At 38.0% G+C, this 57,671-nt stretch carries 42 protein-coding genes and 2 pseudogenes (1 of these 44 cut by a window edge); 27 read left to right on the forward strand and 17 right to left on the reverse strand.

Annotated elements, in window-relative coordinates; translation table 11 throughout:
• Positions 1–184: the end of a hypothetical protein gene (locus ASF86_RS01475; protein ID WP_005041960.1), read on the forward strand. It extends 206 nt beyond the left edge of the window; 184 of the gene's 390 nt are visible here — the last part of the coding sequence; its start codon lies off the left edge, out of view; the stop codon is at positions 182–184.
• A 70-nt stretch (positions 185–254) separates the two neighbouring features.
• Positions 255–821 (forward strand): ribonuclease HII, encoded by a 567-nt coding sequence (gene rnhB / locus ASF86_RS01480; RefSeq protein WP_056478699.1) that lies wholly within the window; start codon positions 255–257, stop codon positions 819–821.
• A 67-nt stretch (positions 822–888) separates the two neighbouring features.
• Here rnhB and csrA read toward each other — a convergent pair whose 3' ends face one another.
• The 3 genes from csrA to alaS all read right to left on the reverse strand — a co-directional run bounded on the left by csrA (position 889) and on the right by alaS (position 5,371).
• Positions 889–1,143, reverse strand: coding sequence for a carbon storage regulator CsrA (gene csrA, locus ASF86_RS01485; RefSeq protein ID WP_003652701.1), 255 nt, complete (start codon positions 1,141–1,143; stop codon positions 889–891).
• A gap of 245 nt (positions 1,144–1,388) precedes the next feature.
• Positions 1,389–2,669: an aspartate kinase gene (locus tag ASF86_RS01490; RefSeq protein WP_003652700.1), complete on the reverse strand. Its 1,281-nt coding sequence runs from the start codon at positions 2,667–2,669 to the stop codon at positions 1,389–1,391.
• Positions 2,670–2,734: 65 nt separating this feature from the next.
• Entirely contained in the window at positions 2,735–5,371 is a 2,637-nt protein-coding gene (gene alaS / locus ASF86_RS01495) for an alanine--tRNA ligase (RefSeq protein ID WP_056478702.1), read from the reverse strand.
• 270 nt (positions 5,372–5,641) lie between these two features.
• On the opposite strand from alaS, the gene ASF86_RS01500 reads away from it, so the two are divergent.
• From ASF86_RS01500 to ASF86_RS01520, 5 genes are all read left to right on the forward strand, one after another.
• Positions 5,642–6,661, forward strand: coding sequence for a type I glyceraldehyde-3-phosphate dehydrogenase (locus ASF86_RS01500; protein ID WP_056478705.1), 1,020 nt, complete (start codon positions 5,642–5,644; stop codon positions 6,659–6,661).
• A gap of 316 nt (positions 6,662–6,977) precedes the next feature.
• Positions 6,978–8,144 (forward strand): ATP phosphoribosyltransferase regulatory subunit, encoded by a 1,167-nt coding sequence (locus tag ASF86_RS01505; RefSeq protein ID WP_056478708.1) that lies wholly within the window; start codon positions 6,978–6,980, stop codon positions 8,142–8,144.
• A 63-nt stretch (positions 8,145–8,207) separates the two neighbouring features.
• Complete coding sequence (locus tag ASF86_RS01510) at positions 8,208–9,527, forward strand: adenylosuccinate synthase (protein ID WP_003652692.1); 1,320 nt, start codon at positions 8,208–8,210, stop codon at positions 9,525–9,527.
• A gap of 121 nt (positions 9,528–9,648) precedes the next feature.
• Entirely contained in the window at positions 9,649–9,966 is a 318-nt protein-coding gene (locus ASF86_RS01515; RefSeq protein WP_056478711.1) for a hypothetical protein, read from the forward strand.
• Positions 9,967–10,082: 116 nt separating this feature from the next.
• Positions 10,083–10,862, forward strand: coding sequence for a M48 family metallopeptidase (locus ASF86_RS01520; protein WP_005041942.1), 780 nt, complete (start codon positions 10,083–10,085; stop codon positions 10,860–10,862).
• 54 nt (positions 10,863–10,916) lie between these two features.
• Here the strand turns inward: ASF86_RS01520 and ASF86_RS01525 are convergent, their stop codons facing one another.
• Together ASF86_RS01525 and crp are read right to left on the reverse strand one after the other, a co-directional pair.
• Positions 10,917–11,966 (reverse strand): NADP(H)-dependent aldo-keto reductase, encoded by a 1,050-nt coding sequence (locus ASF86_RS01525; RefSeq protein WP_056478713.1) that lies wholly within the window; start codon positions 11,964–11,966, stop codon positions 10,917–10,919.
• A 159-nt stretch (positions 11,967–12,125) separates the two neighbouring features.
• Complete coding sequence (gene crp / locus ASF86_RS01530) at positions 12,126–12,833, reverse strand: cAMP-activated global transcriptional regulator CRP (RefSeq protein WP_005041938.1); 708 nt, start codon at positions 12,831–12,833, stop codon at positions 12,126–12,128.
• Between the two features lie 241 nt (positions 12,834–13,074).
• On the opposite strand from crp, the pseudogene ASF86_RS19915 reads away from it, so the two are divergent.
• From ASF86_RS19915 to ASF86_RS01540, 3 genes and pseudogenes are all read left to right on the forward strand, one after another.
• A pseudogene (locus ASF86_RS19915) lies at positions 13,075–13,137 on the forward strand (hypothetical protein); the annotation flags it as partial.
• A 135-nt stretch (positions 13,138–13,272) separates the two neighbouring features.
• Entirely contained in the window at positions 13,273–13,695 is a 423-nt protein-coding gene (locus ASF86_RS01535; RefSeq protein WP_005041936.1) for an OsmC family protein, read from the forward strand.
• A 91-nt stretch (positions 13,696–13,786) separates the two neighbouring features.
• A complete protein-coding gene (locus tag ASF86_RS01540; protein ID WP_081407612.1) occupies positions 13,787–14,212 on the forward strand; it encodes a GNAT family N-acetyltransferase in 426 nt (141 codons plus the stop codon).
• Here ASF86_RS01540 and ASF86_RS01545 read toward each other — a convergent pair.
• Positions 14,209–15,018, reverse strand: coding sequence for a peptidoglycan DD-metalloendopeptidase family protein (locus ASF86_RS01545; protein ID WP_056478719.1), 810 nt, complete (start codon positions 15,016–15,018; stop codon positions 14,209–14,211). The genes ASF86_RS01540 and ASF86_RS01545 overlap by 4 nt on opposite strands.
• Positions 15,019–15,321: 303 nt before the next feature.
• On the opposite strand from ASF86_RS01545, the gene clpB reads away from it, so the two are divergent.
• Entirely contained in the window at positions 15,322–17,901 is a 2,580-nt protein-coding gene (gene clpB / locus ASF86_RS01550) for an ATP-dependent chaperone ClpB (protein WP_017389110.1), read from the forward strand.
• A gap of 50 nt (positions 17,902–17,951) precedes the next feature.
• On the opposite strand, the gene ASF86_RS01555 is transcribed toward clpB, so the two are convergent.
• Entirely contained in the window at positions 17,952–18,446 is a 495-nt protein-coding gene (locus tag ASF86_RS01555) for a CinA family protein (protein ID WP_056478721.1), read from the reverse strand.
• A gap of 270 nt (positions 18,447–18,716) precedes the next feature.
• Here ASF86_RS01555 and ASF86_RS01560 point away from each other — a divergent pair, with 270 nt between their 5' ends.
• A complete protein-coding gene (locus tag ASF86_RS01560) occupies positions 18,717–19,133 on the forward strand; it encodes a hypothetical protein (protein ID WP_056478724.1) in 417 nt (138 codons plus the stop codon).
• A gap of 18 nt (positions 19,134–19,151) precedes the next feature.
• Here the strand turns inward: ASF86_RS01560 and rlmKL are convergent, their stop codons facing one another.
• Positions 19,152–21,362 carry a bifunctional 23S rRNA (guanine(2069)-N(7))-methyltransferase RlmK/23S rRNA (guanine(2445)-N(2))-methyltransferase RlmL gene (rlmKL, locus tag ASF86_RS01565; protein ID WP_056478726.1) on the reverse strand — a complete coding sequence of 737 codons (2,211 nt, stop codon included), beginning with the start codon at positions 21,360–21,362 and terminating at the stop codon, positions 19,152–19,154.
• A 239-nt stretch (positions 21,363–21,601) separates the two neighbouring features.
• Here rlmKL and ASF86_RS01570 point away from each other — a divergent pair, with 239 nt between their 5' ends.
• From ASF86_RS01570 to ASF86_RS01590, 5 genes are all read left to right on the forward strand, one after another.
• Positions 21,602–21,946, forward strand: a complete 345-nt coding sequence (locus ASF86_RS01570; protein ID WP_003652675.1) for a hypothetical protein — start codon at positions 21,602–21,604, stop codon at positions 21,944–21,946.
• Between the two features lie 124 nt (positions 21,947–22,070).
• Positions 22,071–23,087 carry an aspartate carbamoyltransferase catalytic subunit gene (locus tag ASF86_RS01575; RefSeq protein ID WP_003652674.1) on the forward strand — a complete coding sequence of 339 codons (1,017 nt, stop codon included), beginning with the start codon at positions 22,071–22,073 and terminating at the stop codon, positions 23,085–23,087.
• A gap of 12 nt (positions 23,088–23,099) precedes the next feature.
• A complete protein-coding gene (locus ASF86_RS01580; RefSeq protein ID WP_056478729.1) occupies positions 23,100–24,335 on the forward strand; it encodes a dihydroorotase in 1,236 nt (411 codons plus the stop codon).
• Positions 24,336–24,548: 213 nt separating this feature from the next.
• Positions 24,549–25,970: an OmpA family protein gene (locus ASF86_RS01585; protein WP_056478732.1), complete on the forward strand. Its 1,422-nt coding sequence runs from the start codon at positions 24,549–24,551 to the stop codon at positions 25,968–25,970.
• Positions 25,971–26,073: 103 nt separating this feature from the next.
• Entirely contained in the window at positions 26,074–26,853 is a 780-nt protein-coding gene (locus ASF86_RS01590; RefSeq protein WP_056478735.1) for a Rossmann-like and DUF2520 domain-containing protein, read from the forward strand.
• A 14-nt stretch (positions 26,854–26,867) separates the two neighbouring features.
• On the opposite strand, the gene ASF86_RS01595 is transcribed toward ASF86_RS01590, so the two are convergent.
• A complete protein-coding gene (locus ASF86_RS01595) occupies positions 26,868–27,494 on the reverse strand; it encodes a glutathione S-transferase family protein (protein ID WP_056478738.1) in 627 nt (208 codons plus the stop codon).
• Between the two features lie 215 nt (positions 27,495–27,709).
• Here ASF86_RS01595 and ASF86_RS01600 point away from each other — a divergent pair, with 215 nt between their 5' ends.
• From ASF86_RS01600 to ASF86_RS01610, 3 genes are all read left to right on the forward strand, one after another.
• Positions 27,710–28,483 (forward strand): hypothetical protein, encoded by a 774-nt coding sequence (locus ASF86_RS01600; RefSeq protein ID WP_056478741.1) that lies wholly within the window; start codon positions 27,710–27,712, stop codon positions 28,481–28,483.
• Positions 28,480–29,466: a hypothetical protein gene (locus ASF86_RS01605; RefSeq protein ID WP_056478743.1), complete on the forward strand. Its 987-nt coding sequence runs from the start codon at positions 28,480–28,482 to the stop codon at positions 29,464–29,466. Before ASF86_RS01600 ends, ASF86_RS01605 begins: the two co-directional genes overlap by 4 nt.
• A gap of 199 nt (positions 29,467–29,665) precedes the next feature.
• A complete protein-coding gene (locus ASF86_RS01610) occupies positions 29,666–38,221 on the forward strand; it encodes a putative Ig domain-containing protein (RefSeq protein WP_056478746.1) in 8,556 nt (2,851 codons plus the stop codon).
• A gap of 127 nt (positions 38,222–38,348) precedes the next feature.
• On the opposite strand, the gene trmB is transcribed toward ASF86_RS01610, so the two are convergent.
• Positions 38,349–39,065 carry a tRNA (guanosine(46)-N7)-methyltransferase TrmB gene (trmB, locus tag ASF86_RS01615; RefSeq protein WP_004642023.1) on the reverse strand — a complete coding sequence of 239 codons (717 nt, stop codon included), beginning with the start codon at positions 39,063–39,065 and terminating at the stop codon, positions 38,349–38,351.
• Positions 39,066–39,210: 145 nt separating this feature from the next.
• On the opposite strand from trmB, the gene ASF86_RS01620 reads away from it, so the two are divergent.
• Positions 39,211–41,649, forward strand: coding sequence for an ExeM/NucH family extracellular endonuclease (locus ASF86_RS01620; protein ID WP_056478749.1), 2,439 nt, complete (start codon positions 39,211–39,213; stop codon positions 41,647–41,649).
• A gap of 207 nt (positions 41,650–41,856) precedes the next feature.
• Complete coding sequence (locus tag ASF86_RS01625; protein WP_056478752.1) at positions 41,857–42,468, forward strand: glutathione binding-like protein; 612 nt, start codon at positions 41,857–41,859, stop codon at positions 42,466–42,468.
• A gap of 58 nt (positions 42,469–42,526) precedes the next feature.
• Here ASF86_RS01625 and ASF86_RS01630 read toward each other — a convergent pair whose 3' ends face one another.
• Together ASF86_RS01630 and ahpF are read right to left on the reverse strand one after the other, a co-directional pair.
• A complete protein-coding gene (locus ASF86_RS01630; RefSeq protein WP_003652658.1) occupies positions 42,527–42,871 on the reverse strand; it encodes a hypothetical protein in 345 nt (114 codons plus the stop codon).
• Positions 42,872–43,045: 174 nt separating this feature from the next.
• Positions 43,046–44,666, reverse strand: a pseudogene (gene ahpF / locus ASF86_RS01635) (alkyl hydroperoxide reductase subunit F).
• Between the two features lie 268 nt (positions 44,667–44,934).
• Between ahpF and ASF86_RS01640 the strand changes: the two are divergent.
• Together ASF86_RS01640 and ASF86_RS01645 are read left to right on the forward strand one after the other, a co-directional pair.
• Positions 44,935–45,153: a DUF1653 domain-containing protein gene (locus tag ASF86_RS01640; RefSeq protein ID WP_003652655.1), complete on the forward strand. Its 219-nt coding sequence runs from the start codon at positions 44,935–44,937 to the stop codon at positions 45,151–45,153.
• Between the two features lie 45 nt (positions 45,154–45,198).
• A complete protein-coding gene (locus tag ASF86_RS01645; RefSeq protein ID WP_056478756.1) occupies positions 45,199–45,786 on the forward strand; it encodes an O-methyltransferase in 588 nt (195 codons plus the stop codon).
• On the opposite strand, the gene ASF86_RS01650 is transcribed toward ASF86_RS01645, so the two are convergent.
• Positions 45,763–46,812, reverse strand: coding sequence for a helix-turn-helix domain-containing protein (locus tag ASF86_RS01650; RefSeq protein WP_056478759.1), 1,050 nt, complete (start codon positions 46,810–46,812; stop codon positions 45,763–45,765). The two genes, ASF86_RS01645 and ASF86_RS01650, sit on opposite strands and share 24 nt — an antisense overlap.
• A gap of 120 nt (positions 46,813–46,932) precedes the next feature.
• On the opposite strand from ASF86_RS01650, the gene ASF86_RS01655 reads away from it, so the two are divergent.
• On the forward strand, positions 46,933–48,126 hold the full coding sequence (locus ASF86_RS01655) for an alkane 1-monooxygenase (RefSeq protein WP_056478762.1): 1,194 nt from the start codon (positions 46,933–46,935) through the stop codon (positions 48,124–48,126).
• A gap of 50 nt (positions 48,127–48,176) precedes the next feature.
• On the opposite strand, the gene ASF86_RS01660 is transcribed toward ASF86_RS01655, so the two are convergent.
• Positions 48,177–48,386, reverse strand: a complete 210-nt coding sequence (locus tag ASF86_RS01660) for a KTSC domain-containing protein (RefSeq protein WP_003652651.1) — start codon at positions 48,384–48,386, stop codon at positions 48,177–48,179.
• 253 nt (positions 48,387–48,639) lie between these two features.
• Complete coding sequence (gene ahpC, locus ASF86_RS01665) at positions 48,640–49,203, reverse strand: alkyl hydroperoxide reductase subunit C (protein ID WP_003652649.1); 564 nt, start codon at positions 49,201–49,203, stop codon at positions 48,640–48,642.
• 352 nt (positions 49,204–49,555) lie between these two features.
• Between ahpC and hrpA the strand changes: the two genes are divergently transcribed.
• The gene (gene hrpA, locus ASF86_RS01670; RefSeq protein ID WP_056478765.1) at positions 49,556–53,413 is read left to right on the forward strand and encodes an ATP-dependent RNA helicase HrpA; all 3,858 of its coding nucleotides are present in this window, start codon (positions 49,556–49,558) and stop codon (positions 53,411–53,413) included.
• Between the two features lie 94 nt (positions 53,414–53,507).
• Positions 53,508–54,614: a beta-ketoacyl-ACP synthase III gene (locus ASF86_RS01675; protein WP_056478768.1), complete on the forward strand. Its 1,107-nt coding sequence runs from the start codon at positions 53,508–53,510 to the stop codon at positions 54,612–54,614.
• Positions 54,615–54,717: 103 nt separating this feature from the next.
• On the opposite strand, the gene ASF86_RS01680 is transcribed toward ASF86_RS01675, so the two are convergent.
• Positions 54,718–55,974 (reverse strand): OprD family outer membrane porin, encoded by a 1,257-nt coding sequence (locus tag ASF86_RS01680; protein WP_056478771.1) that lies wholly within the window; start codon positions 55,972–55,974, stop codon positions 54,718–54,720.
• 45 nt (positions 55,975–56,019) lie between these two features.
• Positions 56,020–57,384: an aromatic acid/H+ symport family MFS transporter gene (locus ASF86_RS01685; protein WP_056478773.1), complete on the reverse strand. Its 1,365-nt coding sequence runs from the start codon at positions 57,382–57,384 to the stop codon at positions 56,020–56,022.
• Between the last annotated feature and the right edge of the window lie 287 nt (positions 57,385–57,671).

The raw sequence follows: 57,671 nt of genomic DNA on the forward strand, positions 1-57,671 counted from the left end.
TGCTGACCAACGTGACAGCATTCAAACCAATGTTTGTGGTTGTGTGAGTGAAAAAGCACCAAATAGTGTGACAGCAGTAGAATTGGCTGCGGCTGCATTTGATGTAAATGCACGTGCTACAATTGTAAACCAAGTGGTTTCAAAAACTGTAAATGAGTGTGTGGCAGAAGCTTTACAAAAGTAATTAATGATTTTTGTATTAAAGAAGGCTGATTACTATTGATCAGCCTCTTTTGTTTAAAGGTAGAGAGTTGATGTTTATTGCTGGTGTAGATGAGGCGGGACGAGGACCTTTGGTAGGTTCTGTTGTGGCAGCGGCTGTTATTTTAGATCCGAATAATCCAATTGTGGGATTAAATGATTCTAAAAAATTAACTGAAAAGAAACGTGAAAAGTTGTTTATTGAAATACAAGAAAAAGCCTTAGCTTGGTCAATTGCAGAAGCAACGCACAGTGAAATTGATGAATTAAATATTTTACAAGCGACTTTTTTGGCTATGCAACGTGCAGTTGATGGTTTGAAAACTCAACCACAAAAAGTGATTGTAGATGGTAATCAAATTCCAAAAGGAATCATTATTCCTTGTGAAGCGATTGTTGGGGGAGATGCGAGCCATGCTGAGATCAGTGCAGCGAGTATTCTGGCAAAAGTTACGCGTGATCGACAAATGCAAGAATTAGATCAACAATATCCATTATTTGGTTTTGCCAAACATAAAGGATATCCAACTAAAGCGCATTTTGAAGCGATTGCAGCGCATGGTGTAATTGATCAGCACCGCCGTAGTTACGCACCTGTTAAACGTGCTCTAGGCTTATAAATACAACTTCCTAAAAAATTTAAAGCGACTATAAAGTCGCTTTAATTAGGGAGAGAATAACTTCATGTTAACGATTGAAGTTTTTCTGTGCAAAATTATCATCTTCAAAAGAAACTTGATAATCTTGATCAAGATGTTGAAGGTGTTCATGCATTGCACGTTCATGTTGAATACGTTGATAAATTTCTTCGCGATGAACAGAAACCTCTTTTGGTGCATTCACACCAATACGAACCTGATTTCCTTTGACGCCAAGCACAGTAACACTGACTTGATCCCCAATCATTAATGTTTCCCCGACACGGCGGGTCAGAATCAGCATGTTTATCTCCTTGCTAAACGCTTAAAACTGCAATATTGGTACCCAAATAAAAGCTCAACCTCAGTTTTCAGTCAGATTCTAACAGAAATATGAGAACAAAGTCATATTTTGATAATCACTGCCAAAAAACTTTCCGTTTAATATAACAGAGCCGCTATAAAAAAAACTATAGCGGCTCTGTGTTTTCTTTAATTATTGTCGGACAAGTAAACATTTTTTAATGAATAATTGACCGATTGGTAAAATTAAGCGCGGGCGCTGCTTTCACCATGTTCACGATCTAAACCAAAAGCGGTGTGTAGACAACGAACAGCAAGTTCTAAGTATTTCTCATCAATAATGACAGAAACTTTAATTTCAGATGTTGAAATCATAAGGATATTAATGCCTTCATCAGCAAGGGCAGTGAACATCTTGCTCGCTACACCTGCATGTGAACGCATACCTACACCCACGATAGACACTTTAACAATGTCATCACGTGTTGAAACTTCACGTGCACCAATATTTTTGGCAGTTTCGTTTAAGATTTTTTCAGCTTTAGCTAAATCAACACGGTTTACAGTGAAAGTGAAATCTGTTGTGCCATCTTCTTCAACATTTTGCACTATCATATCGACTTCGATATTGGCATCACTTACTGGTGATAAAATTTTAGAAGCAATACCTGGTTCATCAGGTACACCTAAAATCGTTAATTTTGCTTCGTCACGGTTAAAAGCAATACCTGCAATAATTGGCTGTTCCATATTATCTTCCGCCTCAGTAGTAATGAGTGTACCTACATTTTCTTTAAATTCATCGTCAAACACGCCGTCGTTATCATTATCAAAACTTGATAATACACGCAAAGGAACTTGATATTTTCCGGCAAATTCTACTGAGCGAATTTGTAAAACTTTTGAACCTAATGAAGCCATTTCTAGCATTTCTTCAAAAGAAATACGGTCGATTTTTTTGGCTTTAGGAGCAACACGAGGGTCAGTGGTGTAAACGCCATCTACATCAGTGTAAATTTGGCATTCATCTGCTTTTAGAGCAGCAGCAAGCGCAACACCTGAAGTATCTGAACCACCACGGCCTAGAGTTGTGATATTTCCATTAGCATCAAAGCCTTGGAAACCAGCAACAACAATAACACGCCCTGCATCAAGGTCATTGGTCATGACATCTGTATCAATAGACTCAATACGCGCCTTGGTAAATGCACTGTCAGTTTTAATACCGACTTGACGTCCGGTATAGGATTTAGCTTCCACACCAATCGAATTAAGTGCCATAGCTAACATGGAAATCGTCACCTGTTCACCGGTTGAAACCATTTGGTCTAACTCGCGTGGGTCAGGTGTTTCGGTAATGGCTTTAGCGAGAGCAAGTAAGCGGTTTGTTTCACCACTCATTGCAGATACGACCACAACAACTTTGTGACCGTGATCATGCCAACGCTTAACACGACGAGCAACATTTAAAATGCGCTCGGGGGTACCCATAGAAGTACCGCCATATTTTTGAACGATTAATGCCATAGTTTTTCCATATAAGCCATGACCCTGAGAGGCTTTTCAGGGTCAGTTACACAAAAAGTGAAGTCTTATTTTTGTTCAAGCCATGCAGGTAATGCAGCAATAACTTGTCCAAACTTCTCGTTAAGTGGCGCGCCACCTTGTGCTAAGTCAGGTTTACCACCACCTTTACCACCTAACTCAGTTGCTAGATGTTTGATGATGTCACCTGCTTTTAGATTTGCAGTGTATTGTGATGCAACTGAAGCAAGCAGGCTAACTTTGTCACCCTCTACGCCAGCTAACACAATGACTGCGTTCTCTAATTTTGATTTAACACTGTCGTGCAAGTTGCGAAGTGATTTCGCATCTACACCTTGAACAGTGGTAATAAGTGTTTGACGACCAGCAATCGTTTGTACCTGATCAATCAATTCTGACGCTTGGAAGCTTGCCAATTTCTGATTGAGCTGTTCAATCTGCTTTTGTAATGCAGAAACCAATTCAACATTGGCTTGTACACGCTCAACAGTTTGGTCTTTCTGTGCTTTTAATAAGCCATTAATGTGCTGGATATCTGAGTCGGTTTTTTGTACTACATCTAAAGCTTTAGTACCTGTAACTGCTTCAATACGGCGTACACCAGCAGCCACACCACCTTCAGAAGTGATTTTAAATAAACCAATATCGCCTGTACGTTTAACGTGAATACCACCACAAAGTTCGATTGAGAAGTTTTTCTCATCAATCACTGAACCCATAGCAAGAACACGAACTTCGTTACCATATTTTTCACCGAACAACATCATGGCACCTTTGGCTTTTGCCGCTTCGATGTCAAGTAGTTCAGTTGTTACTGCGGTATTTGCAATAATTTCTGCATTTACCAAACGCTCAACCTGTTGTAACTGTTCAAAAGTTACCGGTTGGTCATTAGCAAAGTCAAAACGTAAGATATCACTTGCAACTAAAGAACCTTTTTGTTGTACGTGTGAACCTAAGATTTGACGTAGAGCAGCATGTAATAGGTGAGTCGCCGAGTGGTTACGAGCTGTTGCATCACGAATATCCGCTTTAACAATCGCTTCAACGTCTTGATCGGCTTTAAGATTACCAACGGTCACAATACCTTGATGAACAAAGGCACCACCTGACTTCTTAGTATCTTGAACTTCAAAAATACCAGTTTCGTTTTTGAAGATACCTGTGTCACCAATTTGACCACCACTTTCTGCATAGAAAGGAGTCTGGTTTAAAACGATAAGTGCTTCATCGCCTTCAGAAACTTCATCAACTTGTACGCCATCTTTGTAGATCGCTACAATTTGGCCTTGACCGGTTGTGTTGATGTAACCGTCAAATTGGGTTTCGCCTTCAACTTGTACAATGCTGTTGTAATCAACTGCGAATTTACCAGCATCACGAGCACGTTGACGCTGAGCAGCCATTTCTACTTCAAAGCCAGCTTCGTCAATAATAAAGTCACGTTCACGTGCAATATCAGCAGTTAAGTCTGTTGGGAAACCGTAAGTGTCGTAAAGTTTAAATACAGTCGCACCAGGAATCGTCTTATCTTTTAATTGAGCAAGCTCGCCTTCAAGTAGTTTTAAGCCTTGCTCAAGTGTTTTAGCAAACTGTTCTTCTTCACGAATTAAAGTTGCTTCAATTACATCTTTGCGTGCTACAAGTTCTGGATATGCATCACCCATAACTTCGATTAAAGGTTGCAACATTTTGTAGAAGAACGTACCAGTTGCACCAAGTTTATTACCATGACGCACAGCGCGGCGGATAATACGACGTAATACATAACCGCGGCCTTCGTTGCTTGGGTTTACACCATCAGCAATTAAGAAACAGCATGAGCGCGCATGGTCTGCAACTACACGTAAAGAAGGCTGACCTTCGTCTTCGATACCAATAATGTTTGCAGCAGCTTTTAATAAGTGTTGGAACAAGTCAATGTCGTAGTTTGAATTAACATGTTGCAATACAGCTGAGATACGTTCCAAGCCCATACCTGTATCAACAGATGGAGCAGGGAGAGGGTGAAGTACACCATCAGCAGTTCGGTTGAACTGCATGAAAACGTTGTTCCAGATTTCGATGAAACGGTCGCCATCTTCTTCTGGAGAGCCTGGTAAGCCACCCCAAATATGATCGCCATGGTCAAAGAAAATTTCAGAACAAGGACCACATGGACCTGTGTCACCCATTGCCCAGAAGTTATCAGATGCGTATTTTTCGCCTTTATTATCACCAATACGGATAATACGTTCAGGCGCTAAACCAATTTCTTTATTCCAGATATCATAAGCTTCATCATCGGTGTGATAAACGGTCGCATATAAACGGTCTTTAGGGAGAGCTAACCATTCATCGCTAGTCAAAAATTCCCAAGCGAATTTAAGTGCATCACGTTTGAAATAATCACCAAATGAGAAATTACCTAACATTTCAAAGAATGTATGGTGACGAGCAGTGTAACCAACGTTATCTAAGTCATTGTGTTTACCACCAGCACGTACACATTTTTGTGATGTGGTTGCACGTACATAGTCACGTTTTTCAAGACCTAAGAAGCAGTCTTTAAACTGGTTCATCCCAGCATTTGTAAATAATAAAGTTGGGTCGTTGGCAGGAACAAGAGAACTCGACGCGACACGTGTATGCCCTTGCGTCTCAAAGTAGCGCAAAAATGCTTCACGAATTTCAGCAGATGTCATTAAACGAGTACTCACAACCAAGTCACTCCATATTTTCGAATTTGGCTAAATGTACCAATGCATGTTTGTTTTATGTCAAACCTGAGCATTTGATACGGGGCTTATTTTTTAAAAACGCTAAATTGTAGCGGAAAAACCCCACCGAACCAACGATTTTAAAAGGAATATCTTACAAAACTGTGATTTGGCTAAAAATCTATATTCAATTGGGCGTGACGTGCTTTACTATATGCCTTCTTTAGCCTTTAGTTTTGTAGATAAGGATAGGTCATGCAACGTATCGCCATTAATGGGTTTGGGCGGATTGGACGTAATGTTTTACGTGCTTGGTTTGAGAGCTCAAAACAATTTCAATTTGAAATCGTGGCGATTAACGATATAGCAGATGTACAAACATTAGTGCACTTATTTAAATATGATTCCACACATGGCCGTTTTAATGGAAATGTGGAAATATTTATTGAAAATGAAAAAGTTTTTTTGAACATTCAATCAAATCAAAGAACGCTAAAAGTTGAAGTTTTAAAACAGGAAAAACCTGAGCTTTTGCCATGGTCTAGTTTAGATATTGATGTCGTACTTGAGTGTACTGGACTGTTCCGTTCCCACGCTGATGCAACCCGCCATCTACAAGCTGGAGCAAAAAGGGTAATTATTGGTGCAGCACCTTTTGATCATGTAGATGCAGCAATTGTCTATGGTGTTAACCATGCAGATGTGAAAGCGACTGATCAGATCATATCAAGTGTGTCATGTACTACGCAGGCATTAGTACCCTTAGTTAAAATCATTGATGATGCGTTTGGCATTGAAACAGCGCTCATGACAGAAATTCATGCTGTTACAGCAGACCAGTCTGTGCTTGATCACGCGCATCGTGATTTGCGTCGTGCCAGAGCTTCTGGGCAAAATATTATACCAACTACGTCTAGTGCATTAGGTGCATTAAAACGTGTTATGCCAAAAATGGAAGACCGTATAGATGGTTATTCAATTCGGGTGCCGACTATTAATGTGGCTGCAATTGACTTAACTTTTATCGCTCAATCACCAATTACTGTGCATCATATTAATGAAGTATTGATTAAAGCTTCTCAAACAGATTATGCAGAAATTATGGCTGTTACTGATGAACCATTAGTTTCAAGTGATTTCAACCATTCACCTTATTCGCTGATTGTTGATTTAACCCAGACAATGGTGGTGGGGCATCAAGCTAAAGTATTTGCTTGGTACGATAATGAATGGGGCTATGCAAATCGATTATTAGATTTGTGTGATTCTTTCTAAACGTCAATTGAAATAATTTAAGAAAGCTATTCAAAAGTTAAATTTGGTGAATTGGAAACAAGGTAATAGTTCAGTTATTGGCCCTTTCTTTGGTCGAAGAACTTTTGATTATAATTTAAGTGAGTGATAGTAAGATATTGAATCCACTTGCTAATTCATAAAAACTTCTTTTTGACTTCATAGTTTATTCAGAAAGATTTATGCAAATTGTCAGGTGCATGGCAGAAAGTATCATGCTACACTAAGAGAAATCGGGTGTGTTCCCGATTTTTTTATGTGGGGTCGTTCCACGTTGATCAGATTTTAGGCTTGAAATATGACCATTTCAGAGACATGGTTGCTGCCTGACGGGGTAGCCGATGTATTGCCGGAACAGGCACAAGTCATTGAAAAACTTCGCCGTGAAGCTTTAGATTTCCTCGCGGTACGAGGTTATCAATTGGTATATACACCATTTATCGAATACATCGAATCGTTGTCTTCATTATCAGAATCAAATCAAGACTTAGATTTAGTAACTTTTAAGGTTATTGATCAGCTCTCAGGCCGTTTACTCGGTGTTCGTGCTGATATGACGCCACAAGTTGCACGTATTGATGCACATGTAAGACCAGTTGAAGGCGTTGCACGTTACTGTTATTCAGGGACTGTATTACATACTAAACCACAAAATTTCAATGCCACTCGTGCACCTTTACAATTAGGTGCAGAGTTATATGGCCATGACAGTATCGAAGCTGATGTCGAAATGGTCGATGTTATGCTGGGGTTGATTGAGAACATCTATACTTTGCAAGGCGCGCATTTAGATTTGGGCCATGTAGGGTTGTTCCGTAGTCTAGTCAAGTATGCTGGACTGTCAAAAAATGAAGAGCATGAACTGTCTGATCTTTATCAAAGAAAAGCATTGCCAGAGTTAGCAGAATTTACTCAAAGCCTGAATATGGGTTCTGATTTCTATGCGCTTGGCCGTTATTCTAGTGATCTAGAAGCATTGCAGACGAATTTAAGTACCAATATTTTGCAAGATGCGGAATTTAAGTCAGCATTAGATGCACTTAAGACGACGCTCGAGCAAATTAAAGGGCGCTGGCCAAATCTTAATATCGGTATCGATGTTGTAGAGCTACGTAGTTATCACTATCACACTGGTTTAATGTACGCAGTATATGCGCCGAACCGTGCTGCGCCGTTAGCGCAGGGTGGCCGTTACGATGGTATTGGTGAGCATTTTGGTCGCGCACGTCCTGCTACTGGCTTTAGTTGTGATTTATATGCCTTAGGCGCAAATCAGTTCGCAGAGATCGAAACTGTTGTTGCTCCAAAAGGCTCAGAACAAGATTTACTTTCAGCAATTTCGAATGCACGCGCTCAAGGTTTACGTGTCGTTCAATTGTTAGGTAATGATGATTTAAGTTCTATTCCATACGCGACCCATCAACTCGTGGCGCAAAATGGTCAATGGAATATTGAAAAGATTTAAACGCCAACGGTAATTTTTTACTGGTGGTTTCCAATTTTAACAGCATGATGTAATGAGGCTATTATGGGCAAAAATGTTGTGGTACTTGGTACCCAATGGGGCGACGAAGGTAAAGGTAAAATCGTCGACCTGCTCACAGATCAGGCGGCTGCGGTAGTACGTTATCAAGGCGGACATAACGCAGGTCATACTCTTGTCGTAGGTGGTAAAAAAACTGTATTGCACCTCATTCCATCAGGTATTTTACGTGAAAACGTATTGTGCTTAATTGGTAATGGTGTCGTACTTTCACCAGCCGCGTTAATTGAAGAAATGGGAATTTTGGAAGCAGAAGGAGTTCCTGTTAAAGAACGCCTACGTATTTCTCCAAACTGTCCACTCATTTTGCCTAACCACATTGCACTTGATCAGGCACGTGAAAAGAAACGTGGTAATGCTAAAATCGGTACTACAGGTCGTGGTATTGGTCCTGCATACGAAGATAAAGTGGCTCGCCGTGCAGTGCGTGTTGCTGACCTTGTTCGTGGTGGTGCAGCATTAGAAGAAAAACTGTCTGAGATGCTTGAGTTACATAACTTCCAGTTAACTCAGTTCTACGGCGTAGAAGCTGTTAAATTTGAAGATGTATTGGCTCTTTGCAATCAATGGCGTGAAGTTCTTGCTCCATTAGTGGTTGATGTGACTAAAGTGTTGCATGACTATCGCAAAGAAGGTAAGGCTGTAATGTTTGAAGGAGCTCAAGGCTCACTTCTAGATATTGACCACGGTACTTACCCATATGTTACAAGTTCAAATACAACTGCTGGTGGCGTAAGCTCTGGTTCAGGTATGGGACCTTTACATCTTGATTATGTATTAGGTATTACCAAGGCTTATACAACACGTGTAGGTGCTGGCCCATTCCCAACTGAATTGGTTTACGATGCAGCAGCTGATGCTGGTGATCCAGTTGGTAAACACTTGGGTACAGTCGGTCATGAGTTTGGTGCTTCTACTGGTCGTCAACGTCGTTGTGGTTGGTTTGATGCTGAAATCCTTCGCCGTTCTGTAGATGTAAACTCACTTTCTGGTATTTGCTTAACTAAACTTGACGTTTTAGATGGTTTAGAAGAAGTGAAAATCTGTGTGGGCTATGAAAATACAGATTCAGGCTGTGTAGGTTCTTCTGATGCGGTTTCTTTTGAATGCTTGAAACCAATCTACGAAACTATGCCTGGTTGGAGTGAGTCGACTGTGGGTTTAACTAGTATCGACCAATTACCAGCAAATGCTTTGGCTTATGTGAAGCGCATTGAACAGTTAATCGAATGTCCGATTGATATCGTTTCAACTGGTCCAGACCGTGCAGAAACAATTGTTTTACGTCATCCATTCTCTGCTTAATTAGCAAAGATTAAAAAAGCCTCCTGAAAGGGGGCTTTTTTATACCCGACTAAAGTGCAGTTTTTGTTTGATTCGATTCAGATTAAAACGTTATATATCGATAAGGAATGATGGGCTCAGGATGAAGCTGCAACCAACTATTTCAAAAACAATTTTTTATTCTTTTTTATTTGCTATTGGTGGCTCTCCAACATTAGCGATGTTGGTCATTTATGGACAAGCATATCATGAAGATTTCTTCATGACTGCTTTTATGAGCTTGTCAGTATTGTTCGCATGCGTGTTAATTCCTGTGGTATTCATACAAAATAGTTATTTACTCTGGAAAAGAGAAAGTCCTAATCTTGAAGAGAAAGTTAAGACCTTAAGTCATATCTATCTTGGCTTAAATGTAATATGTTTGATTTTCTGGATTTATTTGATGACTTTATCTACTTGATCGTTACATAAATACTATGATCATGAAGAAATGAGACATTCAAAGCATACGCGGGATTTCTTATAATAAGTGCAAAAGAATAAACAGCTTTTCTAACGATTTAGGTGATCCAATTGATGAATAAAAGACTTTTTTTAAGCTTATGTGCTGCGAGTGTTGTAACAATTTCTGGTTGTACAACAGTAGCTGACATGGCAGGCGCAGATACAGCGACTTTAAATGCTCAATCTGCTCAAGGTTTTAATAAAATGGTGCAGGAAGCACGTGGTAAGGGTGCGCTAGATACTAGTTCTAGTACATATAACCGCATTAATTCTGTATTCAACCGTTTGAAACCGTATGCGAACCAGATGAACCAGACAGGTCAGCCATTTAGCTGGCAGTTGGCAGTGTTGAAGTCTGACACGATTAATGCCTATGTAGCACCAGGCGGTAAAGTTGTGTTCTATACCGGTATTGTCAATAAATTGAACCTGACTGATGCTGAAATTGCAGCAGTTATGGGGCATGAAATGACTCACGCTTTAGAAGAGCATGCAAAAAGTAAAATTGGCGCTCAGGCTCTAACTGATTTAGCTCTTGGTATTGGTCTAAGCTATGCTGGTAATAATGTCGGCCAACTTGGTACTGCTGCGGCTCAGTTGGGTTCACAAGTGGGTGTAGGCTTACCATATTCTCGTAGCTTGGAAAGTCGTGCTGACCAAGGTGGTTTAATGCTAATGGCGCGTGCAGGTTATAACCCAAATGCTGCGATTACACTGTGGGAAAAAATGAACAAGCTTGAAGGTGGTGGTGGTTCATCTTTCTTGTCTACTCACCCATCTAACTCTCAGCGTATTGGCGAAATGCGTAAAAACTTGCCTGCAGCAATGGCAGTTTATAATAGTCGTAAATAAGATATAAATTTTTTATAGATAAAGAAAACGGATGCTTAAGCATCCGTTTTTTATTTAAGGTGCAGGGTTGGGCTGTTGAGTGTGAATGGCTTCAATACCTTGTAAAACTTCAGTAGATAATTCAATTTCAAATGCCTGAATATTTTCTTTAAGTTGGTCTAGATTCGTGGCGCCAATAATTGTGCTGGTCACAAAGAATTGTTGTTTGATAAATGCTAATGCCATTTGGGTTAAGCTGAGTCCATGTTTCTCTGCTAGCTGTGCATATTGCTCAGTTGCCCATTCGCTTTGAGGATTGCTGTAGCGGCTAAAACGCGGAAATAATGTGACACGGGCATTAGCCGGACGTGCGCCATTTCTAAACTTGCCAGAAAGATAACCAAAAGCAAGAGGAGAGTATGCCAGTAAACCAACATCTTCATATTTAGCAATTTCAGACATACCTAGTTCATAAGTACGGTTGAGGAGGCTATATGGATTTTGAACGCTTACGAATTTACTTACACCTAATTTTTCAGCCAAATGTAAAAACTTCATCGTGCCCCATGGAGTTTCATTTGATAAGCCAATATAGCGAATGCGTCCGCGGTTAATCTCTTCTTGTAGAGCAAGTAATGTTTCTTCTAGAGGTGTTGTGTCGTAATCATTTTGAGCTTGCTGGTTGCCATAAGCTAGCGTACCAAAGAAGTTGGTATGACGTTCAGGCCAATGGAGTTGATAAAGGTCAATATAGTCGGTTTGGAGACGTTTGAGTGAACCATCCAGGGCTTTCGCAATATGATCGCTGTTGAAGCGCGTATGGCCTTCTCGGATGTGTGTTCCGCCAAATCCAGGTCCAGCAATTTTAGAGGCGAGAAAGACTTTGTCACGTTGACCATTTTGGGCAAACCAATTGCCAATGATCGTTTCTGTTGCACCGTAAGTTTCAGGTTTTGGCGGAACCGAATACATCTCTGCCGTATCCCAAAAATATAAATCGTGTGCCAACGCATAATTGAGTTGTTGAAATGCTTCTTGCTGGGAGTTTTGCTCACCAAATGTCATGGTGCCTAAACAAATTTCTGGAAGCTTGAGGCCTGTGCGACTAAGTGGGTTAAATTGCATACAGCGGAATCCTTGGAAATTTTGAGTTAGCCTAACTGAGAATATGTATTCAACTTAAATCATAAAATTAGAATAGTTTGTAAGTTTTGTGTATTAACTCATTGTTGCATATAAAAAAAGCAAACCGAAGTTTGCTTTTGATTAAAAATTTAATAAATATTATTCGTCATCATCATAGTCGTCATCAGAAACAGGCGCATCTTCTAATGAAACATCAAAAATAAGAATAGCTTTACCATCTGTTTGGATCATGCCTTGATCTTCTAAAGTTTTGAGTACACGGCCAACCATTTCACGTGAACAACCCACAATACGGCCAATTTCTTGACGAGTAATACGAATTTGACGACCGTTTGGCAAAATCATTGCTTCTGGCTGTGAAGATAGGTCGATTAAACAACGTGCAATACGGCCAGACACATCGATAAATGCAAGATCTGTCATCTTACGGGTCGTATTTTTTAGACGGCGAACGAGCTGTGCAAAAACAGCATAACTTAAGTCTGGATATTGTTTGCTAAGTTCGTGGAAGTTGTCATAAGAAATTTCTGCAATTTCACAGACATCACGAGTACGAACTTCAGCTGTACGTTGAGGGTTCGGTTCGAAAAGCCCCATTTCCCCAAAGAAGTCGCCCGGATTCAAATACGCAACAACAATTTCACGTTCATCATCTTCGCGTAAAATAATTGAAACTGAGCCTTTTAAAATTAAATATAAAGATTTCGACTCTGTTCCGGCATCAACAATTGTGGTTCGTTTTGGATATCTGTTGATGTGAGCACGTTTTAACAATGCTTTAACGGATTCAGGTAGTTGCCCCGGGGATAAAGCATCTGTGCTGAGTTGTGAAAAATTTGAAGTCATGCTTAATATGTTCCGAATAGGGTAAACAATTCACACAAGCCCGAGATGAGCTATTACACAGAAGAGATGAAATTCCTTATCAACTCATTTTATGTTAGTGTACAAAACAAGGGTCTGTTGACATTTCACAGATGGTTGCGACATAAGACAATTCTTTTAGACGTTACCAAGCAAGAGCTATGAAATTTAGCCATTCTAAATAAATAGATCTTAACAACGGAACGTACAAAATAACATAGTCTTGCGCTATGCCTGCGCTGCTTAAATGGCAACTCAGATTATGGCTGAAATTTCACAAACTATATAACAAAACTGGACAAAGGATTGCCATTGTCTGGGTTTTGCGTCTTATTTGGATTAATTTTTAGCTCTAACGCAATCCATAGATGAAATGTCAACAGACCCTGCTTAAATTTATAATTTTTTTTAGGTAGTTGCAATGCAAACAAGTGTACATTGGCTAGAGAATGTTGCTTTTGAAGCGAAATCAGATAGTGGGCATAGTGTCATCATGGACGGCTCACCTGAGTATGGTGGTGAAAACCGTGGTCCACGTCCTATGGAGTTGCTATTAATGGGACTTGGTGGGTGTGCTTCGTTTGATATTGTGACCATTTTAAAGAAATCTCGTCAAGATGTGACGAATGTTGTATGTAATTTAAAAGCTGAGCGCGCGGACACAATTCCCGCTGTTTTCACTAAAATCCATTTGCATTTTGTGGTAACGGGTAAAGCTGTAAAAGAAAAACAGGTTGCAAAAGCGGTTGAATTATCTGCCGAAAAATATTGTTCAGCGAGTAAAATGCTTTCTGATGGTGGTGTTGAAATTACCCATGACTTCGAAATTATTGAAGCTGAATAAGGTGTTTTTTTGATAGATAAAAAAAGAAGCTGACATTAGAGTTGGCTTTTTTATTGTCAAAAATAACTAAAAAATAAGAGGATAAATGAAAGTGAATATTCGTACTGCTAAATGGGAAGATACTCAGGCCATATGCGATTTACTTAAACAGATGGGGTACCCACAACCACTCGCTCTTATCCAGGAAAAATTTGAAATATTGCATAGCGATCTTAAAGCAGAAATTTTGGTTGCTGAAGAGGAAGATAAAGTGTGTGGTTTTTTATCCCTTTATTTTATTCCACAAATCGCCTTGAAAGGTGACTTTGCCAAAGTATGCTATTTATGTGTTGATGAAAATATACGAAGTAAAGGTATTGGACATTTACTTTTGCAGCAGGCTGAGCAATTGGCAAGACAACGTGGTTGTGATCGAATGGAACTGCATTCGGGCGAACAGCGAACATTGGCGCATCAATTTTACTTACGAGAAGGGTATATCGATGCGCCAAAATATTTCCGAAAAAAACTAAATTAGCGCGTTTTGTCTAAGAATAACTGAGGGTCTACTCGTGCATTATTAAGGCTCATGCCCCAATGCAAGTGCGGACCTGTCACACGTCCAGTTTTACCCACTAAACCTAAAGTTTCTCCTTGGTGAATATGTTGGCCTTTCTCTACTTTAATTGCACTTAAATGGCAAAACATACTAATTAAGCCTTGCCCGTGATCAATCAATACAGTTTGACCATTAAAAAAATAAGATCCAGTTTGGATTACAACACCATCTGCTGGTGCAACTACTTTTTGTCCCACTGGTGCAGGGATATCTAAACCTGAGTGGGGGGCGCGCTCTTCGCCATTAAAGAAGCGTTTTCGCCCAAAAGAGTTGCTGAATTTCCCCGAAGTGGGGCGTATAAATTTTGGCAACGCTTGCCATGAGCTCTGTGTAAATGAGTTATACACATCATTTTGTTCTTTAGCTTCTTGAGCATAACGGTCTAACTGACTTTGGTTGGGGTTCACATAGTCTTGGTTAGTAACTTTAATCCGTTGCTCAGCGTAAGGATAGGATTTAATTTCTATTTGAATTGGCGCTTTATTCGTATCAAGCTGTACAGTACCAAGAGGTGTAGATAAAGGGATCCCGAACACAGCATAACGCTGGTGACCTTCTTGACTGATTAAAACTGGTTTTTGCTGGAAGTTGACCTGAGTAATATCAGCGGTTAAAGGAATAACCGCAATTCCACCTGCTCTTCTAGAATCTTGTGGCAGCTCGGCCATTGCCAGAGTAGCTGTAAAAAGACAGGTTGTTGTTAATATAATTTGTTTGAAAAGCATAGCAAATATCAAAATTAATGAATGATTAGAAATATAGACTAAATCTTAATTGTAGAGTTCTCAATGAAGTCACTGTGAATACTATAAGTTTAAAAAGAATAGCTCATCTCAAGTTTAAAGATATTTTATAAAATATAGCAGAAGTGTACTTGAAATATACAATAAACAAACCCATATTATAATGGAGTCTTACTCATTGTTATTTTAATAACATTATGAAAAATATATAAAAATTTATTTGAAATCCGAAAAAGTGTTCCCATTTATTATGCAAGTACAAATTTGTTGTGAGGAATAACAAGAATGCGTTTTGAAAAATTTACAAACCGCTTGCAGCAAGCCCTTTCAGATGCTCAATCTTTAGCGATGGGTAAAGACCATACCGCGATCGCAGGTATTCATATTTTGTCTACCCTATTAGAAGAGCCATCAAATATTAGTTTGTTGCAGCAAGCAGGTGCACGGTTACCTGAACTTAAACAAAAGCTTGAGCAAGCTATAAAAGATGCTCCGACCATTGCGAATCCGACTGGAGATGTCAATTTAAACCCTGAAGCCGTTAAAGCGCTTAATCTGGCAGATAGATATGCGCAAAAAGCAGGCGATGAATTTTTGTCAACTGACTGGGTTCTATTAGGCCTAGCAGAGACAGGTGAAACTAAAAATATTTTAAGTGCCGTAGGTGTAACTCCAGACAGCTTACGTAAAGTTATTGAACATATTCGAGGTAGTGACAAAGTCATGAGTAATAATCACGAAGATCAACGTGACTCACTTAATAAATATACGATTGATTTAACTGAACGTGCTTTAGCGGGAAAACTTGATCCGGTTATTGGGCGTGATGATGAAATTCGTCGTACTATTCAGGTCTTATCACGTCGTACAAAAAACAACCCTGTACTCATTGGTGAGCCGGGTGTTGGTAAAACCGCTATTGTTGAAGGTTTGGCGCAGCGTATTGTAAATGGTGAAGTACCAGAAGGCTTAAAAAGCAAACGAGTTTTATCATTAGATTTAGGTTCATTACTGGCTGGTGCTAAATATCGTGGCGAGTTTGAAGAACGTTTAAAAGCTGTTTTAAAAGATTTGGCTAAACACGAAGGCGAAATCATCCTGTTTATTGACGAGCTACATACGCTTGTAGGCGCAGGTAAGGGTGATGGCGCAATGGATGCAGGGAACATGTTAAAACCTGCATTGGCGCGCGGTGAGTTGCGCTGTGTGGGCGCAACAACCTTAGATGAGTATCGCCAATATATTGAAAAAGATGCAGCTTTAGAACGTCGCTTCCAAAAAGTACTGGTTGATGAGCCAAGCGTTGAAGATACTATTGCGATTTTACGTGGTCTAAAAGAGAAATATGCCACTCACCATGGCGTACAGATTTTAGACTCAGCAATTATTGCTGCTGCAAAAATGTCTCATCGCTATATTACAGATCGTCAATTACCAGACAAAGCAATTGACTTGATTGATGAAGCTGCTTCTCGTATTAAGATGGAAATTGACTCTAAACCAGAAGCGCTTGATAAGCTCGACCGCCGTTTAATCCAGTTGAAAATGCAATTGGAAGCTGTAAAAAAAGATGAAGATGTAGGCAGTAAAGCCGAAGTCGCTCATCTTGAAAAACAGATTGCTGAAGTCGAGAAAGAATACAATGATCTTGAAGAAATCTGGAAATCTGAGAAGACTCTTGTAGAAGGCACTAAACAAGCTCAGGTTGAACTTGATAAAGCGCGTATTGCTTTTGAAAAGGCTCAGCGTGAGGGTGATTTAGCTGAAGCAGCACGTTTACAGTATGGTGTAATTCCAGAGCTTCAAAAACAACTTGAGCAAGATGAAGTTGCAGAAGAGAACGAAGAGCCAAAACTTATTCGTACTAAAGTAACTGAAAATGAAATTGCTGAAGTCGTGAGTGCTGCAACAGGAATTCCAGTTGCTAAAATGCTGCAAGGCGAGCGTGAAAAACTACTCAATATGGAAGGTTTTTTACATGACCGCGTTGTAGGGCAAGATGAAGCCGTTGTTGCTGTATCGAATGCGGTTCGTCGTTCGCGTGCAGGGTTGTCTGATCCGAATCGTCCAAGTGGTTCATTCTTATTCTTGGGTCCAACAGGTGTTGGTAAAACCGAGTTAACAAAAGCACTGGCGAATTTCTTGTTTGACAGTGATGACGCCATGATTCGTATCGACATGAGTGAATTCATGGAGAAACATTCGGTTAGCCGTTTGGTGGGTGCACCTCCGGGTTATGTGGGTTATGAAGAAGGCGGTGTTTTAACGGAAGCTGTTCGCCGTAAACCATATAGTGTGGTGTTGTTTGATGAGGTTGAAAAAGCGCATCCAGATGTATTCAATATCTTGCTACAAGTATTGGATGACGGACGCTTAACAGACTCACAAGGCCGAGTAGTCGACTTTAAAAACACGGTTATTGTGATGACTTCGAATTTAGGTTCACAAGATGTACGTGAGCTAGGTGAGGGAGCAACAGACGATGAAGTGCGTACTATTGTAATGAATGCGGTAAGTCAGCATTTCCGTCCGGAATTTATTAACCGGATTGATGAGCTTGTGATTTTCCATTCACTCAAGAAAGCACAAATTCGAGGCATTGCCGATATTCAGTTGGATCGATTACGTTCACGTCTTGTTGATCGTGATATGAGTTTAACTGTAGATGATACTGCTTTTGATTTATTGATTGATGCTGGTTTCGACCCTGTATATGGCGCGCGCCCATTAAAACGTGCGATTCAACAACAGATTGAAAACACATTAGCTCAAAAAATCTTGTCGGGTGATTTTGTCGCAGGTGATACCATTTTAGTTAAAGGTGAAAATGGGCACTTAGTCTTCGATAAAATGAAACTCAGCTAAGCTTTTTCTGCTAAAACCGAAAAGAGAATATGGAAACATATTCTCTTTTTTTATGGTGAGGCTGTTTGTGTTGTTGATGTGAGTAAAGCAATTAAGGCATCTGAAATTTTCTGAGTTAATGTTTTTAATTTTTGTTCAGGGTGGCCAGATAAAAAATAATGGTAATGATAAATACGGTCTTGGTAATAAATACACATAAAAAAAGTACCTACAGGTTTTTCTGCGGTTTCACTTCCTCCAGATTTTAATAGGCCAGTACAACTTACAATAAGATCGGCTTGTGGAAATAACGTTTGGCCTAGCTTGCACATTTCTTCTGTGACTTGTGGTGACTCAGCTGTGTAAGTCTCTATTAACTTTGGATCGATATTTAAGATACTAACTTTAATGCTGGGGTCATAACTCACTAAACCACCGAGTAAAATGTCTGCACCACTATTTTTATGAATGGAAAATTGACTAGTTAGATAACCCGAACTGGCACTTTCAATAAAGGCAATTTTAAGTTGACGAGTTTCTAATATTTGGCAGCAGTGCTGAAGCATTATTTTCACCTCGGATGGTGTTTATTTATAAATAAAATCAATTTACAGATAAATTATAAAATCACAGTAAGTGATTTAAGGGTGTGGTTCAAGTCTGAGATAAGAATCTATAAAACTACTCGAATATTCACAAAATGCCTGTGAAAAAAATCAGGTTTTAAAATGATCAATGTTAATTGTCGGGAAGTTTGTTTATAACATTGCGACATGTTTAAAAAATTGCTAATTTTGTTCGATATAACAAACAATAACAATTTTAGGATGAATGAAATGAACAATAAACAAGGGTATATGCTGGGAATTTTGAGCGGTGTATCTGTATTATTATCAAATACATGGGCAGCACAACCAATGTCGGAAAGTGCGCTTGCAACTCAAACAGGAGCGATAACCACGTCTTTACCCGTCATTATTGCGAAAGCTCAGGACGATGCCAAAAAACCTGCGATAGAACAACAACAAGTACGTCAGGCGTTAGGAGATAACTATTTACAGCAAGTTCGATGGGATGCGCTTAGAACTAGCGTACTTTCCCCTTATCAAGAACAAAAACAAAATCATGTTATTGATAGTAAAGAAAAGAAGAGGTTAGAAATGATTGCGCTACCGGAAAGAGCAGACCGATTTACCAAATATGATTTTGAGTCAAAAAATGTTCATGGTGAGGTTATTATTACCGTGAAGTAATAATAACCTCTAATTTCATTAATATTGATCTAGAGCAGGGTGCTGAATTTTCCACGCACGGTGGATTTTTTGATTACGTTTAAAATCAAGGCCAATTGTTTCAGAAGTAATTTCTTCAACCTGAAAAATAGCTTCAATTTCTTCGTCCATTTCAAAACCGCGATAGTTATTCGAGAAATAGAGCGTGCCTTCACTGTGCAAACGGTTCATTGCACGTTTAATGAGTGAGATATGGTCACGTTGTACATCGAATGTACCATAGAATTTTTTCGAGTTTGAGAATGTTGGTGGGTCAATAAAAATAAGGTCGTATTGTTCATGACCTTCTTTTAACCACTCAAAACAATCGCTGGCAAAGAACATGTGTTGTTCATCTGCATGATCTACAGTTAAACCATTTAAAACGAAGTTTTCTTTTGACCAGTTTAAGTAAGTGTTAGATAAATCCACACTTGTCGTACTTGCGGCACCGCCAAGTGCAGCATGTAAGCTTGCAGTAGACGTATAACTATATAAGTTTAAGAAGTGTTTACCACGTGCTTCTTGAGCAATACGTAAACGCATTTGACGGTGGTCAAGGAATAAACCTGTATCAAGATAATCAGTCAGGTTAACCAAAATTTTAGCTTTACCTTCTTGCACGATAAAACGTTTTGAAGCTGTACTTTGTTTCGTATATTGAGTTGTACCAGTTTGGCGTGCGCGTGTCTTAATAAAGATGGCATCGCGGTTTAAACCAGTAACAGCACGAATTGCAGCAAGCGCTAAATTAAAACGTTTTTTAGCTTTTTCTGGGTCGATTGTTTTTGGTGGAGCGTATTCCTGAACGTGTAAACGGTCACCATATAAGTCAACAGCGACATTAAAGTCAGGTAAATCGGCATCATACAAACGTAAGCAATAAATATTTTCTTTAGTTGCCCATTTTTTCAGGGCTGTCATATTTTTTTGCAAACGGTTAGCGAAGTCTTGTGCTTCTTCCATTTCAATAGGTTGGGCTTGCCAAGTCGCTAAAAATGGTTGACTCACTTTTTCTGGTTTGATTACACCGAAACGAATATAAATTGGCAACTTACCATTCATTAAACGTAAAGTTTCAGGTGCTTCAAATGCTAAAACATCAGATTGTTCAATTTGAGCTGCAATAACTGCTGCATATTGATTTGGGAAATGTTTTTGTAAAAGTGCTGATAAACCTAGGTATAGAGAGCGATTAGAAGCTTTTTCACCTAAACGTTCACCATAAGGTGGGTTAGTCACAATAAATGCAGTTTTGCCTTCAGCAGCAAAATCTGGCCAGTCAGCTAAAGTACGCTCTTCGATTTGAATCTGACCTAATAAATTTTCAAAGCCTGCCGCAATAATATTTTCACGGGTTGCTTTAATTGCTTCCCAGTCTGCATCGTAGGCATAAAATTTAGGTAGAGGTAATTCAAGCGCCTTTTCGTGGCGTTCTGCTGCTTCTGCTTTGAGTGAAAGCCAAAGTTCGCGGTCATGACCATGCCAGCCATTAAATCCAAAACGGCGAACAAGTCCTGGTGCACGGTCAGTTAAAATCATCAATGCTTCAATGATAAATGTGCCTGAACCACACATTGGATCAAGCACAATCTCTGGATTACGCTGTTTGAGCTGAGCTTTTTGTAAAATTGCCGCAGCAAGGTTTTCTTTAATTGGTGCATCCGTCATAAAACGACGATAGCCACGTTTATGGAGCGAATCACCTGATAAATCTAGACAGTAGGTATGTTCAGTTTTACCTGCTAAAGCATAGATCGTAATTTCTGGTTGTTTGGTGTCAATGCTAGGGCGACGACCTACAGCTTCCATAAAGGAATCAACAACGCCATCTTTTACACGCAGTGTAGCAAATTGCGAATTGACCATGATTTCACGTTCTGCATGTAAGCGGATTGCGAAAGTACTTTGTGGTGCAAAAATAAGTGACCAATCAAAGCTCATCGCGCCTTCATAGAGCTCTTCTGCTACATCACGTGCATCATGCGTAAATTCAAGTTCATAAGTATGAATAGGAAGTAAAACACGAGAAGCGAGACGAGACCACATACAGATGCGGTAAGCTTGTTCAAGCGTCCCTTCAATGATTAAACGTCCTGCTTTACGTTCTGTCACTTTGGTGCCAAGTTGTTCTATTTCTTCTTGTAAGAGGGGTTCTAAACCATCAGCACAAGTAATCCAATAGTGGTTTAAACGTAAAGAGGTATTCATAAACTCGATTGACCAAAACATATAAATATTAACGATGCAAAGTTTAACGTATTTTGATGTCTAAAGGTTTTTAAATTATTGCAACCTATCATTTAGCAACCAATAAACTGATTTTTAATGAGTAATACCTTGAAATTGGTATGTATTTTGCTAGACCAATACTATCGATGGTTATTTATTTAACAGACATAGTCGGTTTTTAACCATTTTTATAATTTTAATGGATGGGGACGTTATAAATGAAAGACATGATCGGGAATGGTTTTATCACTAATGCAGATGCTTTCTCTGTGGCTACACAAATATATGTACGTATGCGTAGGGTGACTGGGCGGGTAATAGATGCAATGTACGTGATTCAAAATAAAGATTATGCAAAATATGTAATTACGGTAGCGTTAGAAACAGAGGATGACGAATTAAAACGATGCGTTGAGCGATTAAGATCGTTGGTTGACACACTGCCAGAGCCTTCTCAAAAAGAAAAACTTGCTGATGTTAAAGTCGATGAGGATTCAGAAATCACCGCCGAAGACATTTATCGGGCACAAGTTCCACACCATTATATAGGTGCATTGAGATAGTCCAGATCACGGTCCTAAATTTTCTGGTCAATTTAGGGCCTTATTCTGTAAAGTTCTTCTGCGAAAAGAGCGGAATTCAGCTACACTATGCACGTTTTCGCGATTCGACCCATAGGAATCCATTATGCATATTGCAGCGTTGCATCAACCGAGCCAGGTTCAGCTCAATCAAGACGGAAATTTAAAACATTTTTTAACGATTGAGGGGCTTTCAAAAGAAAACCTCACTAAGATTTTAGATACCGCACAAAGCTTTTTAGATGATAATAATAATTTAATTAACCGTCCGCTCTTAGAGGGATTGACGGTTATGAATCTTTTCTTTGAAAACTCCACCCGTACCCGTACTACTTTTGAAGCAGCAGCAAAACGCTTGTCTGCAAATGTATTGAATATTGATATTGCACGTTCAAGTACATCAAAAGGTGAAACGCTACGAGATACGCTCTGGAACCTTGAAGCAATGGCTGCGGATATTTTTGTTGTACGCCATTCATCTTCGGGCGCTGCACATTTCATTGCTAAAGATGTGTGTCCAAAGGTCGCGATTATTAATGCTGGAGATGGACGTCATGCCCATCCAACGCAAGCGATGCTCGATATGCTTACCATTCGCCGTGAAACAAAAAAACCGTTTGAAGAGTTGAGTGTTGCCATTATTGGTGACATTAAACACTCTCGTGTAGCACGTTCGGATGTTGCAGCATTACAAACACTAGGATGTAAAGATATTCGTGTGATTGCACCGAATACATTATTACCAGTGGGCTTTTCAGAATATGGCGAGCATGTCCGCTTGTTTAATAACATGGATGCAGGGATCGCAGATTGTGATGTGATTATTGCTCTACGTATTCAAAATGAGCGTATTGATTCTCCAGCATTATCTTCACAGTCTGAATTTTACAGAATGTATGGCCTAAACAAAGAACGTCTTGGTTTGGCTAAACCTGATTGTATCGTGATGCATCCGGGTCCAATGAATCGTGGTGTAGAAATTGACTCAAGTGTGGCGGATGGAGACCAGTCGGTTATTCTGAAACAAGTAACCAACGGTATTGCAGTTCGTATGGCTGTGTTGGCGTTGTCAATGCAAGGCCAACTCCAAGAACAAGGCTTAATTGAAGCGATTACGTTGTAAGGAATGGATCACATGAGTATTGTAAAAATTGAAAATGTACGTGTGTTAGACCCAATCCAGAAAACAGACAACGTACAAACTGTATATATTCAAAATGGCAAGCTGGTTGCTCCAGTAGAACAAGTTGAGCAAACCCTTGATGGTCAAGGCAAATGGTTAATGCCAACCATGGTTGATTTGTGTGCACGTTTGCGTGAACCTGGTCAACAGCAACACGGGACACTTAAATCTGAAGGGAAGGCGGCACGTGCTAATGGCATTTTGCATGTCATTACTCCACCTGACTCAAAGCCGATTGTACAAGACAATGGTGCCCTCATTCATGGCTTGATTGAAAAGGCATGGCTTGATGGCGGCATTCACATGCATATTATCGGTGCTCAAACCCAAGGTCTAAATGGTAAACAACCTGCAAATATGGCTGGCCTGAAAAAGGGCGGTTGTACTGCTGTTTCAAATGCCAACGCCGCTTTTGAAAATGATGATGTTGTTATTCGTACTTTGGAATATGCAGCGGGTCTTGGCTTAACGGTTGTGTTCTATGCTGAAGAACCACAGATTGCTAAAGATGGATGTACACACGAAGGCTTTATTGCTTCTCGCCAAGGTTTGCCGATGATTCCGGCGCTTGCTGAAACTGTAGCGATTGCAAAATATTTGCTTATGATTGAAGCAACTGGCGTAAAAGCTCACTTTGGTTTGTTGTCTTGTGGTGCATCGGTTGACCTAATTCGTGCTGCAAAAGCAAAAGGCTTACCTGTGACTGCCGATGTTGCAATGCATCAGTTACATTTAACAGAACATTTAACAGACGGTTTCAATTCACTTGCACACGTTCGCCCACCATTGCGTTCTGAGCAAGATAAAGAAATTTTACGTCAAGGCTTAAAAGAAGGCGTAATTGATGCAATTTGTACGCACCATGAGCCTTTAAGCAGTTCGGCAAAAATGGCGCCATTTGCTGAAACTCAGCCGGGCATTACAGCTTTTGATACCTATGTATCGTTAGGGATTCAACTCATTAATGAAGGTTTATTTGAACCTCTAGAATGGGTTGCTAAAGTAACCAGCGTACCTGCGCAGGTTGCGAATATGACCGCGCGTTGGGAAAATGAAGCAGGATGGGCATTGGTAGATCCTGCTTTTAGCTGGACAGTAAGCAAAGACACAATTTTATCGCAAGGGAAAAATACCCCATTACTGGGTAAAAACCTAACGGGTAAAGTGCTTCAAACTTTTGCTAACTGATAAAGTACTTAGTTAAAGTAAATTTAAAATATAAACAGGTAGATCAATAAGATCTACCTGTTTTGTAAATACTAGATGGAAAATTGTATATAAATTATATAAAAAACAATAAAAGATTCTAGGCAGATTAGAATAAAAAACTATCAGCAAAGAAGAACTATTTGAATAATCAAAAGTTGCTGGTTACGACGTATAAATTCGGGAGAATAACCAATGTCGATAAACCCTATAGAATTGCTTAAAGAAAAAGTATCTTCAATATTATTAGATGAACAGGATGGATACCTAGGCGAAAAATCAAATGCTTTATCTAAGTTTTATCCAATTTTACTTTCATTATTAGCTGCTAAACCTGATCTTATCGGAAAATTGAAAAATAGTCTGGCTCCATCGTTATCCGATCTTTTTTCGCATAATGATCAAATCAAGAATACCGTGCTTACTCATTTAAGCGGTACAGCACCAAATAATGAAATTGAAAGTACACTCAACAGCGCGATTAAACCCAGCCTTAATGCAATTTCAGATGTTGCCGGAAATGACCAGCAAAGTATCGTGAATTATTTACGTCAGCATGCAGAAACAATTCGTTCATATTTACCTGCATGGGCAGTGGGTCTATTAGCACCTTTAGGTGTGGGTGCAGGCTTATCTTCGGTTACACATTCAACTTCAACAGCTCCACCATTAGCCGCAGCCAGCGAAAAAACAGGTAAGTCTCGTGGGTTTTTGCCCATTATCGCTCTAATTATTCTGGGTCTTATCATTGCGTGGTTATGGCGTTCTTGTCAGCATAAAGAAGCTGTACCAGCACCAGAACCGTCGGCTGCAAGTGGTGTTGAAGCCGCTGCGGCACCAGCTAGTTTAACTTTAAGTACAGATGATAAAGGAGCAGTGAGTCAGTGTCAGGCTGGGATTGGCGACCAAGGCTTCTTGGCAACTCTACAAACAAACGTTAAAAAGGTTTTTTCGACAACTCAAGATTGTAATGTCGATACAAGCCAAACTTATGCGGCTTCATTTACAGACAAAGATGCACTTGTTGGTGTGCTTGGTGCATTAAAAGGCGTGCCAAATGCATCTTTAGAGTGGGTGGGTGATAAAATTACTTTGAAAGCGGGGGATGCGGCAGCATTAGAAGCTTTAACTGCAAAAGTAAAAGCATTGGTGCCACATACTGAGGTTGTAGCCGTAGCACCAGTAACAGCTGAACAATCTGTGAGCAATAGCTTGAGTGCATCACAAACTGCTCTAACAGCAATTGACCCGAACAATGTCGATGTAAATGCTTTGGTGAAAGCCCTTAACTTGCAAATTATTAATTTTGCGAGTGGTTCAAGTGAAATTCCTGCGGATAACAAAGCTATTCTTGATCAAGCTGTAACACTTTTAAATAAAGTGTCTGGAGTGAAATTAAATGTTGGCGGCCATACAGACTCAACTGGTAATGCAGCTTCAAATAAAGCTTTGTCTCAACGCCGTGCTCAAGCCGTAGTAGACTATTTAACATCTAAAGGTGTAGATGCTTCTAAATTAGTTGCACAGGGTCATGGTTCTGATCAACCAGTTGCTGAAAATACAACTGACGAAGGACGTTTTAAAAACCGCCGTATCGAATTTTCAGTAGCTCAATAATGAAATAATTTATGAAAAATTATTGATTTTATTCATTTTGATTTGAAAAAAGCTTCTCATTTTGAGAAGCTTTTTTCATAGAGATAAATATTGTTGGGTTAATATGAAAATCAGTTTGATAGGAAGTGGACGAGTTGCCTTTCATTTGGCACAGGCTTTATTGGCTAAAGGTCATAACATCGTACAAGTCTATGCACGTGATTTTGATAAAACCCAAAAATTTGCAGAGAAAATTCAAGCTAAAGCATGTCAGTCTTTACAGCAATTTCAGCCAGTTGATTTAATTATTCTGGCAGTTTCGGATAGTGCAATTGCAGAGCTTATAAAACAGGTTCATGAATTATTTCCTGAAACTCTTATGGTCCACACCTCGGGTAGCACTAATATTGAAGTCATCAGTCATGTGCATGAGAAAGCAGGGGTGTTTTATCCTTTGCAGACTTTCAGTCTTGAAAGAGATGTTGACTGGACTACAACGCCGTTGTTTGTTGAAGCAGTAGCAGATGTCGATCTGAAACTGCTTTCAGCTTTGGCAAATAGCCTGAGTAATCGAGTATATCAATACACCTCAAAACAACGTTTAACTTTGCATTTAGCTGCTGTGTTTGCTTGTAATTTTAGTAATTATTGTTTTGATATGGCAAAGCAGATAGTGGATGCAGAGCAGGTGGACTTTAGTTTGCTTTATCCATTAATTGTGGAAACAGCAAAAAAAGCGACTGAAAATGATCCAATGCAAATGCAAACAGGGCCAGCGGTACGAGGCGATCAAAATATCTTAGCAATGCATCAAAACCTATTAGCTCAAGCAAATCGAGATGATTTAAAACAGGTGTATGAACTTTTAAGTGATGGCATCGTGAAGCGCCATCACTCAGCTTAAAGGTTAGTTAAAAATCAAGGTTCGCCGTTATTTCCCCATTTTAAAAAGCCCGCACGTTGATTTAAACGTTCAAAATATTGGTCGACGTGCTTAAGCGTTGGATGGTCAAAAGGAGTGGCCTTCCAGCGTTGTACAGATAGACCAATTGGAATATCGGCTAAGCTAAATTGTGAACCTGCAACATAGGCTTGAGTTTTTGCAAGTTGTTGATCAAGAATCTGCATATGACGATTCCAGTTATCAATACCTTGTTGTAATAAGTTTGGATCTTGATGATCTGGTGAATTTCTCAGCAGAGACATAATGGTATAAGTCCAACTGTTATTCAATTCGATCGCTTGCCAATCAAGCCACTGGTCTACAAAAAATCTTTCTTTTGCTTGAGTAGGGTAAAGCAGGTGCTCTTTATCGTAGGCATTTGCGAGATAACGGATAATACTATTGGATTGCCAAAGGACTAAATCGCCATCTAAAACAACAGGAATTTGTCCATTTGGGTTTAATTCTAAAAATTCAGGAGATTGGGCAGAACGAACGCCTCTTCCCCAATCTTCTCTTTCATATGCAAGATTTAATTCTTCACAGAGCCATAAGACTTTGCGAACATTGATTGAGTTATCGCGCCCTAAAATTTTTAACATATTGTTTTCTGACTTTTCGTGAGATTAAGTAAATTGAATGTAATACAAATTCTTTAGTTATTTAAGATTTAATAATAAAAAAGATCAGAGAAATATAATGGCTATAGATGCTTAATTTTTTCATATTATCTATTCTGTTAAGATGGGAAATGTACAGACAGTTTTGTATATTTAGTGTTAAAATAATGTATTGAAAATGAAAATATAAATTCTGAATGTATCTTAATTTTACGGTTATTGATCAAGAGAAGATCATTGGGGATGGCGTAATTCAAGTAGGTTGGTTTCTGGTAGATGATAAATCTGCCTTGCTTTATGAACCACCTTACAGAATGCGCTCAAAGTCTGAAACTAAGCATGCAAAGTCAGCAAGTCGTTGTCCTGCTGTATTGCAACTCGAAAGTCGCTACTTCGTGGTGAATTGTCCTTTTGATTTTCATTTAAGATTTGCGCGAGATGCAAATGGAAAACCGACATTAGTTAATGTATTAGGCGATCAGTCACCTGTTCGAGCCAATAAATTACGTGAGTTGCTAACGTTGGTAAATGAAAATGAATGGCGTACACCTCAAGTGCCAATTCTCCAACTTAAATTACCCTATTGTTTTATAGCTGATGAGGTTGTGTATTTAACTCAACTCGATGCGTTTGGACATTACCGTAAAAATCCCTTACCTGGAACGATTTTTGGTGGGCGTTTCCCAATTCATATTTGGCCTAGACCATTAATGTGGGCTTTTGAATGGCACGATACATCAAAGGATTTAATTTTAAAACGTGGTGACCCTTTATTTTATTGTCAGTTTGATGGTTTTGACCCATCACGAACTGTTAAGTTAATTCAAGCAGAAAAAACACCTGAGCTTATGCATTATGTTGAACAAATATCTGGCGTTGTAAATTACATGAATCAGACATTTAGTTTATTTAATGAAGTGGAGAAAATAAGGCCAAATATACTGCTTGAAAATAAAAGAGGTTGTAAATGAAGAAATATAAAATATTTTTTTTTAGTGTATTTGTATTTTTCTTGATATTTCTATTTTTTAATAATAAATATCAGGAATATATAATTAATAAAAATGAAGAAAAAGGCTTTTGTACAAGTGAGAATAAGTATCTTACTGATGAAGAAAAGTTAAGAAACTTAAAAGCAGATTTTTTGGCTATAGAAATGGAACATTGGATTAGGGCCGGTCGTGAAGGATTTAATGTGTATGATAATGCAATGTATGTTTCTAAATTTAATTTTAATAATAAGGATGAAATTATTAAAGTGATAAGTAATTCAAAAATAGATAAAACATTTGAAGATAATATGGGTGTTGTAGCAGTAGCAACAATGCAGGAATATTATGGTAATAAAGATTGTAAGAAAGATGAAAGAAGATGCAAAGATTTAAGTGAAAATAAGAATAATTTAAAAAGTTTATGGACAAAAGATAATCGTGTGGATATTGATTATTTGAAAAGCTTGCCAATAAATTATTCTGTAATAACTTATGGGCGAACAATTTATCCACTTTCAAGTTTGAAGAAAATAAGTAACAGTAATTATAGTATAGAAGAATACTCTATTGATAAGCTTTGTTGTGATAATAAAGAAATCCTTAAATCGATTAAAACAATCGATTTAAAAATGATAGGGAATATGAAAAGAATGAAAGAAGGTGAAAAAATTTATAGCACCAAAGAACCCGATTTAAATTTGGATCAAATTGATGGCCAAAATATTGATAATATTTATATTATGAAGTTATATGAAAATTTAGCACTTAATGAGCCTGTACAAATTCAAAAATACGGAATACGTATGAGTGTAGGTGTTCTAAGACGTGACAGGCATCCAACTGTTAGAAAAATATTAGTAACAGCATGTGGTACTATTTCAGAAGAAGAGCAAATATTTAACTCTAGTGAAACTCAAAGTGGTGAAGATGTTTCATTAAGAAAAAGAAATAAATTATATTAATTTAAATTTTTTTAAATAGTATTTTGATAATGTTGATTTTATAAAATATATAGATGATTTGTTATGCCTTCGGGTTTTTTAAAATTTAAATAATTTTTTTTTTTGGTAAGGCTGGGGTGTTTAAATGATCTTGTGAATTTATTTTTAATTTTTTAAGTAATATTTTTTTAATATGATTATTTTTGATTAAGGGGTGTGTGTGAGTTCTATTATTAATATGTTTGAAATGATCAGTTATTATTTATATGGGCAGCGTAAAAAACCAGAAAATTTACTTGATGATAAAATTATTTCTTCTGATCGTGATAACTTGGTAACTGAAGCCCATATAAATTCAATTGAATTTATGACCACTGGAGCTGGGCGTTATGTAGGTTTGGGCAATATTACAGGAGTAAGGAGGTTTTTAGCAGGTGAATATGCTGATAAACTAGAAGTTGGAAAAGTTTATAATACTGAGAATTTTTTTAAAGAGATAGGTTATCCTGGTTATCCTACTAATGAAAAAACTCAGCTTAGGGTTTTAAATTATGGTCTTGATACAAGTAGTATTGACTATGTTGATAGATCTTATGTATTTGGTTCAATGTCATTTACAATTAATCCAGATGCTCAGTTTATTGTTGGAAAAGATGGATCTTTTCAAATTAAAAATATTTCAGTAATTCCTGTAGATGATAATTTTGATTATAAATCTGGTAACGGTGTCGCTCAATTAACGAACTTACTTACGGAAGGAGCTATTGATCCATATCATATAGGAAAAACAGTAAAAATAGTATTTGATGAAAAAGACAAATTGCAGAAAATTGATCTTGATAAAAGTGATTTACCATCTCTAATAAAACAAGAAAATTATTTGCAAGGTTTAATTACGGAAGCTAAAGATTATTCATCATCTTTACCTAATAATATACCTATTCCAGATGCTGGAAAGCTTTTAGAAGCATTAGAAACTTTAATTAAAAATGATATTATTAGTTATGTAGATAATTCTGGACGTGCAATCATTTACGGCTCAAGTAAACAAGATAATTTGAGCGATGGAGAGTTAACGAATTTAGTTTTACAAAAGTCAATTCTATTGAGTATAGCCAATTTACCGTCTTCATTAAATTTAAATGAACAATTAATTAACCTTATAAATTTGGCGAAGAGTTTATTAACTCAAAAAGGTATTTCTATTGTTTCTGGTGATGGGGATGATTCACTTACTGGAACAAAATATTCTGATGCCTTATATGGTGGGAGCGATGATGATTCGTTAAATGGTGCTGACGATAATGACTACCTGAATGGTGGAGTGGGGAATGATATTTTAGATGGTGGAGAGGGGGACGATAATTTAGTCGATGAAAAAGGTAATGATACCTATATTTTTAATGGAAATTTTGGAAAAGATTCTATTTATGATCTAGATGGGAATGGTCAGATAAAAATAGATGGTATAGCTCTTAGTGTTGGTGAAAAAGTTAATAATAAAATATGGAAAAGTGCTGATGGGAAATTCTCAATCGTTTTAGTTGAAGACTTTGATGGTGTAGTTACTACACAAAAAATTGTAATTAGTGATGAAAATGAAATTAATAAAATTACAGTAAGACATTTTAATAATGGGGCATTAGGGCTCTCCTTCGGGGATATAGAGGATAACACTACTCCTCCACCTGAAACTTCAATTTATTCCTTTGGTACAGAAGGTAATAATATTATTTTTGATGAACGTTATGTAGCTAGCTTTTCAGGAAATGATTTTATTTATTCTAGCAGTAATGATGCTATTATTATTGCTGGTGATGGTAATGATTTAATTTCTACAGGTAAAGGAAACGATACTATTTATGCAGGAGTGACTAATTCAAACCAAGATAATAATATTATATTTTCTGGTGAGGGGTTAGATCAAGTTTATGGAGGAAGTGGTAATGATATTATTATGACTTCAAATAGACTAGATGCTTTAAAAGAATCATTATTAAATCAAATTGGAAATGCAGATATAGGTAGTACGGATTTTACTAAAGAATATAATGTTTTAAACTTTAATTTTGAAATGGATTTAGATGAGACTAATAGATTTTCATATTATATAAAAAATGACTTATCGCAAATTACAGAACAAATTCTTCCTATTTTTGATATTTATTATACAGGACAAAAGGGTAAGTACTATTTTTATAATCTTGTAGAAGCTTTAAATTATGGCCATGGATATGCAGGAAGTGATATTGCTTATGGTGGTCAAGGAAATGACATTATGTTGGGTTCATCTGATAAAGATTTTTTATATGGTGGGGAAGGAGATGATGCTATTTATGGAATGGATGGTGGTGATTATCTATATGGCGGAGAGAATAACGATATTGTATATGGGGGGGATGGGAGTGATGATCTTACTGGTGGCAATGGAAATGATAATCTTGTTGGTGGACTTGAACGAGATATCATCTATGGCGGTGATGGTGATGACAACATTCAAGCTGATTTAGAGAATTTGAGAGATATATCTGCTCCACCAATTGAATCTACTAATTATAACCGTTTCGGTAATGACTTGGTTTATGGGGGTGTGGGAAACGATAAGATCTGGGGAAATCTAGGCAATGATGAAATTTTTGGTGATGAAGGTGATGATGAAATTTCGGGAGATCATCTAACCTTAGATGGGCAATATCATGGAGATGACAAGTTATTTGGAGGAAATGGGGATGATAAACTATGGGGAGATGGCGGGAAAGATATAATCGAAGGTGGAAAAGGGAATGATAAAATTTCGGGAGATAATAATTCATTAGATGGTACATACCATAATGAAGATATTCTATATGGTGGAGATGGTGAAGATGCGATTTGGGGAGATGGGAGTTCAGATACTATTTATGGAGGAGATGGAGATGATGAAATTGCAGGAGATGATTCTGGTTTAGAGGGGCAATATCATGGTGATGATAAAATTTATGGAGGCGATGGAAATGATAAGATTTGGGGGCAAGGTGACGAAGATTATATTTATGGAGGAGATGGAGATGATGAAATTGCAGGAGATGAGTCTAGTTTAGATGGACAGTATCATGGTGACGATAAGATTTATGGAGGTAATGATAATGATGAGATCAATGGGGATGGTGGTAATGATCAAATCTATGGAGATGACGGTAATGATAGAATCTCAGGAGATAATTCAGCTTTAGATCATCAATATCATGGAAACGATCAAATCTATGGAGGTTTAGGAGATGATCTTTTATGGGGAAATGGGGGTTCAGATACTATTTATGGTGGAGTTGGTAGTGATTATATAGAAGGAGATAATAGTCAGTTAGATGCTCAATATCATGGTGATGATATACTTTATGGTGATGTTGGGAATGATAATATTCGTGGTGATGGAGGTACAGATATATTATATGGTGGTGATGGAGATGATTATCTTGTAGGTGATGGTACTAATAATCATACATTCGATAGTAATGATCAACTTTATGGTGGCAATGGAAAAGATAGTTTATCTGGTTTTGATGGTAATGATATTTTAGATGGCGGAGCTGGAGATGATATCATTTTTGGTGGAAAAGGTGATGACACTTTTATAAGTAATCAAGGGAATGATCAATTATCTGGAGGTGAGGGAAATGATACATACCATATTCAAGTAAGAGATTCGGAAATTAAAATTTTAGATAGTTCTGGAGAAAACCACTTTTATTTAGAAGGAAATTTTAATCTTTCAAATATAAATATCTATCATTATAAGAATGCGGTTAGTCTTATTAGTCCAACAACAAGTCAAGATCCTGATGCTGTTTCACCCCAGTTTAAATTAACTTTTTTTGATGATAGTGAAACTCAACCAACAATTGATGGGGGAGTTATCACAGATGAATATGGAAACAACGTTACGGGTGGTTACAATCAATATCTTCATTTTAGTCGCAATGAATATAATGTAAATACAAATTTAAATAATACTATTCAGAATGACTATGTGATTCATATTGATACCTATTTAAAAGAACGTGAAGGACTAAGTTATAAAGTTTTGAATGGGTCTTGGCATGGTGTTCAAGGATTATATTTAATTTTTACTAATAGTTATATTAAAGATGATAATTTAATTTATCAAAATTCCGATTTAAGTGACATTGTTGATATTCAACAGATTAGAAATAATGTTATTTCATATGGACAATATCAGGCCAATGAATATCACTTGTTAGGTGGTAATGACCAAACTACAGGCTCTGAGAGTGAGGATATTGTTTATGGTGGGATTGGCGATGATACTATCAAAGGCCTTAGTGGTTCAGATCAGCTCTTTGGCGATGAAGGGAATGATAGGTTAGAGGGGGATACTGGCAATGACTTTATTAGTGGTGGCACTGGTAATGATCAGCTTTTTGGTGGTGAAGGTGACGATCATTTAGAAGGTGGCGATGGAAATGACATTATTGAAGGAGGTGATGGAAATGACATTATTGAAGGTGGTGATGGAAATGACATCATTAAAGGTGGAGATGGTAATGATATTATTAAAGGAGGTATTGGCAGTAATCAGCTTTTCGGTGGTGCAGGTGAAGATCATTTAGAAGGTGGGGATGATGATGATCATTTAGACGGTGGTGATGGGAATGATATTTTAAATGGAGGAAAAGGTAATAATATTTTAGAAGGAGGAAATGGGGAAGATATTTATTTGTTTGATATATTTAGTCAACAGAATACTATCTATGATGGGGATGATAGTATATTAAAGTTTAATGGGGTAAGCTCAAAAGATGTAATAATTGAAGTGGTGAAAGATGATTTAAATATTCATTATAATGAAAGCTCATTAGTTACAATTTCTAATTTTATATTGAAAGGGAATATCAAGGAAATTCAGTTTGATGACTTGACCCTAACAAAAGATAAATTAAATGAATCAATAACAATAACAAAACTAGGAGATGGTGGTGATAATTACTTGGGTGGCTCTGCTGAGTTTAATAATATTATATATGGTAATGATGGTAATGATAATTTATCTGGTGGAAAATTATTAAATTATCTTTATGGTGGAAGTGGTAATGATTCATTTCAAGTAAATTATTCATACTCTCAATCAGAATTTAATTTATTTGGTGGGTTGGGTTGCGATTCATATAATTTAAATTTAGGTGCAAAAACTTGGATTGAGGATGAGGACTATCTTGGGGTTATAAATGTTGATTCACAAATCTATTTTACATTGGTAGATAATGTTTTTATTCGCTCACCAAATAGCAGTTCTGCTGAATTAATATCTGAAAATAATGGGCATACAGACTATAAATATACATTAAATAATAGGCCATTGCTTCAAGCAACTTATGATTATAGCTCTAAAACATTTATTCTTATGAAAGATGATTTGTTTGTTTTTGGTTTGAAAAACATAAACTCAGCTAATGATTTAAGTTTATATAAAAATATGAATATTATGATCGATGGTGAGGATGTTTATCATACTAATGCTACTTATAGTCATTATCGTGCTACTGAATTTAAATTGACAGATTTTATTTTATCAATTGGAAATATAAAATCTATTTATGATGATGGTGATAATGTAATTGATGGTTTTGGAAATTTAAATAATTTAATTTATGCAGGAAATGGCAAAAATATTATTTTAACTCAGAGTGGAAATGATACTATTTATTCAGGAAGTGGAGCAGATACAATAGATGTTGGTAGTGGAAATAATAAAGTTGAAAGTGGTGATGGTGATGATCAAATAACTGTAGGTCAAGGAAGAAATCAAGTAATAGCAGGTGCTGGAAATGATATTGTTCAAGGTGGACAAGGAGAAGTATATGGTGGCGAAGGTAATGACTATATATCTATAGAAAGTGGTGATGTTTATGGAGGTAATGGCGATGATATTCTTGTTGCTGGAAAATCAGGTGTTTATTTAGATGGTGGTGATGGAGCAGATCATCTGATAGGAGGGTTAGGTGATGATATCTTTATTGTGGATGAACAAGATACTTACGAAGAAAATGATCCAAATGGTGGTTACGATACAATTTATATTGCGGAAAATTTTGATCTTGCATTAAATAATTTTGAGGCTGTTACATTATTGGGTAACCAGAATATTAATGCCTATGGAGATGAGTTTGATAATAAATTAATTGGCAATAGTGGCAATAACTATATCGATGGCCGTGCAGGTAGTGACTATATGCAGGGTGGCTTAGGTAATGATTATTATGTTGTTGATACTACAGAAACCATTGAAACTGATGGGAGTGGTAATACTTACATTATAGACGGAGACCAAGTTTATGAAGATGTTGATGGTGGAATAGATACTCTTGAACGTTGGGAAGATGCACGCTTTATTAGTCAAGATGAAAATGGAAATCCTGTATTAACAAATAGTTATAAATTATTAGAAAATAACGTCGAAAATCTGATTTTAAAAGGTAATGCTAAAACGGCATTTGGTAATGACCTTGATAATATTATTATTGGAAATGAGCAAGATAATTATATTGATGGTTTGGCTGGGAATGATACTTATATTTTTAGCAGAGGTGGTGGTACAGATACCTATAGTTTTGAAGATAATATTAATGCCGTAAATATATTGAAAATCCAGGGTTATTCAGCCAATGATGTATCTGCTCAAAAATATGGAGATAGCGTATACATTAGTTTTAAAGGTACAAATGATCATATTTGGCTTTCAAATTATTATGATTTAGATACCGAAGATACAACATATAAGATGGACCAGATTATTTTTGACTCTGGAGATGTTTGGAGCACCGATAATATTGATGCATTGGTTAATAGAGCTTTAACAAACCATGCCCCAACTGTGAATGCAGCTATACCTTTAATTACAAGCAATCAGGAAACTGAGTTTAGTTATAAATTTGCTAATAATATTATTGTTGATCAAGATAGCTGGGATTCTTTAAGTCACAAAATCACCTTAACAACTAAAGATAGTAGTGGGCAATATCAAGCTATCCCATCATGGTTAAGTTTTGATGCGACAACACAAACTTTATCTGGAAAACCACCTACAAATGTGACTGGTAACTTATCTTTCTTTTATTGGGGAACGGATATGTTTGGTTATGGGACCGCAACTTCATTTAATTTAAAAGTTAGTCCACCGAACCAGGCACCTACACTATTAAATGCAATTGCAGATCAAAGTGTGACTGATGCTAAAGTATTTAGCTATACCATTCCTGCAACAACGTTCAAAGACCCTGAGGGCGATACATTAACGTATTCAGCTACCTTAGAAGATGGTTCTCCATTACCATCTTGGTTGAGTTTCAACCCAACTACGAGAGTGTTGAGTGGTACTTCTCCTGATAACACAGTGCCGCTAAATATCAAAATCACAGTAAAAGATATAGCTAACCAATCTGTATCTGATGTGTTTAAGCTAACATTTATTGTTCAAAATCAAACAATAAATGGAACAAGTAATGCTGATACTTTATATGGGGCTTCAGGGAATGACACCATAACAGGACAAGCAGGTAATGATATTCTTTATGGACAATCCGGAAATGATACTTTAAATAGTGGTACTGGTAACGACACCATGTATGGTGGAAAAGGTGATGATACTTATATTGTGGATAGTACAGCCGATGTTATTAGTGAAAGTCTTAATGAAGGTTCAGATACTGTTCAAAGTAGTGTTACTTATACATTAGTAAATAATGTGGAAAATCTCACATTAAGCGGAACAACTGCAATCAATGGAACAGGAAATATACTGAATAACATCATAATCGGGAATAGTGCTATCAATACTCTATCAGGAGGTGCAGGTAATGACTATTTGGATGGTGGCACAGGCGCTGATAAATTACTGGGTGGGGTAGGTAATGATACATATGTTATTGATAATACAAGTGATATAATTACTGAAAACGTTAATGAAGGTACGGATACTATTAGAAGTTCAGTTTCCTTAACATTAGGTAATAATATAGAAAATTTAATCCTGACTGGAACAAGTGCTATTAATGCTACGGGTAATACACTCAATAATGTAATGACTGGTAATAGTGCGATTAACACTTTAACAGGAGGTGCAGGTGATGATTATCTAGATGGAGGAGCTAGTGCGGATAAATTACTGGGTGGTATAGGTAATGATACTTATGTTATTGATAATTCAGGTGATACATTAACTGAAAACTCTAATGAAGGGATTGATACAGTTCTTAGTTCTATTACATATACATTAGGAAGTAATTTTGAAAATCTAACATTAACTGGCTCAACAGCCATCAATGCAACAGGTAATACGTTAAATAATACACTTACTGGTAATAGTGGAGTGAATATTTTAAATGGTGGAGCAGGTAATGACATTGTGGATGGTCAAGGTGGAAATGATCAACTTACCGGTGGAACTGGAGCTGATACCGCACTATATCAATTATTAGTTCAATCTGATGTTCTTGGTGGAAATGGTACAGATGTCTGGTCTGATTTCACTATGGGTAATACGACTTCAAATACAAACGCAGATAAAATTGATATTGGCGATCTATTAATTGGTTATTCAGGCACTTATAATTTTACTAGTTTAGAACCATTTATTAAAACAGTCGTGAGTGGTTCAAATACACAGTTGTATATTGATAGGGATGGAGTAGGAACGACGTATAGTAGTTCATTGTTGTTAACATTGAATAATACAAACGCTAATTTAAATGATCTGGTCAATAACCAACAAATTATTATTTAAAAATTAGGGTGATAAGACCAAAAGTATTTTGGTCTTTATCTTAACTTTTTAAATAATTCCAAAACATTCAGGGCGTTAAATACTAATATTTAATGCCCTCATTTTTTCGCTATCTGGTAGTCAAATTTTACTTAATCTTTTTAAAGATAAAGTCATTAATTTTATGACCTGACTCAATACCGCGGCGTTCAAACTTAGTCACTGGGCGCCAGTCTGGACGAGGGTAGCTGTTGCCTTTACCTGCCAAGTTTTCAAGATCTGGACGATTATCTAATACATCTAGCATCCATTCAGCATACGGTTCCCAATCTGTTGCAGCATGGAACGTACCGCCAAGCTCAAGTTTTTGTTCAACCAATGGCATACGCTCATGAGCAACAAAACGGCGTTTGAAATGACGTTTCTTTTGCCAAGGGTCTGGGAAGTAAAGTTGTACGCAGTTAATGCTGTTGTCTGGCATTTCACGTAAAACCTGAATCGCGTCTGCATCAAGTACACGTAAGTTTTTAACTTCTGCTATACCTGCTTCATATAGGCATTGAGCAATACCAGGCACATGGACTTCAATACCCACATAGTTGCGTTCAGGGTTCGCTTTTGCCATAAGGACTAACGAACGCCCCATACCAAAACCGATTTCAACAGTTAAAGGACGCTCTGGGTGTTCAAAGTGTTGACGTAAGTCGCCAACAGGATATTCCAAAATTAAATCGCGATGTTGTTCTAATGCCGTGCGTTGAGACGTATTAAGTGGTGCTGAACGACGCATAAACGTCACAATTTCACGGTGTTCAGGCAAATTGTCTAAGTCTGCAATTTGCGTTTCTAACTGATCGATCGACATAACCTTGGCAATATTGAAATTCAAATGCGGTATTTTAAGTCTTCAGGTGATCAAGTCAAATGTTTCGGTGTTTTTCTTCATGTAGATGTCATGATCAATATTTACTCTAAGAGACTAATTAAAACTCATATGAACACTTTTACTCATGAAAACTTTTCAATTAAGAACACTTTCGGTCTTTTTAAGTGCATTAGGTGCATTTTCATATAGCTCAGTTGCTCAAGCACAGCTCATGTTTAGTCAATATGTTGATGGCAGCAGCAATAAAAAAGGCTTGGAAATTTATAATCCAGATGGGGCTACAGTTAATTTAGCCGATTATGAGATTCAACAATTTAATAATGGCGGAACAGCGAAGACAGTGGCTTTTCGTTTACAAGGTACACTCGCGAGTAAACAGAAGTTTTTAGTGGGCCGTTCAGAGTTGCAAACTGAGCTTGGAAGTAAAGTTAATCAGGTCGCTGCACTATCTTTTAATGGTGATGATGCAGTCGTACTTGTTTATAAAGGTACACCTGTAGACCGTTTTGGCCGTATTGGTGAACGCCCAGCAGCGGGATGGGGGACGGCAGTTTCAAGCTTAGGAAATAGTTTTAAGCGTATTGAAACAGAAAACCCAGCTTTAAGTGTTGATGCAACCGCAGCATTTGATTTGGACCATTCATGGTCGGCTTGGACAAACCGAAATGACTTTTCAAATTTATCAGGATCTACAACTCAGCCTCCTGTTGAAACAGTAAGTTGTTCAAGCTCAGATACAGCCATTGCTGACTTGGCAGCAGCAACGCAAGACCAGACTTATACTGTGCGTGGTGTGATTACAGCTGACTATCGTTATGTCAATGGATTCTCTGGTTTTTATGTTCAGACCCCAGACACAAAAGCACGTGCAAATGTCAGCAATGCGATTTTTGTTTATATTCCAAATAGTAGTGCTGTAAAAGGTGGGCAAGTTGGCGATGAAGTTATTTTACGTGGTCGTTTAACGTCTTATCAAAATCAGTTACAGATAGATCAATTACAACAAGATATTCAAACCTGTAATAGCAATATGGCAAATCAGGTTCAGCCGATTAGCCTTGAACTTCCATTTGCAAATTTAACTGGTGGATCGACCAACTCTCCACAGCGTTATCAAGGTATGTTGGTCAAATTACCTCAGACTTTAACGGTGAGTGAGAATTACAATTATGGTCGCTATGGTGAACTCTCACTAAGTTTAGGCCGCTTATATATTCCAACTAACTTATATCCAGCGCTATCTCCTGAAGCTAAAGCTCTAGCTCAGAAAAACTTATTATCAAAAATTATTTTTGATGATGGTTATAACAATCAAAACCGTACACCTTGGTTACCAAGCAATTTTAGTGCTGCTAATACGCTACGTTCGGGTTATCAACTTAAAAATGCTGAAGGTATTTTAGAGTACCGTTTTAATGGTTGGCGTGTGCAACCTGTGCTTGGGCGCAATCAACCTGAGGTTCTTACTCAACCAAACCCACGTCAAAGTGTCCTTACCAAAAATGCTAATCACATTCGTGTAGCTTCATTTAATGTTTTGAACTATGACAATGGCGCAACAGGTTTTCCGACAGAGCGTGGTGCGACAACGCAAGCTGAGTTTGACAAACAGCATCGTAAAATTGTGAGTGCATTAAAAGCGATTGATGCCGATGTATACGGTTTGATGGAAATTGCCAACAATGGTTATGGCCCAGACAGTGCTATTGCTCATTTGACCAAAGCTTTAGGTAGCGATTGGAAATACGTCGTTCCTGAAAATCTAGACCGTTTAGGTAGTGATGCAATCGCAGTTGCTATTATTTATAACAGTAAGCGTGTTAAGCCTTTAAATAAGCCTGTTGTGCTTGATTTGGGCGACAAGAACCGAACAACATTGGCGCAAAGTTTCCAAGCAGTTCGCGGTAATAAAACGTTTACTGTTATTCCAAATCATCTTAAATCGAAAAGCTGTAGTGGGGTGGATGCTAGTTCTACTGATGCCGATCAGAAAGATGGACAAGGCTGCTGGAATCCAACTCGTGTGAAAGCAGTTGATCAAATTGTGCAATGGTTAGCGAAAAATCCAACTCAAGTGCCTAAGCAAAATGCTTTACTTGTCGGGGATATGAACAGCTACGCAAAAGAAGAACCTATTTTGTCGTTTGAAAAAGCGAACTATAAAGTTTTACTTAATGACACTAAGGTAGGTCAGGGTACTCAGGCATATAGCTATGTGTATGGTGTTGCGAGCGATGCCAACGGTAATGGTGGAGCAGGTAACTTAGACCATGCAATTGCTGATGCAGCTTTATATCCAAAAGTGGTCAGAACCTTTGCATGGCATATCAATGCAGATGAACCAACGCTTTTAGATTACAACGAAGAATATAAAACGGATGAGCAAAAGGCATTGTTCTATGGTGAAGATGCTTATCGTTCTTCGGACCACGACCCTGTAATTGTAGATCTAGATTTAAATGGAAAAGACTCAAGCCATCCTGATGATGATAAGAAAAATGGTATTTTTGATTTCTTATCTGAATTAATGAACTGGCTTAGCCAGCTTTTTAAGCGTAATTAACGGAAAAATTGCGTGACGAAAATGTGTTTTATCATATTTTAAACAATCGTCACGCAAGACAACTTGCAAGGAATGACTTTTTCAAGAATATTAGATGGTGTAAGTATTTTATAAGTTTACGCTTTTTTACAATTAAAGAATTGTGCAAACCTTGCAGGTTTTCTAGAAGCAATTTAAAACGTTAATATGAGATAACAAGGATCAGATATGAAATTATATTATTCGCCAGGCGCATGTTCTTTAGCTGCACATATTATTTTAAATGAAATTAATGTTGATTTTGACTTAGAACGGGTAAATTTAAAAACTCATAAAACAGAAAAAGGCGCAGATTATTACGAGATTAATCCAAAAGGATATGTACCCGCTTTAGAAATTAACCCAGGTTTAATGTTAACTGAAAACGTTGCGATTTTACCGTTTCTTGCTCAGCATGACCCTAAGCAGGATTTAATTCCGCCATCTGGGATGGGCCGTGCGAAAGTATTGGAGTGGTTGGGGTATTTGAACTCTGAATTACATGATGCTTATGCAGTTTTCTTTGGGGTGCCTTTAACAACTGATGAAAAAACCAAAGCTTATGCAGAAATTGATCATCTTTTAAAATATATCGATAATTATTTGGCTGAATCTGATTATGATTATTTGGTAAATGATAATTTTGGCCCAGCAGATGCTTATCTATTTGTTTTAACAAATTGGTCAAACTCAATTGAGCATGATTTAACACCATATAAACATATTATTGCACTACGTAATAAAGTAGCAGAGCGTCAATCTGTACAAATTGCGATGCGTGATGAAGGTCTAATTTCATAAAAGATTTTAAAAGCAAAAAAAGCCCCTAATAAATAGGGGCTTTTTTTGTTAAAGACAATTAGTTTTGAGCATCTTTTTTTACTTCAGCAGCGGTATTTTCAACAGCTTGAGCTGTATCAGCAGTTGCCTTACGAGCAGTCGCTTCAGTTTTTGCAGCAGCTTCAGCGGTTGCATCAGCAGCATGGTCAGTTGCAGCGTCGATTTTTGCAGTAGCATTATCAGTTGCAGTAGCAATATCGTCTGCAGCTTTGTCACCAGCAGATTTGATATCTGCACTTGCTTGTTGAGCTGCATTTTCTAAGTGTTCACCCGTTGTCGCACCTGTTTCTGGAGCTTTATCTTTATTACATCCAACAAGAGCAACGGTCGCAGCAAGACCTAAAGCAACAAGTAATTTATTCATTGTGTTTTTCCTTCTAATTTATGGCATCCAAAATTATGGATGTCTAAAATATAAACATAAACTAACTGATTAATAAAGATCGAAAATTGTTAAAGAGTTGTAACTCTAATATTAAAGAAGCCTAGCATTTTGTAATGCTAGGCTTGAGTTAAATAATAATGGTTTGACCTGTTTTTATTGCCCAGAACGGATAATGTAATCAAATGCAGAGAGTGATGCTTTAGCACCTTCACCTGTGGCAATAATGATTTGTTTGTACGGAACTGTAGTACAGTCACCCGCAGCAAATACACCTTTTACATTGGTTTCATTGCGGTCATTCACAATGATCTCGCCACGATTGGTTAATTCAAGCTCACTATCTTTCAAGAAGTCAGTGTTTGGCAATAAACCAATCTGGACAAAGATCCCTGCAAGCTCTACCACATGCTCTTCATCAGTGGCACGGTCTTTATATTTAAGACCTGTCACTTGTGATCCGTCACCTAACACTTCTGTACTTAAGGCATTCATAATCACAGTGGTGTTTGGCAAGCTATGCAATTTGTTTTGCAAGACTTGGTCTGCACGAAGTTTAGTGTCGAACTCAACCAAAGTGACATGCTCAACAATCCCTGCAAGGTCAATTGCAGCTGGTTCAGGCCCATAGCTCTCCATGCTCAACAATCCCTGCAAGGTCAATTGCAGCTTCAACACCAGAGTTACCACCACCAATCACGGCAACACGTTTGCCTTTGAACAAAGGACCATCACAGTGTGGGCAGTACGCGACACCACGGGTACGGTATTCTTGCTCACCCGGTACATTCATTTCTCTCCAACGTGCACCTGTTGAAAGGATTACTGTTTTCGATTCAAGCTTTGCACCGTTTTCAAGTTCAACTTCAACCAGACCATTTACGGTTTGATCTGCACCAACGATTTTGCTGACACGTTGCAGGTTCATGATATCAACATCATATTCACGAACATGTGCTTCCATCTCGGCAGCAAACTTAGGACCTTGAGTTTTTTGAACAGAAGTGAAGTTTTCAATGTCCATGGTGTCCATCACCTGACCACCAAAACGTTCAGCCACGATACCTGTGTTAATGCCTTTACGTGCTGCATAAATAGCAGCAGTTGCACCTGCAGGTCCACCACCAATCACTAACACATCAAACGTATCTTTGGCATTAAGCGCTGCTGCATCTTTTTCAGCAGAGTTGGTATCAAGTTTCGCTACGATTTCTTCAAGTGTCATACGACCCTGACCAATGTGTTCATTGTCTTGGAACACCATTGGAACCGCCATGATTTTGCGTTGTTCAACTTCGTCTTGGAAGAATGAACCATCAATCATGGTTGCAGTTGTGTTCGGGTTATAAATTGCAATCAGGTTAAGCGCCTGTACCACGTCCGGACAGTTATGACAGCTTAGCGATACAAACACATCAAAGTCAGCTTTGAGGTTTAAACCTTTAATCTGGTTCAACACTTCATCAGAAACTTTAGGAGCATAGCCAGACACCTGTAACAGTGCCAAGATCAAAGATGTAAACTCATGGCCCATCGGTAAGCCAGCAAAGAACACACGAGGTTGTTCACCTGCTTTAGCCACACCAAAGCTTGGACGACGTGTATTGTTGCCATCAAAACGGGCAGTGACCTTGTCAGAAAGTTCAGCAATTTCGGTAACTAGTTCTTTAATTTGAGCAGCTTTATCTGATTCATCCAAAGCAGCAACTAATTCGATTGGACTTTCTAAACGTTCTAGGTAAGCTTTTAATTGAGTTTTAATGTTTTGATCTAACATCTGTTTTTACTCCAATGCATCCAAATTCTTTCAATAGATGCATAGTACGTTAAAACATAAAATAGGTAAAACAGTATGTTTTTATAGATTTGATCGGTTTTTTGAATGTAGTGTGGTGCTCATAAACAATATCAATAATTTAAAGCGGTAATTTGTCTTTAAGTGTCCTTTATTACTCTTTTTTATCTTTTAAAGTGAAAGTATTTAAAAATTTATATATGTTATATGGCTGTAAAGATTTTATGTCATAACATTAAAAGGTACTTTCATGTCATTGCAACGCGGCATTTATCAGCATTATAAAGGTAATCTCTATCAAGTTTTTTCTGTGGCAAAACACAGTGAGACTGAAGAGGAGCTAGTCGTTTATCAGTGTCTTTATGGTGACTATTCAACTTGGGTGCGTCCACTAGATATGTTTACTGAAACGGTTCAAGTGGCTGATGGAAGTATCGTACCGCGGTTTAAGTTAATTCAGAGCACTTAACTCAAACGGCTGTCATATAAAATAACGATTTTAAAGGGTGAATATATGCCAAATACTTTTTTCTTACAAAGAGTTGCAGATTTATATGACACCTTTAAACGGCATGATGCCCAGCAGGCAGATCGCTTGCTGCGTTATCGCAATATTGAGGCTGAGTCTGCAAAATTACTGTCGCAATTTATTCGTATGCAGCAAGCCAAGGCTATTTTAGAAATCGGTACGTCAACGGGTTACTCAACTTTATGGCTAGCTGAAGCCGCTCAGGCAACTGGTGGGCAGGTGACTACAGTTGAAATTGATGCAAAGCGAAGTGCTGAGGCGAAACGCCATGTTGCTGAGTTAGAGCTTAGTGAAATCGTTCAATTTTGGGTAGGCGATGCAGCTGATTATTTAAAAGAAGCGCAGGAAACCTTTGATTTTATTTTGTTAGATGCTGAGCGCAATGCTTACGAGAATTATTGGCCAGATTTAAAACGTTTGATCAAGCCAAAAGGTGGCGTACTCATTATTGATAACGTCATTTCACATGCGGCTGAAGTAAAGTCATTTCTGGAACTGATTAAAAATGATCAAAACTTTATGAGCAGTATTTTGCCGGTAGGCGCTGGTTTATGTATGGTGGTTCTGAAGTAGGTTCACTTTCTTTAGATATTCTTGCCGATAAGCTTGCGGACTACAGCCCTGTACTTTATTAAATGCACGGGTGAAATTGGCAGGATTGGAATACCCCAGCTCATAGGCAATATGAGTAATGGTAAAGGCAGAATTCTCTAATAAATCAATGGCACGCTCAGTGCTGATCTGTTGCTTTAAAACTTGAAACTCAACACCTTGTTGCTGCAAATAGCGTTGTAGGGTTTTGGTAGAAATGTTTAATACTTTGGCACATTCCATAAGAGTTGGGACTTGGTTGGCTTGTCGCAACATCATGCTGACCCATTCCACAATTTCACCTTGATGATAGATCTTCTGGATTTGTTCCTGACAGCGTTGCTCAACTATTTTTAAACTATGCGCGTCAGCTAAAGGCAAGGGCAGTGCCAATTGTTGCTGATCAATCACCACGCGTATACCCAAAAGCCACGTATAGTTAAAGTGGAAATTGGCTTTCACTAAGGATACGTAACGTTCTTGATAGCTTGGCTCTGGAACACTCAAATACACTTGGTAGCGTTGTAATTGCTGACCTGCCAACTCTAACAGGCTGTAGTAAAACGCCACAGCAATCGCTTCAATATGAAAGGTCAAACACTGCTTATTCATCTGCAAAATCGGTTCGAATAATAGTTCAACCTTTTGCTGATTGGTCGGAAACTGAATACTGAGCTTAAAACTCGGCATAATCAGTCTAAAATATTGGGCAATCAGTCTAAGTGCATGTTCCAAATTAGGACTAGTCATTAGCGCATAGCCCACTAGACTATGTGAGCTGAGTTTTATATTTTTACCCAATTCAAAGGCCAAGTCTTGAGTATTGGGCAGACTCAAACCAATCTTAATGAATTGTTCAATTTGTTGAATCGATAATAACTCTGTTTTTGCCAGTTCTTGCTGCAACGTCACCAACAAATCATTATTGTATTGATGCGTGCTGATTAAAATTTCAATCAGCCGTAAATAATAACGTGATGGAATAACAGGAATCTGTTGCTTCTGCACAAGAAAAACTCAGTAAAGTCTTAAAATGATAATAGCAAGTCTTGAAATGATAATATAGAGAAGCTATGAAGGAACACAATCAATTCAAGCAAAGCATTTTGTGTTTGATTGGAGTTTCTAATGAATATGCATACTCAACTGGATGTCGAGCAAGCGACAACAACATTTAAGGACAAAAAACGTCATTTATGGCTATTGGGTTTGGCTGTACCGACCATTGCCATGGGTGGCCTAGCGGGCTATCAATTTGGTCCTAAAAAAACTAAAAAGTTCTTCGCTTCATTTGGCCCATTATTTCTTCATGGTGTTATTCCAGCATTGGATAAATTGATTGGTGAAGACACCGAAAATCCACCATTAGATGCAATCGCAGATTTAGAAGCTGATCCGTATTATGCTCGTATAGTTAAACTTTTTATTCCTTTGCAATATGCGACCAATATCTATGGGGCATATTTAGCCAGTCGTAAAAATACATCTCTTGCTGATCAGGTTTTACTGGGAACTTTGGTGGGAATGGTCAATGGGATTGCCATTAATACTGCCCATGAACTTAGCCACAAGAATGGACAGCTTGAACATTATTTATCTCATTTAGCGTTAGTGCCCTCGGGTTATAACCATTTCCGAATTGAACACCCATATGGACACCACCGTCGAGTTGCAACACCTGAAGATCCAGCATCTTCGCAATTTGGTGAAACCTTCTGGAAGTTTTTGCCGCGTACCGTAATTGGTAGTTTTAAATCGGCAATCGAAATTGAAAAGAATCGTTTAGAACGTAAGAAATTGCCTTTCTTCTGTAAGGAAAATGAGCTGATTCATGGTTGGGCGATGTCTGCTGTGTACCATGTAGCCATGTTTGCGAAATTTGGTACGCGTTCTATCCCATTTCAAGTCACTCAAGCCGCTTATGCAGTAACTTTGTTTGAATCGGTGAATTATATTGAGCATTATGGTTTAAAGCGTGCAAAGAAAGAAAATGGGCAATATGAACGTACTTTGCCAGAGCACAGCTGGAACAATAATAATGTGGTGACCAATTTGTTCTTGTATCAATTACAACGCCATTCAGATCATCATGCTAATCCAACTCGCAGCTTTCAGACCTTACGTCACTTTGAAGATGCGCCGCAATTACCAGCAGGTTATGGTGCAATGATTCTGCCTGCATTTATTCCATCTTGGTGGTCAAAAATTATGGATGATCGCGTTGTAGAGCACTATAAGGGCGACCTCAGTAAAATCAATATGCATGTTGATGTGAAGGATAAAATGCTAGAGAAATATATTGAGCAAAATCACGCGGCTTAAATAGTTGAAAGATATAAAACAGATCAGCCCAAGCGGGCTGATTTTTATGATTAAGCAGAAATACAGAGCCTTTTAAAATGCAGATCAAACTCAAGATATTTGTGAACAAATGCGGTTTTATCATTTGTACGTAGCAAATTATTGTAGATAAACTCTGGAACGGGATGATAGAGCTCACCTGAGCCATTGCTATAGAAAATTTTTAAATAGCGTGAAGAAACATCGTATTTCCAAGAGGTTACAACAACAGATTTTTCCATATAACTACTCCTACTTTTATTTGATCTTTTAGTACATATATAAAAACTCTTTTGTTTCATCATTTGACAGTACTCTAAGTTAAGCAGACTGACAATTCATAAATGAATGTTGCTATAAATTTATAAGTATAAGAATTGTAAAAAATTAGCTATAAAATTTTGGTGCGGATTAGGGCTTAGATTTATAAAAATAACCAATAAAAAAACCACCCTAAAAAGGGTGGTCTCAGACGTATTGGTCTAATCTAAAAAATTAGATTTTACCAACTAAGTCGATAGATGGAGCAAGAGTTGCTTCGCCTTCTTTCCATTTAGCTGGGCAAACTTCACCTGGGTGGGCGTGAACGTATTGAGCAGCTTTAACTTTACGAAGAAGTTCAGACGCATCACGACCGATACCACCAGCGTTAAGTTCAACGATTTGGATTTTACCTTCTGGATCGATAACGAAAGTACCGCGGTCAGCTAAACCTTCAGATTCGATAAGAACGTCGAAGTTTTTAGAAAGAGTCCAAGTTGGGTCACCAACTAATGGATATTGAATTTTTTTGATTTCTTCAGAAGTGTCGTGCCAAGCTTTGTGCGTGAAGTGTGTATCAGTAGATACAGCATAAATTTCAACACCAAGTTTTTGGAATTCAGCGTAGTTGTCTGCTAAGTCACCAAGTTCAGTTGGACAAACGAAAGTGAAGTCAGCTGGATAGAAGAATACAACAGACCACTTACCTTTAAGGTTAGTTTCGTTAACTTCAACAAATTGGCCGTTGTGGTAAGCAGTTGCTTGGAATGGTTTAACTTCAGTATTAATCAAGCTCATCATTGTCTCCATGATTGAGGTTTATATTTAAACTTGTTTACGAGATGTAGAATAAATAAAAATTCTTTATTGGGGAAATAGTATTTTTACATGACTAAAATCGGAAAAATGAATAAGTGATAAATTTGCGATTTTTAAGTCCCCAAATACTGTACTCGATTTGACTGCAAAAACATGTAAATCAAATGACAGTTATAGTAAAAGAAACTTGCCTAACAACATGAAGTCTCGTTAGTGAGAATTCAAGGGTAAAATGTAAAAAAATTAAAAATATATCAAAAACCAATTGTTTTACCTTATGCACATTAAAGCGTAAAATAGTGGATTGTTGTATTTTCAGGAAAGTTTGTTTGTGCAGAATGGTTTAAATATAGATCAGTGGGTGATGGCAAGAGATCGTCACTGTTTAAATCGTTTACGTAAAGATAAAAAAGCCAATACAGCAGAGATTGAAAAATTATTTGAACAATCTAATGCCAAAGTAAGACAGCGCTTTGCACGTTTACCTGAAATTAAACTAAATCAGGAACTACCGGTTTCTCAATATGCTGACCGCCTAATTGATGCAATTCAAAAGCATCAGGTCATTATTGTGGCAGGTGAAACAGGTTCCGGTAAAACCACTCAGCTTCCCCAAATTGCAATGTTAGCAGGTCGTGGCTTAACAGGTATGATTGGTCATACACAGCCACGCCGTTTAGCAGCACGTAGTGTGTCGCAGCGTATTGCTGAGGAAGTCGGCGAAAAGCTTGGCGAGTCGATTGGTTTTAAAATCCGATTTAATGAACAAGGTTCGCAAGATTCGATCGTCCGGTTAATGACCGACGGTATTTTACTTGCCGAGTTAGGCAATGATCGCTTCTTGTCTAAATATGACACGATCATTATTGATGAGGCGCATGAACGCTCACTCAATATCGACTTTATTATGGGCTATTTAAAGCAGTTACTGCCAAAACGCCCAGACCTTAAAGTTATCGTGACTTCTGCAACTTTAGATGTAAATCGTTTTAGTAATTACTTTAATGACGCACCAATTTTTGAAGTTGAAGGGCGTAGTTATCCAGTTGAAGTGCTTTATCGTCCAATTTCAGAGATGAATATTGGCGGAAGTGACGACGATGAGTTTGATGATTTTGAAGAAAATCTACCACGTGCAGTGGTACAAGCGGTTGAAGAATGTTTTGCCGATGCCGAAGCAAAAGGTCATCCTGAACATGCCGATATTCTGATTTTCTCAAGCACAGAGCAAGAAATTCGTGAATTACAGGAAACCTTGCAAAAGTACGGGCCAAGACATACCGAAATTTTACCGTTGTATGCGCGCTTAGCTGTTTCTGAACAACAAAAGATTTTTAGTCCAGGTGGTAAAGGTCGTCGTATTATTATTGCGACCAACGTAGCCGAAACTGCGCTTACTGTTCCAAATATTCGCTATGTGATTGATAGCGGTTTTGCCCGTATTTCTCGTTATAACTATCGATCACGTGTACAACGCTTACCGATTGAAGCCATTTCCCAAGCTGCTGCCAATCAGCGTAAAGGGCGTTGCGGTCGTATTGCTGCCGGTGTCTGTATTCGTTTATACAGCGAAGAAGACTTTTTAAGCCGTCCAGAATTTACCGAACCAGAAATTAAACGAACTAATTTAGCTTCCGTTATTTTGCAAATGCAAAGTTTGGGTTTAGGTGAGTTAGAAAACTTCGATTTTATTGAACCGCCAGATTTCCGTCTTGTGAATGATGGTCGAAAGCTCTTGATTGAGTTAGGGGCAATGAATGAGAAGAAAAATGAGCTGACCAAAGTCGGGCAAATGATGGCACGTATGCCGATTGACCCACGTTTAGCGCGTATGATTATTGGTGGTGCACATTTTGGTGTACTCAAAGAAATCTTGATTGTGGTGAGTGCTTTAGCGGTTCAAGATCCTCGTGAACGCCCAGCAGACAAACAAATGCAGGCTGACCAAAAGCATGCATTGTTCAAAGAAGCAGATTCAGATTTTCTGTTTTATTTGAAACTTTGGGATACTTTAAATCCTAAAGGTGAAGCAAGTATGTCTGAAAATAAACGACGTCAGTTTGCTAAGGAGAATTTTTTAAGTTGGTTGCGTTTACGTGAGTGGAAACAAACGCATCAGCAATTAGTTGAATTAGCAGAAGGTTTAAAACTCAGCTTTAATGAAAAAGATGCAAATTATGAAAATTTGCATCGTGCGTTGCTGACTGGCTTACTTTCTTTCATTGCCAATAAAACAGATGAACGCAACACCTTTATGGCGGTGCGTCAGCAAAAGGCAAAAGTTTTTCCGGCAAGTACTTTGCACAAAACCAATACCTCTTGGGTGATGGCTTTTGAGATGGTCGAAACGTCTCAGGTATATTTACGTACTTTAGCCAAAATTGATCCTGAATGGATTTTGCTCGCTGCACGTGACTTGTTGAAATATCACTATTTTGAACCACATTGGTCTAAGAAAGCTGGGATTGTAAATACCTACGCGCAAATTTCTTTGTTTGGTTTAATTATTGAACCAAAACGGTTAATTAATTTTGAAAAAGTTGATCAGCCTGCTGCACATGAGATTTTCTTACGCGATGCATTAACCACAGGTAATTTGGGTACAGTTCCACCATTTTTAAAACACAACTTACTTAAACTTGAAGAAGTGGAGCGAGTTGAAGATAAGTTGCGTCGCCGTGATTTAGTGGTTGATGAAGAAACAATTTATCAGTTCTATGCCTCTAAAATTCCCGAAGAAATTGCAAGCCGTTGTAGTTTTGAAGACTGGCGAGCGACGGTAGAAGCAAATAATCCACGTTATTTATTTGTTGAGGATGATGCGCTTTGGCTCAATGATCGACCAACTACGCAGCAATTTCCAGATCATCTGCATAATGGGCAGCTACGTTTAGCGACGACATATCATTTTGACCCAAGCCATGACGAAGATGGTGCAACTGTTCAGATTCCTGTTCAGGCACTACCTCAGGTTGATGAAAATATTTGGTCATGGGGAATTCCGGGTTGGCGCCAAGACTTAATTGAGGCTTTACTCAAAGCCTTACCTAAAGACAAGCGTCGTAATGTGGTGCCTATTCCTGATACTGCTCGTAAGCTCATGCAGGGCATTGATGCAGTGCATTTACGCGAACATATTTTTAGTTATTTAGCTTTTGCCTTACGTGGCGAGCAAATTATAGACAAAGATTTCTCGTTTGAACGCATTGATCCATATTTGGTGCCGTTCATTAAAGTCATTGATGAAAAAGGTAAGTTGATTGCCAAAGGTCGTGATCTGCCAGAGTTAAAAGCACGTTGTCGTGTGGAAACGCATCGTCCAGTAAAACAGCAAAAAGGTGAGTTTAAAAACTTCCCTGACAACTTTACTTTTGAGGCTTCGCACAAGGTCACAGGTGTTGTTGTGAAACAATATCAGGCTTTAGTGCCGACCAAAGCTTTTGCTGAAACTGATGCTAAAGATGATTCTGGTATTGTCATCCAGACTTTTAATGATCAGGCTGAAGCCATTAAACACCATCGCGAAGGCATTATCCGTCTGGTACACATGCAACTTGGTGACTTGGTTCGTCAGTTGAAAAAGCAGATTTCAAAACCGCTTGCTTTAGCTTACTCACCTTTGGGCGATAAAGCTAAACTTGAGCAGATGTTGGTCTATGCAACTTTGCAAATGGCAATTACAACTCTGCCAATTAATGCAGATGAATTTAATAAACTGCTTGAACAGGTCAAAAAGCAATTTTTGAGTTATGGTCAGCAAGCTCTTGAGCAATTGAGCGAGATTTATATTCAATGGCAGCAAATTCGCCGTCAGCTTTTGGTGCTTGATCCAGAGATATTTGGGCGAAGTATTGATGATATTGAAGATCAGTTAGATTTAATGTCACTTAGCAATTTTGTTTATTGCCAGCCTGTCGATCTTTGGCAGGAATACCCGCGTTATTTGAAAGCGCTGCTATTGCGTTTAGACCGATTGCCCAATAATCTACAGCGAGATCATGCAGCAATTGACGATGTCGATCCATGGATGGACAAGGTGTTTAAATTAAAAAGTGATCCTAAAATCAAAGAGTTGTATTTAATGTTGGAAGAATTTCGCATTTCTTTATTTTCTCAACCGATGAAAACCAAGATGCCTATTTCACCAACTCGACTGCAAAAGTTATGGGATCGTTTGGGAATCAGTTAAAATAGATATGGGTCTGTTTATGTTGTTTTTAGCGAACAACGCAATTTATAAATGAAAGATTAACAGACCCTTTTCATTTTTTTAGGAGTTTTACATGGGCATTCGTATTACAGGTACTGGGCTATTTCATCCAACAGAAACCATTTCTAATGAAGAACTGGCCGTCAGTTTAAATGCTTATGTGGAACAATATAACCAAGACAATGCAGAGAAAATTGCATCTGGTGAACTTGAAGAGTTACGTGGTTCAAGTGCTGAATTTATTGAAAAAGCTTCTGGTATTAAAAGCCGTTACGTAATCGAAAAATCAGGAATTCTCGATCCGACTCGTTTACGTCCTCGTTTGTCTGAGCGTTCAAATGATGAGCTGTCTCTTCAGGCTGAATGGGGTGTTATTGCGGCTAAACAAGCAATGGAAAATGCAGGGGTTACTGCTGAAGATATTGATGTCGTAATTTTGGCATGTTCAAACATGCAGCGTGCTTATCCGGCTGTAGCGATTGAAATCCAGTCGGCGCTAGGTATTCAAGGTTATGCATATGACATGAATGTTGCATGTTCAGCTGCTACTTTTGGTTTGAAACAAGCGGCAGATGCAATTCGTTCAGGCGCTCGCCGTGTTTTATTGGTGAATGTTGAGATTACCTCTGGTCACCTAGATTACCGTAACCGTGATTGTCACTTCATTTTTGGTGATGTTGCGACAGCTTCTATTATTGAAGAGACTACGACTAAAACTGGTTTTGAAATTTTAGATATTCATCTATTTACTCAATTTTCAAACAACATCCGTAATAACTTCGGTTTCTTAAACCGTAGCGAAGATGCAGTAGTTGATGACAAGTTATTCCGTCAAGATGGCCGCAAAGTATTTAAAGATGTTTGTCCACTCGTAGCAAAAATCATTAATGCGCAGTTAGAAAAAATGCAGTTAACTGCAAACGATATTAAACGTTTCTGGTTACACCAAGCCAATGCCAACATGAATGAATTAATCTTGAAATATGTTGCTGGTAAAGAGGCAGATTTAAGCCGTGCACCAATTATTTTAGATGAATTTGCCAATACCTCTTCAGCAGGTGTGATTATTGCTTTGCACCGTACAGGGCATGAAGTGGATAATGGTGAATATGGTGTGATTTCATCTTTTGGCGCAGGCTATTCAGTAGGTTCGATTGTTGTACAAAAGCACGTTGCTTAAGTTGCTAGATTAATTAAAAACGCTCGTAAGGGCGTTTTTTTATGAGTGAAATAATATAAAAAAGCGAGCCAAAAATAGCCCGCTTATATTGAATTAAAAGTTATTAAAACTTTTTGGTGTAGTTTACAAACAAGCGGTCTTCACCAAAATCATTGCCATGTTTTACGTTGTAATCAATGCGAATGTATTGCAGAGCAACACCTTTTAAGAACGGCTGTTGAAACGCATAGTTTAAAATCAAGTTCGACTCGGTTTCATGGTTTTTCTCACCATTGGCTGCTTTAAAGTCATGCCCATACACATATTTCACCATTGCGTTTAAACCAGATACATAATCTTTAAAGTCGTAGCCGTACATGACATGGTAAGACTTTTCATCTTCTTTAAAGAAACCAGTAGCATTCCAGTTAATGAAATAGGTTTCCGGTAAGAAACCATCCGGTAGTGGGTAAGCCGATTCGCCAATAATTTGTTGGTATCCTAAACCAAAGGTATGGTTTTTCACTTTAAGCGTTTCTAGTACTCCGATGTTCTGCGCATCAATATCAAAAGTATTGCCATCATCTTTTGCATTGAAGTATTTAAACTTTGAAGTAAGAGCGAAATTAGGTTGTTTCCAATTATGCTCAAGCCCAACATAGTGTTTGTTATAGAGGTCTTCTAAATTACCAAAGTAGTACTCACCCTTGAGTGACGGCGTAAATTGGTAGCGTAGGTCAATATAATTTAAGCCATCAGATTCTTTGGTAATTCCATTTGCCGTAAAAGAAAACTTTTTAAAGTCCTCTTCATTTCGTGGCGAGACTTTTTCAACCCGACCAATTTCGGCATAAAGCTGATCCGAAAGTTGCGACTTTAAATTGGTTCCCCAATAAGAAGCGAGCAATTGTCGGCTGGCATCGACAGCGGTTACAGGTAAATCGAGCCAGAGTTCACCGACACTTAAAAGGGTTTTGTCATAGCCCAATTTTAAAGTGGCGCCGTATTTTAGGAAGTCGGATGCCTGAGATTGTGTTTCTTTACTAAAAGGCAAAACTGTATCGGCGACATGCTTGTCCGAACTTAGGCGCACGGCGTATTGAACAGAAGCATCTGCACCAATCGTAATAGGTTTGTCTGCAATTTGCAGCGGAGTGTCATGCATTTTCGATTTATAAAATAATGATGCTGCCTGAGACCAGCTACCCGTATCTTTGAGGGCATCATTATCAAAATTACGGTTGATATAGGCATTTTTTAAAGTGAATTTCCATTCATCTTCGGGCTGCTGATTTGGATTTGCAGCGAATGAATTGCCACACATCAACACTAAGGTTGCGAAAGTTAAAGCACATGGCTTAAAGCGGTGTAATAATTCCATAATCCATTTCCGTGATATATGCGCCAGTCCTAGGCGCATGTAGGTTTACTGCTGGGTAAGCGTGTTTTGAGTGTTAAATGTTGATGGAGTCTGTGCAGCAACAGAGGCTTTAAGATTGACCATAAATATTGCAAGTGCAGCAATCACACCCGGAATTGCAATTGCTAAGAAATTCATTTGGTGAGGAAGCTCAAATGTGAGTAGGGCACCAGTTAAAACGGGGCCGATAATCGCGCCGATACGGCCAATTCCAGATGCCCAGCCCATGCCAGTTGAACGAAGTGCTGTCGGATAGAACTGTGCAACGAAAGTGTAGAGTAAGATTTGCGAACCAATTGTGGCAGCACCAGCAATAGCAATAGCAATCAGGCTATATAAAATAAATTGTGGACTATTGATGCCAAGTAAAATTAAAGCTGCTGACCCAACAATAAACATGATGGTAATGACGGGTTTTAAATGGAATCTATCTGCTAAAGCACCGCCACCAATTGCACCAACCATGCCACCGATGTTGAGTGCAAACAGGAACAACATGCTCGCACCTAGTGAATAGCCCGCTTGCAGCATAAGTTTAGGTAACCAGCTTCCTAAGGCATACACCATGAGTAAGCACATAAAGAAAGCAATCCAGAACATAAATGTGCTGAAGGTACGGCCTTGTTGGAAAAGCGCACGGACAGGTGCTTCAGTTGTTGTGCTTTCGTTTAACACCAGTTGTGTATTGGCATTTACCTGAGTTTGAGGCGCAATTTTGCTGACAATACTTTTTGCCTGTTCACTCTGATTAGATTTCACTAAAAAGGTGAGAGACTCAGGCAGAAATTTCCAGATCAGTGGGAGTAATAGCAGTGGAATACCTGCAAGTAAAAACATGATTTGCCAGCCCATATCCTTAACGAGCCATGCACCGAGTAGAGCAGATGTCATGCCGCCAATTGCGTAACCACTAAACATGATTGCGACCAATGTACTACGAATTTTTTTCGGCGCATATTCGGTCATGAGAGCGACCACGTTTGGCATCACGCCACCAATACCAAGGCCAGCAATAAAGCGCAAAATTGCAAACTCAGTTGGTCCTTTGGCAAAAGCACCGATAAAGGTAAATCCACTAAATAAAGTCACACAAATCAGGATGGTTTTTTTACGCCCGAGCTTGTCCGAAAGTGTGCCGAAAATCATGGCACCAAACATCATCCCGAATAGAGCCGCGCTTGCCAGCAAACCTGCTTCTACCGCAGTTAATGACCATTGTTGCATTAATAAAGGGAGTGCTACTCCATAAATGACTAAATCATATCCATCAAAAATAATAATAAGTAAGCACCAGATTAAAACTTTCCAATGAAAAGAAGTAAAACTGGCCTTGTCAATTAGCTCATTAATATTAACCTTGCTCGTATCCATTTTCTTCACCTCCAATTTGTGAAGTATCGCGTTATTTTTTAATAAACTATTTTGTTATTGAGTTAGAGTCAAAAACCTAATTGATATATCTTTATGTCTTTAAGGTATTGTGTTTTTATTAATTTAATTGTTTGAAAAATATGAATTTATTTTGATTGTTGAAGTGGGTTTTATCATCTGTATTAAATAGTGGTAAATATTATATGGTGAGAATTTCAATGTTTTTATTGGTGTTTTATTCTTGATTTTATTGCTAAGAATCACTGATAAAAATAGAGCTAAATTTA

Origin of the sequence: Acinetobacter sp. Leaf130, assembly GCF_001423205.1 — a bacterium.
Lineage (GTDB): Bacteria > Pseudomonadota > Gammaproteobacteria > Pseudomonadales > Moraxellaceae > Acinetobacter > Acinetobacter calcoaceticus.

Bases quoted from the DNA above. Each gene is read 5' to 3' on its own strand.
- ASF86_RS01570 (WP_003652675.1), top strand. From the start codon at position 21,602: ATGAAAGACATGATCGGGAATGGTTTTATCACTAATGCAGATGCTTTC.
- ASF86_RS01675 (WP_056478768.1), top strand. From the start codon at position 53,508: ATGGGCATTCGTATTACAGGTACTGGGCTATTTCATCCAACAGAAACC.
- ASF86_RS01510 (WP_003652692.1), top strand. From the start codon at position 8,208: ATGGGCAAAAATGTTGTGGTACTTGGTACCCAATGGGGCGACGAAGGT.
- ASF86_RS01590 (WP_056478735.1), top strand. From the start codon at position 26,074: ATGAAAATCAGTTTGATAGGAAGTGGACGAGTTGCCTTTCATTTGGCA.
- ASF86_RS01545 (WP_056478719.1), bottom strand. From the start codon at position 15,018: ATGCTTTTCAAACAAATTATATTAACAACAACCTGTCTTTTTACAGCT.
- ASF86_RS01680 (WP_056478771.1), bottom strand. From the start codon at position 55,974: ATGGAATTATTACACCGCTTTAAGCCATGTGCTTTAACTTTCGCAACC.
- ASF86_RS01600 (WP_056478741.1), top strand. From the start codon at position 27,710: ATGTATCTTAATTTTACGGTTATTGATCAAGAGAAGATCATTGGGGAT.
- ASF86_RS01560 (WP_056478724.1), top strand. From the start codon at position 18,717: ATGAACAATAAACAAGGGTATATGCTGGGAATTTTGAGCGGTGTATCT.
- ASF86_RS01535 (WP_005041936.1), top strand. From the start codon at position 13,273: ATGCAAACAAGTGTACATTGGCTAGAGAATGTTGCTTTTGAAGCGAAA.
- ASF86_RS01490 (WP_003652700.1), bottom strand. From the start codon at position 2,669: ATGGCATTAATCGTTCAAAAATATGGCGGTACTTCTATGGGTACCCCC.
- ASF86_RS01630 (WP_003652658.1), bottom strand. From the start codon at position 42,871: ATGAATAAATTACTTGTTGCTTTAGGTCTTGCTGCGACCGTTGCTCTT.
- ASF86_RS01520 (WP_005041942.1), top strand. From the start codon at position 10,083: ATGAATAAAAGACTTTTTTTAAGCTTATGTGCTGCGAGTGTTGTAACA.
- ASF86_RS01640 (WP_003652655.1), top strand. From the start codon at position 44,935: ATGTCATTGCAACGCGGCATTTATCAGCATTATAAAGGTAATCTCTAT.
- ASF86_RS01605 (WP_056478743.1), top strand. From the start codon at position 28,480: ATGAAGAAATATAAAATATTTTTTTTTAGTGTATTTGTATTTTTCTTG.
- ASF86_RS01655 (WP_056478762.1), top strand. From the start codon at position 46,933: ATGAATATGCATACTCAACTGGATGTCGAGCAAGCGACAACAACATTT.
- ahpC (WP_003652649.1), bottom strand. From the start codon at position 49,203: ATGAGCTTGATTAATACTGAAGTTAAACCATTCCAAGCAACTGCTTAC.
- trmB (WP_004642023.1), bottom strand. From the start codon at position 39,065: ATGTCGATCGATCAGTTAGAAACGCAAATTGCAGACTTAGACAATTTG.
- ASF86_RS01575 (WP_003652674.1), top strand. From the start codon at position 22,071: ATGCATATTGCAGCGTTGCATCAACCGAGCCAGGTTCAGCTCAATCAA.
- csrA (WP_003652701.1), bottom strand. From the start codon at position 1,143: ATGCTGATTCTGACCCGCCGTGTCGGGGAAACATTAATGATTGGGGAT.
- ASF86_RS01645 (WP_056478756.1), top strand. From the start codon at position 45,199: ATGCCAAATACTTTTTTCTTACAAAGAGTTGCAGATTTATATGACACC.
- ASF86_RS01620 (WP_056478749.1), top strand. From the start codon at position 39,211: ATGAAAACTTTTCAATTAAGAACACTTTCGGTCTTTTTAAGTGCATTA.
- ASF86_RS01580 (WP_056478729.1), top strand. From the start codon at position 23,100: ATGAGTATTGTAAAAATTGAAAATGTACGTGTGTTAGACCCAATCCAG.
- ASF86_RS01660 (WP_003652651.1), bottom strand. From the start codon at position 48,386: ATGGAAAAATCTGTTGTTGTAACCTCTTGGAAATACGATGTTTCTTCA.
- alaS (WP_056478702.1), bottom strand. From the start codon at position 5,371: ATGACATCTGCTGAAATTCGTGAAGCATTTTTGCGCTACTTTGAGACG.
- ASF86_RS01685 (WP_056478773.1), bottom strand. From the start codon at position 57,384: ATGGATACGAGCAAGGTTAATATTAATGAGCTAATTGACAAGGCCAGT.
- ASF86_RS01555 (WP_056478721.1), bottom strand. From the start codon at position 18,446: ATGCTTCAGCACTGCTGCCAAATATTAGAAACTCGTCAACTTAAAATT.
- ASF86_RS01595 (WP_056478738.1), bottom strand. From the start codon at position 27,494: ATGTTAAAAATTTTAGGGCGCGATAACTCAATCAATGTTCGCAAAGTC.
- clpB (WP_017389110.1), top strand. From the start codon at position 15,322: ATGCGTTTTGAAAAATTTACAAACCGCTTGCAGCAAGCCCTTTCAGAT.
- rlmKL (WP_056478726.1), bottom strand. From the start codon at position 21,362: ATGAATACCTCTTTACGTTTAAACCACTATTGGATTACTTGTGCTGAT.
- ASF86_RS01515 (WP_056478711.1), top strand. From the start codon at position 9,649: ATGAAGCTGCAACCAACTATTTCAAAAACAATTTTTTATTCTTTTTTA.
- ASF86_RS01525 (WP_056478713.1), bottom strand. From the start codon at position 11,966: ATGCAATTTAACCCACTTAGTCGCACAGGCCTCAAGCTTCCAGAAATT.
- ASF86_RS01500 (WP_056478705.1), top strand. From the start codon at position 5,642: ATGCAACGTATCGCCATTAATGGGTTTGGGCGGATTGGACGTAATGTT.
- rnhB (WP_056478699.1), top strand. From the start codon at position 255: ATGTTTATTGCTGGTGTAGATGAGGCGGGACGAGGACCTTTGGTAGGT.
- ASF86_RS01505 (WP_056478708.1), top strand. From the start codon at position 6,978: ATGACCATTTCAGAGACATGGTTGCTGCCTGACGGGGTAGCCGATGTA.
- ASF86_RS01625 (WP_056478752.1), top strand. From the start codon at position 41,857: ATGAAATTATATTATTCGCCAGGCGCATGTTCTTTAGCTGCACATATT.
- crp (WP_005041938.1), bottom strand. From the start codon at position 12,833: ATGACTTCAAATTTTTCACAACTCAGCACAGATGCTTTATCCCCGGGG.
- ASF86_RS01585 (WP_056478732.1), top strand. From the start codon at position 24,549: ATGTCGATAAACCCTATAGAATTGCTTAAAGAAAAAGTATCTTCAATA.